Here is a 57236-nt window from a genome sequence, read left to right on the forward strand (position 1 = left end):
TTCTGCTGCAGGTCGACAATCGGTTTTTCAAAATCGAGGTAATGTTGCATTTGTGGGCTCCCGAAAAGACGCACACAGCTGTGTTGCCACACGCCGCGCGTTTATAAATTCAGAATCGAAAATCTTGGCGGTAATCCAGCCTTTTATCTATTTTTCATTCAAAAGTAACGACATTATAGCCGAAAAGTTTTTCCGCATCATCCATCATTTGGTCGCTGGCCGCAACCTTGAGATTTTCCGGCAGGCTCAGCAGGGTTTCGCTGCGGTCGGGGATGACCATGTGCAGCAGCACCCGGCATTCCCCCCGGTGGCGTTCGATGATCTCCTTGAGCCGCCGCAGCATGGTCTCGTCCAGCCCCGGCGTGCTGAGCCGGAAATGGACCCGGCGGGTCTGGCTCGACTGTACCTCGGCCAGGTTCTGCACCTGGTTGACCATCAGCTTGTTGCTCTCTTCGCCGACATCAACCGTGCCACTGACCAGCAGGGCATCATCCCCCTGCAGCAGCTCCCGGCAGGCGGCGTAGGTTTCCGGGAAGATCACCGTCTCGACGAAACCGTTGAGGTCCTCGAAGGTGACGAAGGCCATGCGGTCCCCCTTCTTGGTCGTCAGTTCCTTGATGCCGCTGACGATGCCGCACAGCCGAACCTCCTCCTTGTCACTGCATTCGGCGATACTGGCGGTATCGACCGTGGCAAAGCGCTTGATCGCCTCCTTGTGCCGCGCCAGGGGATGGCCGGAAATATAGAAGCCGAGGGATTCCTTCTCGAAATTGAGCTTGACCTTTTCTTCCCATTCGGGGACATCGGGCAACTTGCCGTAGCCGTTGCCGTTCTGCGTGGAGATGATCTCCTCGCTGCCGAACAGGGATTCCTGGCCGATTTCCCGCTCACGCTGGACCTTGGAGCCGATCTCCATCGCCTCTTCCAGGGCGTCGAAGAACTGGGCGCGGTGACCGCCGAGGGAATCGAAGGCGCCGCACTTGACCAGCGCTTCGACCACCTTCTTGTTCACCCGCCGCAGATCGACCCGCTCGCAGAAATCGCTCAGGCTGGCAAAGGCGCCCTCCTCACGGGCCTGCTGGATCGCCTCGATGGCGGCGCTGCCGGCTCCCTTGACGGCGCCGAGCCCGAAGCGGATCTGGCCGTCATGGACGGTAAAGCTGCGCTCCGAAGCGTTGATGTCGGGCGGCAGTACCTCGATGCCCATGGAGCGGACCTCGTTGATGTTCTTGATCACCTTGTCGGTGTTTTCCATGTCCTCGGTCAACAGCGCGGCCATGAATTCCACCGGGTAGTGGGCCTTGAGGTAGGCGGTATGGTAGGCGACCAGCGCGTAGGCCGCCGAGTGCGACTTGTTGAAGCCGTAGGCGGCGAATTTTTCCATCAGGTCGAAGACCGCTTCGGCCTTCTTCGCGTCGAGCTTGTTCTCGCGGGCGCCGGCGAGGAAGATTTCCTTCTGCTTGGCCATCTCCTCCGGCTTCTTCTTGCCCATCGCCCGGCGCAGCAGGTCGGCGCCGCCGAGGCTGTAATTGGCCAGCACCTGGGCGATCAGCATGACCTGTTCCTGGTAGACGATGACGCCGTAGGTGTCCTTGAGGATCGGCTCCAGCTGCGGGAAAGGGTAGTCGAATTCTTCCTGGCCGTGCTTGCGCTTGATGAAGGAGTCGACCATGCCCGAGCCGAGGGGACCCGGCCGGTAGAGGGCGACCATGGCGATCAGGTCTTCAAAACAGTTCGGCTTGAGCTTGACCAGGTATTCCTTCATCCCCGAGGATTCGAGCTGGAAGACCCCGGTCGTCTCGGCCCGTGACAACAGTTCATAGGTCTGCGGATCGTCGTCGGTCACCAGCCTGAGGTCGAAATCGGGATCGGCGCCATTGCGGATCAGCCGCACCGCGTTGTCGATGACGGTCAGAGTCTTCAGGCCGAGAAAGTCGAACTTGACAAGGCCGATCTTCTCGACGTAGCTCATGGCGTACTGGGTAACCTGGCCGCCCGATTTCTGGTCCTTGTAGAGGGGCAGGTAGTCGGAGAGCGGCTTCGGCGTCACCACCACCCCGGCAGCATGGGTTGAGGCGTGGCGGGTCAGGCCTTCCAGCGCCAGGGCGACCCGCATCAGCTCCTTGAGTTTGGGGTCGGACTGCTGCAGCTCGGCCAGTTTCGGTTCCTGCTGCATCGCCTCCTTGAGGGTGATGTTGAGCACCCCGGGGATCAGCTTGGCGATGCGGTCGACTTCGCCGTAGGTCATGCCCAGCGCCCGGCCGACATCGCGGATCACCCCCTTGGCCGCCATGGTGCCGAAGGTGATGATCTGGGCGACGTTCGGCTCGCCGTACTTGCGGCGCACGTAGTCGATCACCTCCTCCCGACCGTAGATGCAGAAATCGACGTCGATATCCGGCATCGAGATCCGCTCCGGGTTGAGAAAGCGTTCGAACAGCAGGTTGTAGGGCATCGGGTCGATGTCGGTGATGCGGATGGCGAAGGCGACCAGCGACCCGGCCGCGCTGCCGCGACCCGGGCCAACCGGGATATCGTGATCCTTGGCCCAGTTGATGAAATCGGCAACGATCAGGAAATAGCCGGGGAATCCCATCTGCTTGATACAGTCGAGTTCACGCTGCAGGCGATCCTGATAAGCCTTTTCATCCTCGGCGGAGAGATCGCGCAACTTGCGGATATCCACCAGGCGCGCCTCCAGCCCCTCGCGGGACATTTCTGCAAGAACGTCGTCGAGGCTCTTGTCGGCCGGTTTTTCATACTGGGGGAAATGGTAGGTGTTGAAATCGAACTCGATGTTGCAGCGCTCGGCAATACGCACCGTGTTGGCCAGCGCCTCCGGCTGATCCTTGAACAGGGCGGCCATCTCCTCCGGGGTCTTGACGTAGAACTCGTCGTTGGAGAAACGCATCCGCTTGGGGTCGTCCATGGTCTTGCCGGTCTGAATGCAGAGCAGCACTTCATGGGCATGAGCCTGTTCGCGGGTCAGGTAGTGGCAGTCATTGGTCGCCACCAGCGGCAGGTCGAGATCACGGGCGATCTGTTTCAAGCCATTGTTAACCGGCTCCTGTTCGGGAATGAAGTTTTCCTGAAGTTCGAGGAAGAAGCGGTTGTCATCGAAGATTTCCGCCATCTGCGCGGCACGTTGCCTGGCCTCATCGAGCCGGTCCAGGGTAATCAGCGTCGGGATTTCGCCGCCAAGACAGGCGGTCAGGGCGATCAGTCCCTCGTTGTGATCGCGCAGCAGTTCCCAGTCGATGCGCGGCTTGTAGTAGAAACCTTCGAGGTTGGCCGCCGACACCAGCTTGCAGAGATTGCGATAGCCGACCTGGTTCTGGCAGAGCAGCACCAGGTGGTAGGACGCCTCTGAAGAGCCGCGGGCGTCGGTCTTTTTGAAACGGGACTCGGGCGCGACATAGAGTTCGCTGCCGATAATCGGCTTGATCCCGGCATCGTTGGCCTTGAGATAGAACTCGACAGCGGCGTGCATGTTGCCGTGGTCGGTGACGGCGATAGCGGGCATTTTCAGATCCCTGGCGCGCTGCACCAGGTCACCGATCTTGATGGCCCCGTCAAGCAGGCTGTACTGACTGTGAAGATGCAGATGGACAAAGTTGGCGTGTTGCATAAGACCTTGGAATTCCAATAAGATAGAAAAACAAAAGGGAGGCGTCTGGTTTCCGGAGGCGACGACAGAAAGCGCGCCGAGTCTAGCATCCGCGGCGACGCGGGGTCAACATCAGGAACCGAGTATCGGCACCCCGAACTGACGGAGAAAATCGACCAGCTTGATCAGCGGCAGGCCGATCAGGGCGTTGTAGTCCTCGCCCTCCATGCGTTCCATCAGGGCGATGCCGAGTCCCTCGATCTTGAAGGAACCGGCGCAGTCGAGGGGCCGTTCCCGTTCGACGTAATCCTCGATTTCAGCGTCGGTCAGAGCCCGCAGTGAAACGCTGAAGGAGGCAAAATCGGTCAGTGCCTGCCCGCTGGCGCTGTCGAGCAGGGACAGGCCGGTATAGAACGTGTGGGTGCGGCCGGCCATGGCCTTCAACTGGCCCCGGGCCCGATGAGCGGTTTTCGGCTTGCCGAGAATGCGGCCGCGCGGATCGACGAAAACCTGGTCCGATCCGATGATCAGGGCGTCGGGATAACGTTCCGCCAGGCTTTCGGCCTTGAGCGCAGCAAGATGCTTGACCAGCAGTTCGGGGGCGACACTCTGGTTCAGTTCTTCGTCGCAGCGGGGAGCGGCGGCGATGAACCTGAGGCCCAGCTGGGAAAGCAGGCGACGACGGTAGGGGCTGGTGGATGCCAGGACAAGGGTGCGCATGGGGGCCTCCGGAAAGTTCCCCCTGTTTTAGCTCAGCGGCGAGGCAATTGCAAATTCTTTACCCCCGCGGAGTCCTGCCGCCAGGGCGTCGGCGCCTCGCGCACCAGCGGCTCAGAAAACACATCCCCCGAGGCGCCGGCAAGCGGCGCGTCACGCCGGAAGAGCGGCAGACCATTGCGCGCCCCATCGCTGGTGGAAAGCAGAGCCTCCTGAAGATCTTCCAGCAGTTGCTCGCGGTCGACACGGGCGAAAAAGTCCTTGAGGGCCAGAGGATCGAGATGCTGGTCGAGAAAGGTCACCTCACAGCGGCCGGCCGTGATCTCCACCAGCACTTCCCCTTCGTAGCTGCCGTCGCCGAGGATCCCCGAGATCAGCTCCCCGCCGGCCGCGGCCCGCGATTTCTCCCGCTTCCAGATATCCAGGTAGAGGATCTGTCCCGTCTCTGTCACGCTGTTCAGCAAGACCATGTTGACCTCCTGTAAGGTAGCAAGTTGGCTTCTCTTACAGGATATCCGGCCTTACGACAGAATAAGTCACACAATGTTGATGGCGTCGCAAAAACTCACCAGCAGCTGCGTTGCTGCGTTTGTCTCGCTGCTTCAACGTACGTAAGTACGCCTCATTGCTCGACAATCGCGCGCCTTGCTGCCGGCGCTTTTTGCTTAGCCAACACTCTTGATGCTTTTTGCAAAAGCATCAATGTTGATTCAGGAATATTTCTGCAGCGCGTACCGCAATCCGGCCGCGAAGCGGTCCCGCAACGGGGCGGGCTCCAGGACTTCGACGTGAGGAAGATAAGAATAAAGCCAGGCCAGCAATTCGGTTTCGCCGCTGACGGTCAGGCTCAGCTCAACGGCACCATCAGCCAGTTCACGAAGCTGCTGGCTCGGATGCCAGGTTCGTTCCCGCACCAGGTGGGCGATCTCGCCGGAAAATCGCACCCGCGCGGTGAACTCCTCCCCCTCGTCGATCAGACCGAAAGACTGGCCGGTCAGATCCTCGGCCCGGTAGTCCTCGGGAACCTCGAAGCGTTCATCGAGCAGTTCCACATCCTCCACGCGGTCGACCAGGAACAGTCGCAACGCCCCGCGGTTGTGGGCATAACCGCCGAGGTAGAGAGAATCCTTGTGAAACAGCAGGGTGTAAGGGTCAAACATGTACTCGACGGTGTCGCGGTGCGGAGGGGTGTAACGCAACCGACAGCGGTACTGATGAAGCAGCGCCCTGCGCAGCAGTTCAAGCTGCTTTTTTCTGCCGGCATAGTCACGGATGCCGAGGAACTTCGGCGCCGCGGCCGAAGCGATGCGCTCCAGGTGAGCGACGCTGCGCGGCGGCAGTACCGAGCGGATGCGGCCGAAGATGGCGTCAAGGTCATCCTGAAAAGGGGTTCCCCGCAGAAAACCGAGCTGCCCGCGGCAGAAGTAGAGGGTCATCAACTCTTCAAGAGAGAAAGCAACCGGCGGGATACGGGAAAAGCCGCTGACAAAACGGTGAACCGTACGGCCGTCGGCACCCGGTTCACTGACCAGCGGGTAGCCGGCGTCGCTGATCGCCTGCAGGTCACGATAAATGGTGCGCCGGGTGACACCGCACTCCTCGGCCAGTTCGTCGACGGTGGCACCATAGCGCGCCTCCAGGATGCGGATGACATCGTGCAGACGGGCGGCCTGGCTGTATTTCTTGGCCGGTTTTCCCCGGCGACGCGTTTCACCGCTCATGATCCCTCCCCGGCATACAGGTTGAGCACTAGCGCCGACCGGACTGAAGATGTTGGAAAAATCTCTGCATATGCTTTTCGATCCCGGCTTTGCGACGGTCGGCCCCGGGCTCGTCAGCCGACAGGGCGTAGGCGACCGAACGCAGCCGCAGCCGATGATCGTAGACCACCACCCGAAAAACCAGCGCCCCTTCGCCGATGCGGGAAAAGGTTGTGCCATAGACCACCTGGAAATGCCGCGGCCGGTCCCGCCAGTAGGCGGCGGTCATCCCCTGGATTTCAAACTGGTGGGAACGCTGCGGCGTGTCCGGAATCCGCACCTGGCCGAAGTCCCCGAAGATGCCGCGCAGTTCCGCCAGGCCGGCGGCCAGCTGGTGCCGCTCACGGGCAACCTGGTCGGCATCCCGACCCGGGTCGAGAAGATAATAACCGGCCACCAGGTCGAATCGGTCCTGCCGCAGCAGATTGATGCACTGGGCGGTAAAGGAACGGACCTGGAATTCACTGATCTGCTCCCCGGCCGCGACCGGTGTCACGGAAAGGAGCAGGAGCGACAGGCCGATGGTCAATCGGAGAAGAGGACGCATGAAAACAAGATTAGCAGGTCAGGCACGAGATGCAGTACCTGACCGCAATCTTCCGACCGACAACACAGAGATCGGTCCTACTCCCACTCAATCGTGGCCGGCGGTTTTGAAGAAATATCGTAGGCGACCCGGTTGACCCCCTTGACCTCGTTGATGATCCGGTTGGAGATGCGGGCCAGGTCTTCGTAGGGCATCGGGTACCAGCCGGCGGTCATGAAGTCCCTGGTTTCCACCGCGCGCAGTGCGACCACGTACTCGTAGGTACGTCCGTCCCCCATCACGCCGACGCTCTTGACCGGCAGGAAGACGGCGAAGGCCTGGCTGATCTTCTCGTAGTGGCCACTGCGGTAGAGTTCCTCGATGTAGATGGCATCGGCCTGGCGCAGGATGTCGGCGTACTCCTTCTTCACCTCGCCGAGAATGCGCACCCCCAGCCCCGGTCCGGGGAAGGGGTGCCGCCAGACCATCTGGTGCGGCAGGCCGAGTTCCTCGCCGATCGCCCGTACCTCGTCCTTGAACAGCTCGCGCAGCGGTTCGAGCAGCTTGAGCTTCATGTAGTCGGGCAGGCCGCCGACATTGTGATGGCTCTTGATATTGTGTGCCTTGCCGGTTTTGGCGCCCGCCGATTCGATCACGTCGGGATAGATGGTCCCCTGCGCCAGCCAGTTGGCGTCGGTGATTTTCTTCGACTCCTCCTCGAAGATATCGACGAACAGGCCGCCGATGATCTTGCGCTTGGCTTCCGGGTCGGTCACCCCGGCGAGCTTGCCGAGAAAGCGCTCCTCGGCGTCGACTCGGATCACCTTGACGCCGAGATTCTCGGCGAAGGTCGCCATCACCTGGTCCCCCTCACCGAGCCGCAGCAGGCCGTTGTCGACAAAGACACAGGTCAACTGGTCGCCGATGGCGCGATGGATCAGCGCCGCCGCCACCGACGAGTCGACCCCGCCGGAGAGACCGAGAATGACCTTGTCATCACCAACCTGGCCGCGGATGCGGCGGATCGCGTCCTCGATGATCTGCCCCGGGGTCCATTCACCGTGGCAGGCGCAGATCTTGCGGACGAAGGTGTCAATCAGCACCTCGCCGCGCGGGGTATGGTTGACCTCGGGGTGAAACTGCACTCCGTAGAGGTTGCGGGCAACGTTCTGGATGGCACAGACCGGCGCGTTCTCGGTCGCGGCGATCACCTCGAAGCCGTCAGGCACCTTCTCCACGTGATCGCCGTGGCTCATCCATACCGGGCTTTTGCCTTCGACGAAAAAACTGTCGAACAACGGCCCCGGCGTTCCTTGCCGCCGCAGTTCGGCATGACCGTATTCACGCTTGCCGGACGGCACCACGACGCCGCCGAAATGGTGGCAGAGCAGCTGCATACCGTAGCAGATGCCGAGCACCGGCACGCCAAGCTCGAACAGTTCCTCGGCGACCGCCGGAGCACCCTCCTCATAAACCGACTTGGGTCCGCCGGAGAGAATGATGCCCTTCGGCGCGAAGGCCCTGATGTCGGCCAGTGACATGTCAAAGGGATGCAGTTCGCAGTAAACGTGGGCTTCGCGTACCCGGCGGGCGATCAGCTGGGTGTACTGGGAGCCGAAATCGAGGATCAGAATCCGTTCCTGGTGAATATCCTGGGACATGGTATTTCCTGTGACCGGCCGGAATCGCGGCGGAGGGAAGAAACACCCGCGGAACGATCCTGCGATCGGCTCCGCGGGTGATCAGGTTAATTGCGTTCGATACGGTAGTTGGGGGCTTCGTGGGTGATATTGACATCGTGGACATGGGATTCACGCAACCCGGCATTGGTGATGCGCATGAACTGCCCCTTTTCCTGCAGTTCACGGATCGTCCGGCAACCGGTGTAGCCCATGCCGGCGCGCAGGCCGCCGAGCAGCTGATGAATATTGTCGGAGAGCGGCCCGCGGTAGGGAACCCGGCCCTCGATGCCCTCGGGAACCAGCTTGACGTCGTTGTCGACATCCCCCTGGAAATAGCGGTCCTTGCTGCCGCGCTTCATCGCCCCGAGGCTGCCCATGCCGCGGTAGGACTTGTAGGTACGACCCTGGTAGAGGATGGTTTCACCGGGGGACTCCTCGGTGCCGGCGAACAGTGAGCCGATCATGATCACGTCGGCACCGGCGGCAATCGCCTTGGGCAGTTCACCGGAATACTTGATGCCGCCGTCAGCGATCAACGACACCCCGTGCCGGCGGGTGACGGCGGACACATCGGCGATGGCGGTGATCTGCGGCACACCGACCCCGGCGACCACGCGGGTAGTACAGATCGATCCGGGACCGATGCCGACCTTGACGGCGTTGACGCCGGCCTTGATCAGGACCTCGGCGGCGGTGCCGGTGGCAATATTGCCGGCAATCAACTGCAGATCGGGATACTGGCGCCGGGTATCGACAACCGCGTCGATCACTCCCTGGGAATGGCCGTGGGCGGTGTCGATCACCACCACGTCAACCCCGGCGGCGACCAACTCGGCGAGTCGTTCCTCACGATCCGGACCGACTCCGATGGCGGCGCCGACACGCAAACGGCCGATGTCGTCCTTGCAGGAGTAGGGATACTTGCGGACCTTCTCGATGTCCTTGATGGTGATCAACCCCTTGAGGGCGTAGTCGTCATCAACCACCAGCAGTTTCTCGATGCGGTGGGCGTGCAGATGCTGCTTGGCCTCTTCAAGAGTCGTTCCGGGCGGCACGGTGACCAACTTCTCCCGGGTCATCACGTTGGCGATCGGCTGGTCGAGATTGGTTTCAAAGCGCAGGTCGCGGTTGGTCATGATACCGACAAGTTTGCCGTTCTTGCATACCGGCACCCCGGAAATCCGGTACTGCTTCATCACCGCCAGCGCTTCGAAGATCTTCTGCTCCGGCTCCATGGTGATCGGATCGACAATCATTCCCGACTCCGATTTCTTGACCTGGTCGACCTCGACCGCCTGCTCCTTCGGCGTCATGTTCTTGTGAATGATCCCCATTCCGCCTTCACGGGCCATGGTGATCGCGCTGCGCGATTCGGTCACGGTGTCCATGGCCGCCGAGAGCAGCGGCATGTTGAGGCGGATGGCCGGCGTCAGCCAGGTGGAAATATCGGCTTCCTTGGGCAGAATCTCGGAATGGGCGGGAAGCAGCAGAACATCATCGAAGGTCAGGCCTTCGCGTACCTCGGGGTCGAGCATGGGGATCTCCTTGCAGCTGAGATGCTGGAAAAAACGGGTGAAAAAATATAACCCGGAATACTAGGTCAGAGCCGGATGCGAGTCAACCGGAAACGACGCAAAAAAGACTCCGCCGGGGAGCTGTCAGTCAGGGATAAAATCGCTCCGGGAACGCACCTTTCCGGCAACAGCGACCAGCAGGTCGAGCGCCTGTTCCAGGTCGTTCAGATCAAGGACTTCCGATGGCGTATGCAGGTAGCGGGTCGGCACCCGCAGCAGGGCGGTCGCCACCCCGTTGCGGGAGAGCTGGATGACATTGGCATCGGTTCCGGTGCCGCGCGCCTCACCGATCACCTGCAGGGGGATCCCGGCCTCGGCGGCGGTGGCCCGCAGCAGCCCGAACAGGGCATGATTGATATTGGGCCCGCGCGAGAGCAGCGGTCCCTTCCCGAGGCGAACATCGCCGCTCTGCGCGGGACTGTGAGCCGGGGTATCGGTGCCATGACCGATTTCGACCGCGATTGCCACGTCCGGCGCGACCCCGAAGGCGCCGGGACCGGCTCCCCGCAGGCCGACCTCTTCCTGAACGGTGAACAGGGCGTGGATGTCGGCCGCCGGCCGCTTGCCCGCCGCCAGGCGACAGAAGGCCTCGGCCACCAGCCAGGCGCCCATCTTGTCATCCAGCGCCCGCGAAGTGATGCGCGTCCCCTGCAGCCGTTCGAGCCCGGCGGCGAACACCACCGGGTCACCGATCGCCACCAGCGCGCGGGCCTCTTCACCGTCGGCGCAACCGATATCGATAAACTGCTCGTCCAGCGGCACCACCCGCTCGCGCTCCTTGGCCTTAAGCAGGTGAATCGGTTTCTTGCCGACCACCCCGCGCAGGGGACCATTGGTCGTCTGCACGCTGACCCGCTGGCCCGGCACCAGGTGGGCGTCAACCCCGCCGAGGGGAGCGAAAAAGAGAAATCCGCGGTCATCGATGTGCCGCACCAGGAAACCGATCTCGTCACAGTGCGCGGTCAGCATCAGCCGCGGACGATGCTCCCCTTCCCCTTCGAGCACCGCCACCAGGTTGCCGAGCATGTCGACCTCGACCCGGTCGGCGCATGCTGCAACCCGCTGCCGCAGCAGGGCCCGTGCCGGCGCCTCGTAACCGGAGGGACTGGGGGATTCAAGCAGCTGTCTGAGAAAGGCGAAAGACTCGTCGGTCATAGGGATATCCGTCCTGGCTTCGTGTCGTTGGTCACTGCCGATGCGCAGCAAATATTTTTAACGGAGAGGCGCAGAGATGGAGAGTACGCAGAGACAAGAGTTTTCTCTCCGACTCTGCCTCTCTCCAGCTCTGCGTTAAACCTTTTCTACCCGCGCCACCAGCGCCGCCGAGTTGGCCAGCGCCTCGTCGACCCGGGCTTCGTCCAGTCCGGCGCCAAGCGCCACGCGGCGCATCAGTTCCGGGGAGAGAAGATCGCCGGGGGCGTGGGCATCGTTGTTGATCACCAGCTTCGCTCCAGTTTCCAGCGCCACACGGGCGACGTGCCCGTTGCACAGGGAGTGCCCCCGGCGGGTGGTCAGTTCGAGATGGATGCCGCGCTCAGCGGCCAGCCGGGCATCCTCAATGCTGATCAGGCCGGGGTGGGCGAGGATATCGATGTCGGCTTCCAACGCCGCGCGGTTGGTGCCCGCGGCAACTGGTTCAACGATGGTTTCACCGTGAACGATAATGATCCTGGCGCCGAGTCCGCGCGCTTCATCAGCCGCGGCGGCGATCTGCTGCGGCGGCACATGGGTCAGTTCGATCCCGGACAGCACAGTCAGTCCCCAGGCGCTGCCGAGTTCCCCGGCGACGCGGGCGACGCGGGGAATGATCAGGTCGAGGTTGGAACGATCGCCATGATCGGTCATCGCCAGGGCCCGGTAACCGGCCACCGCCGCCCGGCGGGCGAGTTCAGCCGGAATCAGTTCACCGTCGCTGAAAACCGTGTGGGTGTGCAGATCAATCATTGTCTCTCCAGTTCTCCGCTCGTACGGAACATCGCAAAATACGTCCCCCAGGCTGAGCAAAAATGTCCAGATGCAAGGCGTCCTCCGTACCCTCGCGGCATAAGGCGTACCAGAAGGTACGTCGTTGACGCGGGGGCAGGACAACGCCGCAGATGGGCGTTTTTCCTCAGCCGGTTGACGACAGGGTCAGCTCCACCGGGCTGCGGAACGGCTCGGCAAAGGCGTGCAGCAACTGCCGCAACCCCTGACGGTCTCCGGGTTCCAACCGCAGAACCCCGGGCCGCGGAACGGCACCGGCCAGGGGGACAACCGGGGCATCGCTGTGATGACGGAAAAATTCTTCGGCCCGGGCGGTCCCGCTGCTGCCCCCGAGGGACAGAACCCCCAGCAGGCGCCGGCAGAAAGGCCGCCAGAGCGGGGTCTTTTCCGCGTCGGTCGGCAGACAGAAAAGCCGCACGGAAAAATTCTCGGAAATCTTCAGTCGGCCGACATCCCCCAACGGCAGTTGTCCCGGATGCCTCAGTAATTCTCCTTCCGGCTCGAATTCCCGAATGCCCTGCAGAGCATCGAGGACATAGTTCAGATCCGCCGGGCTGTTGGCCAGCACCACCAGTTTGGCCGAAGCCTCCTCCAACAGGATATCACCTTCTCCCAGGCTGTCCTTGATGGCGATGATCTCCTCGGAACTGAGCAGTTGCCGGTCGTCATCATCCTCGGCGGTACGGGGCGCGGCGCCTAGCAGTCCCTTATCAAGCAGCACCTGCAGAATCTGCAGCACTTCGAGATCCGGACGACTGCAATGGTCGAGAATATCACCGACCCGATGATAATACTGCAGCAGCAGCAGAATTTCCTGGGTGGCGGGCCGCAGGCCACGCGGCAGATGGCCGTTCGGAACCTTGAGGACCAGCTTATCTTCGGGATGCGGCAGGGCATGCGCCTGAGCCGCCAGTTCATCCTGCTGCCGCAGGCCTTCCATGATCAGATGATCGGTCGGCGTGGTGATCCGGGCTTCTTCCCCGCTCACCCCCGGCCTGAAGTGAAAGGTTCCCTCAGTCCAGGCAAGCATACGGAAAAAAGCTTTTTCTCCCTGCAGCCGACCGAGCCGGGCATTGCAGACCAGGCCGCCGAGCAGGGCGATACTCCCCTGTCGGTCGCCATGACGGAGGGTCAGCAGACCATCCTTGCGGTTGAGGCTGAAAATCTGCAGCAGGTCCACCAGCGAGATCTGGTTCAGGTGGCCCTCGACCTCCTGTTCTTCACAACCGACCTGGCGGGTCTGTTCCAGCCGCCGGCAATAGGCCAGCAGGGCGCCGAGCAGCTGTTCCTGGTTGAAGGGACGGACGAAGAACTGGTCCCGGTGACGCTGAAAACCGTCCACCTCCTCCCCTTCCCGGCCGATAAAGACAAAGGCGATCCCCTCGGTGCGCGGGTTGGCGCGCAGAATCTGCGCCAGCCGCGAGGCCGGCAGCAACGCCAGGTCGGTCTCCAGGATCATCAATGCCGGGCCGGTGGTCAGCGCCATTTCCAGGGCACGGGCACCGTCCTCGCAATTGAGGATATCGAAGCCCTGCGCCCGCAACTGTCCGGCCAGAGTAAGCAGATCGTCCCGGCTGCTGACGAGAATGATTTTGCGTGAATGGGACGGCATGGGCATCCTTAAATCTTCGGCTGCAGCCGGTACTGCACCTGCAGCTTGGCAATCATGTTCTCGACAAAGTAGAAATCGGAGCTGTGAAACCCGACCAGTTCATCACCCCGCCTGCGGGCGAACAGGGCATAGGCGTAATCTTCGTTGAGATAGAGCAGAAAACTGACGCGGGTAAAATGTTCATCATCAATATGAATCGGCACCACCCGCTGCAGTTCCCAATTGACACGATGGCGGCCACCGAGCAGAAACAGGCTGGTTGCCGAACGCTCGATGGCATCCAGATCGGGAAGGTTCCGCCGTTCTTCATCGAAATCCCGGCAACCACGGTAGATAATCCCCCGCACCCGCCGCGATTCAACAACATCCCGGCAGAAACTTTTCTGCAGCTCCCGGAACTGCCAGAGCGGCATGCGGAAATAGCTGCTCGACAGCTCATCCTGAAACGCCTGCAACCGTGACGAAACCTTCAGCGCGGGGCCGCTGAAGTCATAATCAGCGGGAGCCCCGAGCAACCGACCGACCACCCCCCAGAAGGAACTCTGCTCCATGCCCCCACGATGATAGAGACTGTGCTGCAGGCGTTCCTGGCGCCGCGCGGCCACGGCGATCAGCTCCTCGAAACTTTCACCGTCAACCGGGTAGGCGGCCGAACGCAGGAAAACCTTGATTGGATAGCTCTTCTTCAGGTCGCAGAGGGTCAGCTTGCCGGACAACGCCCGACGGATGCGCTGCTGGGTGACCAGAGATCCCCAGTAATCGGTCTCCGGCAGCATGATGTAGTACATGCCGGGAGCCGCCAGCGCCATGATATCGGCATCCCGCAGGGCGGTGTTGATAATCTCCACCAGCCGCGCCATCGCCTCGTCGAGGTCACGGTCGCGGAAGTGGGCGGCCAGTTCGGCATAATTGACCACGTTGAGCTTGATAAAGGAAAGATTGCGGTTGTACCGCCTGGCCTTGTGCAGTTCCTTGGCGACATGGTCGCGAAAATAAGCCATTTTATAGGCTTCGCTGTGGGGAATGCGCAGGCTGTCGTGGGCCAGGCTGCGGTAGGTCAGGACATTGTGCAGCGCGGTCGCGGCGAACTCGCTGACCATCTCGGCGCGTTTCAGGTCGTGGCGGTTGAAGGCCTCGCGCCCGGTCGGCGCCTCGATCCGGATGACCGCCAGGCTCTCCTGTTCCACCTGCAGCGGAATCAGCATGCCGCGGCCGTTGTCATCGAGGGCCGGCACCCCGCTGCGAAACAGACGCTCCTCGCCGGCACCCGGCTCAAGTTTTTCCCGCCCCGGGGCAACCCGCACCAGCCCCCGCCGGCAACGCAGACGGAAACTGTGGCCGCCGTAGGCGACCAGCCACAGCAGCCCTCCCTCGGCGCGCAGCATCTCCATCAGGGTGTCGAGAATCAGGTCGCCGAGCCGGTCAATGTCATGCACCCGCAGAAAAGCGAGGCATTTTCGATAATAGGCGAGCAGGGAATTGAACTCGATATTTTCATGCATCAACCGCTGGTGTTCACTGCCGAGACTCTGGCGGAACAGGATGCGGTTGATCACCAGCAGGAATTCATCGGGATTGATCGGTTTGAGCAGGTACTCGGAAACCCCGCGCTTCATCGCCTCGACCGCCAGAGAGACATCCTCGCGGGCGGTGACCACCATGATTTCCTGGTCGGGATTGAACTTCTTGATCGCCGCCGAGGTCTCGACGCCGTTCATACCGTCCATGTCCATGTCGGTGATGACCAGGTCAAAATCCTCGCGCCGCAGCCACTTCAGGGCTTCCGCCCCGCTGGCGGCGGTGCGCACCCGGTAGCCCTCCTCGCTCAGCAACTCCTGGTAGAAGTTGCGGAAAAAGGCTTCATCATCGATGGCGAGGATACGTCCCTTGGACATGTGATTCCCTCAGTGAGGCTTAAACCACTGGAATGGGGTCGCCAAACCTTTTTTAACGGAGAGGCGGAGAGGAACAGAGACGGAGAGAAAATTTTTCGGGTTTAAAACCTGACACCTGCTTTTGGTTTTCTCTGCGTCCTCTCCCCCTCTGCGACTCTCCGTTAAATGAGTTTTTGACCTTCTTGGCGGCCTTCCGCTTTTGCCTCAGCAAAACTTCAATCAACCCGTTCGCCAACCTGTGAATTGCGCAACGAGCGGGTCACCCTGACCTGTACCATACGACCGACCAGCTCCGTCGGACCACTGAAATTGACGATCCGGTTCCAGCTTGAACGGCCGAACAGCTGACCTTCGCCCTGACGGCTGGTTCCTTCAACCAGCACCTCCAGGGTCTTGCCGACATCCTCCTGCCAGGCCTCTTCACTGATCCGGTTCTGCAGCTTCAGCAGCCGCTCGAAGCGCTCCTGCCTGACCTCGCGCGGAGTATCATCCGGCAGCTCGGCGGCGGCGGTGCCGGGACGCGGCGAGTAGAGGAAGGTGTAGGCATCGCTGTAGCGCAGGGTTTCGACCAGCCGCAGCGTGCCGAGAAAATCCTCCTCGGTCTCTCCGGGAAAACCGACAATCAGGTCGGTGGTCAGGCGGATATCAGGGCAGACCGTCTTGAGCCGTTCGACCCTGCCGAGATAGTCGGCGACGGTATAGCCGCGGTTCATCATCCGCAGCACCCGGTCGGATCCGGCCTGGAGGGGAAGATGCAGGTGATGTGCCAGCTTCCCGCACTCGCCGAAGCAGTCGATCAATTGATCAGAAAGATCTTTGGGATGGGAGGTGGTAAAGCGGATACGCTCAATGCCGTCGACCCGATGAACCGCGCGCAGCAACTCGGCGAAACTCTTCTCTCCGGCATCCCTGGCGCCGTAGGAGTTGACGTTCTGACCGATCAGTGTCACCTCGCGGACCCCGTCGGCGGCGAGCTGCCTGATTTCCTCAAGGATTTCTCCGCTCGGTCGGCTCACCTCGCGACCGCGGACATGCGGCACGATGCAGTAGGAGCAAAAGTTGTCACATCCCTGCATCACCGTAACAAAACGGGTCACGCTCTCCGATCCGCTGCGCTGCGGGAACAGCCGCAGCCGGGTCTCGCGATCGAGAAATTCAACCTCGTGACAACGTTCCCGATTCTCCTCCACCCGCCGCACCAGTTCGGGCAGTTTATGGATGTTGTGGGTACCGAACACCAGGTCGAGATGAGGAATTTTTTTCAGAAAGGCCGCGCCTTCCTGCTGAGCGACACAGCCGCCGACAGCGACAATCAGACCGGGATTTTTTTCCTTGAGAGGTTTGAAGCGGCCGAGGTGACCGATCACCTTCCGCTCGGCCTTGTCACGCACCGAACAGGTGTTGAGCAGGATCAGGTCGGCATCCTCAGCCCGGTCGGTCTGCCGGTAGCCGATCTCTTCGAGCAGAACAACAATCCGCTCGGAATCGACCACGTTCATCTGGCAGCCGAAGGTTTCAAGATAGAATTGCTTGGACATGCGTCAACGACTTTCATTCTCAGGCCCCTGCCGGACCCGAAGCTATCGAGCTGTTGAAAAAGCCACGTTCCCCAGGCTGAGCAAAAATGTCCAGATGCAAGGCGTCCGTAGCCCCGCGGAATAAGGCGTACCGGAAGGTACGTCGTTGACGCGGGGTGAGGATAACGCAGCAGATGGGCGTTTTTCATCAGCCGACAATGAAACCTGAATCAGTGGGTCCCTTGTCGGCGAACAGCACAACTCATTGATCTGCCTGAGCTTCCCAAAAATCCCCAGCGAACCTATGGGTGCGCTTCAGATTTTTGAAAACCTCATCCAGACCAAGCAGCTGCACTCTCCATCCAACAGAAACTCACTGATTCAGGTGGAAACGAAACAGGGGCCGATACTAAGCTCTGCCGGAGCGGAAAGTCAATTAATGATGGCGGCACTTTTTGTTTGACCGACAACATTGTTGTTTTCCTGCGAAGGCCTCAATTATCCCCGCCACAGAGCACGCCGCTGTCGCGCATTGCCTGCTCCAGCAGGTCGGTCAACCGGCGGGGGTACTCGATACAGCAGAGCTTCAACCGCTGCCGGTCTCGGGAGATGACCAGCACGCTGCCGAGCTGTTCACCATGGGGCTGCAGGCAGAAATAGGCAACCTGATCGAGCGGCATCGAGAACCACTTGCCCCCCCGCAACCCACGTCGCAGCAGAAGACGGCGATCCGTAACGGCATAGCGGACCTGCTCCCACTCCAGGCGGGCCAGCAACAGGTGACCGAAAGCCAGGTAGAGACCGATCAGCCAGACCGGAATCGGAATCCAGGCCAGCAGCGGCAGATCGTAGACCGCGGCGAGCTGCAGGCCGATCGATTCCCACCAGGCTGCCAACACCACCAGCAGCAGACCGAACAGGCTGTGCTTCCAGTTGCGGAAGGTATAGCAGCGCGGGGCCGGTTTCGCTTCCCAGCGCAATGACTCTCCAGCTTCCAGCTGTCCGCCCCAGCTCATCGCCGCCCCGCCAGTCGGGCCGCCCTACGGGCCGCGGCCTGCCCCAGTTCACCGCGTGCATCGGCCCGGGCAACGGCCTGGTAAAGCTGCAGCGCCTCTCGGCTGCGGTCGGTTTTCTCATACCCTTCGGCCAGCAGGAAACCGCCCTGGGCGGTGGGATAGAGGTCCATGCTGCGTTCCAGCTGGGTGACGGCGCGTGCGGTTTTGTGCTGCTGCAGCAGAACATAACCGAGGCCCAGTCGCGAACGATAATAATCCCCCTGCAGCCGAACCGCCCGGGCCAGGTGGCGCCGTGCCGACCGCGGATCCCCGGCCTTCAGGTAGGCCATGCCGAGTCCGGTCAGAATCAGCGCCTGGTCGGGAGCTTTGGCCGCCGCCTGCAGATAGGTCGCGATGGCGCCGTTCAGGTCTCCCTTGCGTTCCTGCAGACGGGCCCGGTCATAAAGCCGGTAACCCGGTTCAAGGGTTCGGAGGTTCCGGACAGCTGCCTGAAAGGGGTCGACATCGAGACGATAGGCCGGGTTGTTGAGGGTGGCGGCATAACGCTGCCGGACATAAGCGTCATTGGCCCGCATCCGGTCCCTGGAAAAGGGGTGGGAGCGGAACAATCCGGCCAGCCAGCTCGGCCGGGCGCCCCCTTCGATCTGACGATAGAAATACTCCTGGACCTGAACCGACCCCAGCGGATTGTAGCCGGCCTTGACCATGTAATCGATCCCGAGGCGGTCCGCTTCGCTCTCCTGCTCGCGGCTGTAGGTCTTGTCAATCAAACCGGCAGCCAGCTGTCCGGTCGGACCCGCCAGGCCGGCATAGGGGGTCTGGTCGGCGGCCGCTCCAAGAACCGCCAGCCCCAGGTTCAGAAGCGATTCACGCTGCATCCCCTGCACCGCGTGGCGGGCGGTGACATGACCGATTTCATGCCCCAGCACCGCCGCCAGCTGCGCCTCGTTCTGCAGACCGACCAGCAACCCGCGGCTGATGGCGATAGAGCCGCCCGGCAGAGCGAAGGCGTTGGGAGACGAATCATTGACGACCTTGAAGCGATAGGGCAGATCGGGACGATGACTGACCCGCGCCAGTCGCATGCCGACCCGGTTGACATAGGCATCAAGCTCCGGATCTGGGAAGTCCGCTCCCATTTTCTGCAGGATTCGCGGAAAAGCTTTCTGTCCCATCTCGATTTCCTGCTGAGTGGAAACCGGGCTCAGGGCCAGTTCATTGCGGCCGGTGACCGGGTTGACGGCGCAGCCGGTCAGCGCCAGGGCACAGCAGAACCAGAGTAGTTTTTGCCACATGAAGGTAGAACCTCGCGTTGAAAACAATGATGATCCGTGCAGGATAAGATGAAAGATCGATCGGCGCAAGCCCGACAGCGGCCCCTTCGTTGCCCAAACCTGCCGGGATGAAAAAATCATCATCATTTTTTACTGGCCAAATACAATCCATTTCAATTAATATTGGCGGGTTTGCCAAAAGATGACAACATACCTCTAACCCGAGTAAAGTGAAACCATGCAGCAGGAAATTCGCAACATCGCCATTATCGCCCATGTCGACCACGGTAAAACCACCCTGGTCGATGCCATGCTGAGACAATCCGGGGTTTTCCGCGAGAACCAGGAGATCACCGAACGGGTCATGGACAGCAATGACCTGGAGAAGGAACGCGGCATCACCATCCTGTCGAAAAACCTTTCCATTCACCATTCCGGCCTGAAAATCAATATTGTCGACACCCCCGGTCACGCCGACTTCGGCGGCGAGGTGGAGCGGGTGCTGACCATGGTCGACTCGGTGCTGCTGCTGGTCGATGCCTTCGACGGGCCGATGCCGCAAACCCGCTTCGTGTTGAAGAAGTCACTGGACCTGGGGCTGCGACCCATCGTCGTGATCAACAAGATCGACCGCCCCGGCGCCCGACCGGACGATGTCGTCGACATGGTTTTCGATCTCTTCTGCGAACTGAACGCCAACGAAGAACAGCTCGATTTCCCAATTGTCTATTCCAGCGCCAAACTTGGTTTCGCCCGTTTCGAGATCGACAGTGACAACCAGGACCTGGAGCCGCTGTTCGACACCATCCGCGACCATGTACCGGCCCCGACGGGAGATCCGCAGGCCGACTTCCAACTGCTGGTGACCAGCATCGACTATGATGACTACATCGGCCGCATCGCCACCGGGAAAATTTTCAATGGCCGGGTCAAGGCGGGCGAACAGATCACTATGATCAAACGCGACGGCAGCGTCATTCGGGGCCGGATCTCCAAGCTGCTCGGCTACCAGGGCCTGAAGCAGGTGGAACTGGAAACCGCAGCGGCCGGCGACATCGTCTCCATCGCCGGGTTTGAAGAGATCGGCATCGGCGAGACCTTCGCCGGGGGTGAAAACCCGACCGCCCTGCCCTGCATCAACATCGACGAACCGACTCTGTCGATGAACTTCATCGTCAGCAACTCCCCGTTCGCCGGCCGCGAAGGGAAGTATGTCACTTCGCGCAATATACGCGACCGCCTGTTCCGCGAGTTGCGGACCAACGTCTCGCTGCGGGTGGAAGAAACCGACAACACCGATACCTTCAAGGTTTCCGGCCGCGGCGAACTGCACCTTTCGATTCTGATCGAAAACATGCGCCGGGAAGGTTATGAATTCTCCGTCTCCAAGCCGGAGGTTATTTTCCGTGAAGAAAACGGTCAACGGGTCGAACCGCTGGAGAACCTGACCATCGACGTTCCGGAGGAGTTCCAGGGGACGGTGATCGAGAAACTTGGTCCGCGCAAGGCGGAGATGGTTGCGATGGAAAATCTCGACGGCGTCAATCGGCTCGAATTCGTCATTCCGGCACGCGGCCTGATCGGCTTTCGCACCGAGTTTCTGACCGACACCCGCGGCACCGGGGTGATGAACCACACGTTTCACAGCTACGGCCCCTACCGGGGACCGATCCCGGGGCGCAAGAACGGCGTGCTGATCGCCATGGAAGCCTGCGAAACGGTCGCCTACGGCCTGTTCGGGCTGCAGGATCGCGGCATCCTCTTTGTCGGACCGGGGGTTTCGGTCTACGAGGGGATGATTATCGGCCAGCACGCCAAGGAAAACGATCTGGTGGTCAATGCCGGCAAGGGGAAGAAACTGACCAACGTCCGCGCTTCAGGGTCGGACGAAGCGGTGCGCCTGACCCCGCCGCGCATCCTCTCGCTGGAACAGGCGCTGGAATTCATCGATGACGATGAACTGGTCGAGGTGACCCCGAAGTCGATCCGCCTGCGGAAAAAGATCCTCAACGCCAACGAACGGAAGAAAAGCGAAAAACGCCGCAACGAGAGCAGCTGATCGTTCTGGCCCGGACCTGCCGGCTGTTTTGCGGACCGAGGGTGACGGGACGGGGAGATGCGAGGCACCGAATCGGTGAAGGCAACGAAGCAGATTCATCCGTAACGGCAGCCGAATCCCGAAATTGCCGGTGGATTTGAGTCCGAAATAAGGGCTTGAAATAAGGCCCGCAGGGCCTTACCATGAAATCCCATATTGCCGGCCGGCGGTATGGGATTTTATCAGGCGAATGTGCTCTTCAGGAGGTGACCGCGTGGAAAAGAAGCTGACCGCCAAGCAGTGCCGGACGCTGCTCGAAATCGCCCGCCAGGCCATCGAGCACGCTGTTCAGGAACAGCCCTTCGAGCCGGAACCGCGCGAAGAAAAAGCCCTCAACATGCGCAACGGCTGTTTTGTCAGCATCCACCAGAAAGGCGAGTTGCGCGGCTGCATCGGCAACTTTCAGGCCGAATTGCCGCTTTTTCGCGAGGTCGCCCGAATGGCCATCTCCTCGGCGACCCAGGATCCCCGTTTCTACCCCGTCCAGCAGGACGAACTGGCTGACCTGAAGCTTGAGATTTCAGTTCTCTCCCCACTGCAGAAGATAGAAGATATCTCCGAGATCCAGGTTGGAAAGCACGGCATCTATCTTGAGAAAAGCTTCCACCGCGGCGTACTTCTGCCCCAGGTTGCGCCGGAACATGGTTGGGATCGGGATGAATTCCTCAAACAGACTTGCATCAAGGCGGGTCTTCCCACCAACGCCTGGCAGGGCGACGACGCCGATATCTACATCTTCACGGCACAGATCTTCAGCGAGAAATAATCTGAAAGGTACGTCGTTGACGCAGGGCAAGGATGGGCGTTGTTGCTCAGCCCGCTGAACGCGGAACAGAATGCAGTTCCTGCCGACGATTCCACCAGATGATGGCTTCCCGCAGGGTCGCCAGATGCTCCTCATCGGCACGGGCCAGGCCCGCGAAAAGCTGACGGATACGTTGATCCTCGATATAAAGGCTGTTGTCGAGATGGATGCGGATAAAATCCTTCTCCAGCTGCAGGGCTGTTTTCAGGGCCTGCTCCGCCGTACATGGCTCGTGATGCAGGTCCTGGAATTTGGCCCGGATCCGATCAAGACCGGCCGCAATTCTCTCCCAGGCAACGCGCTTGACATCACCCAGCGCCCCTTCCGGCAACTCCAGCGCCAAGTCGAACTGGCGGGCATGGTCTTCCTCATCCCGCGCCAGTTGCGTGAAGGTCTCGCGCAATCGTTCCGGGAAATTGCCCTGAGCGGCAAAATGCTGGTAGATGCGGCTGGCCAGCAATTCGATCTTGCAGCAATCGTTGAGATACCCGCGCATTGAACGTCTCCCTCGTCAACAACCCCAACGCCGGATGACCCGAACTCTGTGCCATGACACGACCGGCGTGTCAAATGTGCAACTTCGGCACAGTTCCTGATCCGCGTCCACCACGGAGAATAGCGGTGTTTCCCATGAAACTTGCCTGAATTACAGGGGAATTCATTTTCCCTTTAAAAACAACATGTTTTGGCACCAGAGATGCATTAAAAAAGGGCAGGTGTCGCTGACGACACTGTCGGCAGGAGACCAGAACATGCGTATGGTACTGAGACACAGAAATCACTGGAGAAACCTTTTTCATTCCCTGGATCGCCCCCGCGTCCCCCGGGAACGCGCCGGGAACCTGAGACGCAGGCTGTTCCTGCATATCCTCCCCTTCATGCTGATGCTGCTGGCCGTAAGCTGGTTGTCGTTGATGGCCGGCCACTCGATCGAGCAATCCAAGCTGCCCTCCGGCTATGCCAGCCTGGAACACCACTGAAACATCACCCTCCATCAACGCCCCATCCCAAAAAAATTGTGGTGAACCTGTCCTGACAGCAGACTTGCAGCCGGATGCCCGGGTTTTTCTTCCGCCGGAAAACCGATCCCCACCACCGCTTCGACCCGCAACTCTTCCGGTAGCCCTAGCAACCGGCGGATATAGTCCTCAGCGCTGATGTTGTCATCATGATCGCGCAGACGGATCTGTGCCCAGCAGCTGCCCAGTCCCAGCGAGGCCGCGGTCAACTGCAGGATGATGGCGGCAATCGCGCAATCTTCGATCCAGACATCCGACTTGCGAGGATCGGCGGCCACCACCACGGCCAGCGACGCGTCGGCGAGAAAAGCCGAACCATGACGCTTGCAGGCGGCCAGTTTTGTCAGCAGTGCGGGGTCATCAACAACAATGAATTCCCAGGGGTTGCGCCCCCGGGAACTGGGAGAACGCAGAACCGCCTCGATCAGCTGTTGCTGTGTTTCAGCAGCCACGGGACGGGACTGGAATTTGCGGATACTGCGTCTGCGACGGAGCAGTTCAAGCATCGACATCCTCCGACTGAAATTGTTTGAGATAGGCCTCAACAGCCTGTGACAGACCTTCCGGTACCCCCAGGAACTCTACGCCGAAGCCCTGCGGAAGCTTCAGATTGCGGCGCGGAAACCCTTGGTTGAGCCAGGTGACGCGTCCCTGAACGGTAAACTGTTCGGTGCTGACCGTCGGCAGCATGAAACTGAGGTCGATCTGTTTGTCCGGCGGCAGTTCATCGCGATATTCAACGTAGAGTCCATGCCGGCTGATGTCATGACCGCGCCCCCGGCAGTCCCGGCCGGCGATGGTGAAATCGATCGTCATCTGGCAGGACACCCGGCGTTCGCGGCGCTCGATATGGAACAGGAAACGATGGCCGAGGTTGAGAAACTCCTCCCTGCCGAACGGCTTGGTCAGGTAGCCGTCGCAGCCGCTCGCCTCGACCTCGTCGACCCCGGCGTCCCGTTCGGGGGTAAAGATGATGATCACCGGGATCCCGGCGGTGCGGGCATCGGCCTTGAGACGCCGGCAACATTCCAACCCCGACATCTGCGGCATCCCGGCATCGAGATAGATCAATGCCGGTTGTTCGGCAATGGCGAGGTCAAATGCCTCCAGGCCGCTGCCCGCGGTGAACACCTTCGCCGGGGTCCGTTGAAAGTAGGTCTGCATGACATCGCGAAAAAAAGCGATGTCATCAACCAGCAGAATTTTCGGCAACTCTTTGGTCTGGGTCACATTCCGGCTCCCGGCGTTTTTTCACGACCTGTTTCCGTAATGACAGAATGCCTCCGGGCTGTGACCGCCCGCAGTCAGGCACCCTGCGTCCTCAGCGGGCCTGAACCAGTTTTGAAATGGCCCTGAACTCGGGCACCCGGGAGTCCCGCATCAACTGAAACAGCACGGTTTCAGCGCAGCTCACCACGGCGCCAGCGTCCCGGGCCAGCTGCAGGGCGGTGCGGTAATCACCACGCCGCCGCGAACAGATGCCGTCCCGCACCAGGTGAACATGATAGCCGGCATCGAGCAGCCCGAGCACGGTCTGGTAGACGCAGATATGGGCCTCAACCCCGGTGACGATGACCTGCGAGCGCCCCAACTCCCGCATCCGTTCCATGAAGCTCGGCTCGCCGCAGCAACCGAAACTGGTCTTCTCGATCACTCCGGAAGCGCAGGCCTGCTGCAGTTCGGGAACCGTCGGGCCCAGGCCTTTAGGGTACTGCTCGGTGGTCACCACGGGAATCTTCAGCTCCTCGGCCCCTTTGATCAGCAGGTCGATGGCACCGAGCATCTCCCGGTACTGTTCCGCCGGAAAGGTCGGAGCGAGTTTCTCCTGCACATCGACAACCAGCAGGGTCGCCTGGTGACGGTCAATTTTGAAACGATCCAGCATGCCCATATTCTTCTCCTTTATACCCCGGCAACCTTCAGCGTGCTTCGGGGGCAGCGAGCAGCGCCCGCAGTTTTTCCAGTTTGGCTGTAATTGCCGCTTCGACCCGGTCGGGTCCGAACATCCAGGTCAGCTGGCCGACCATCAGCGTCACATCGGCCAGTTCGTTGATGATCGCCTCGGCACCGACCCGGTCCCGCTTGAAATGCTTCAGGCCGGCGATCAGTTCGGCACACTCCTCAACCATCTGGTCGTATTGCGCCTCTTCCCCCCACTTGGCGAGGGTGGCGCGGTAAATCTCGGTCAGGTCGGCGTTGTTCATCAGATCTCCAACAAGCTGTTTAAGACAGAATATTTCATCATTTCCATCCTCTGGTGACCACTGCAAATGCTATGTTACCCTATTCAAACGACCAAAACAGCCATTAACATCAAAAAAAACAGGCAGCCGGCAAAACTGCCAACCACCTGTTTTCAATGTGGTACCCGGAGCCGGACTCGAACCGGCACGGACTAGGTCCAGGGGATTTTAAGTCCCCGGTGTCTACCAATTCCACCATCCGGGCAAGTGCGGCTATGTATTACAAATTCATCCTAATGTGTCAATCGAAAAGCAGGAGGAATGATGGCGAAGAAGCTGTTGAAATGCCCTGATTGCGGGGCAACGATCACAACCTGGCGGAATCCTTTTCCAACCGTCGACATCATCATCCGGCGGAGCCGGCAGGTCCTGCTGATCGAACGAAAGAATGAACCGCTCGGCTGGGCCCTGCCGGGCGGCTTTGTCGATTACGGCGAATCGCTGGAGGATGCCGCCCGTCGCGAGGCGCGGGAGGAGACCGGCCTGGAGCTGCTGAACCTGCGCCAGTTCCGAGCCTATTCGGACCCGGAACGCGATCCGCGCCAGCATAACATTTCGCTGGTCTTCAGCGCTGAAACGACCGATGAGGCGGTGGCGGGTGACGATGCCGCCGGGGTGAAGTGGTTCGACCTCGACGCGCTGCCGAAAAAGCTCTGTTTCGATCACGCCCGCATTCTGGCCGAATTTAGAGCCAGCTGTTTCGGCGGTAGCGGCCGCCGTCTTGCCCCCTTCTTCTGAACCGGATCAGCCTTAGACCTGAATCCGTGGGTTCATGGCGGATGAAGAGTGCAAGGGCTTGATCTGAATTCACTTTCCAAAAATCTGAGGCGCACCCATAGGTTCGCCGGTGATTTTTGGAAAGTGCAGACGGGTCAATGACTTGTGCTGTTCGCCGACAATGAATTCACGGATTCAGGTCTGAATCCGTGACAGTTCCGGCTGTTCGGCGAGCAGTCCGTGCTTGCCGCAGAGGCGGAAAAAAAGTTCCAGACCGCGACGATGCCGGTCCTGAAAATCGTAGGACATCTGCCGCCAGTAGCTGACCAGACCCTCCTCCCCGAGCCAACTCCGCTCTGGAGTCACGGCCGCCAGCGCCTGCAGATCCGACTCCGCCATCTCCCTCGCGGCGGCCAACTGACGGACAAACCGGGACAGTTCCTCCGGTTTCGCCGCCGCGGCGTCGCGCCGGACAATCCACAGGGCGAAAACAAAGGGCAGCCCGGTATGCCGGAACCAGAGTTCGCCGAGATCGTAAATCTTCCCCCCCCCCCCCCGCATGGCGGCACGCAGGGCCCGGTCACCGATCAACAGCGCGCTGCCGCCGTCGGCGATAACCTCCTCGACCGAGCCCCCCGGAACCTCACAGTCCAGGTCACGACAACCATGAAATTCGCGCAGCAGCACCTGCAGCAGATTGATCGAGGTCGCCGACTCGCCGGTGACCGCAATGCTCTTTCCGGACAATTCTTCCAGGGCGACAGGACTGAAAAGCAACACGCTCCGAACCGGACCGTTCGAGCTGATCGAATGTCCCGGCAACAGCTGGTAATCTCGCCAGTGCAGGGCGTATTCAAAGGAACTGGACGGGCTCAGATCGATGTCACCGGCGGCAAGCAGTCGATTGAGTTCGGATGGCACACCGGAGACGATCTCTCCGTTGAAACCACTCTGATGGAGAAAGTGAAAAAACGGCACGCAATTGACATAACTGATGTGGCCGACGCGCAGAGTCATGCTTCAATCCATGGTGAAAGGTTGATCGGTGAGACCGCCTTCGGATCGCTGCAGGCGGATACCCTCTTTTTCCAGCAGTTCCCCGGTGGCGCGGTAGTAACCGCTCAGAGCGATGTTGTAATCGGCCAGGGCGGCAATCTGGTCGGTCCGCGCCCGGGCGAGATCCTCCTCGCCCTCCAGAAGGTCGCGCGTTGTGCCCAGACCGACATTCTTGCGACCGACAAGGATCCGCAGTTTCTCTTCAGCCAGCCGACGTTCGGTCGTCGCCGCGGCGATTTTGGCCCGGCTGACATCGAGCAGGCGGATGGCCTGGCGAATTTCATTGCGCAACCGGGCCTGCAACTGGCCGATTGCGGCGTGTTGGCTCTTCAGTTTCAGCCGAGTACGATTCAACTCTTCCCGCGCGGCCCGGTTGCCGAGCGGATAACTGAAATTAAGGCCGATCTGCCAGTTGCGAAGATCGGAGCGGGGCATGAAATCAACCGACTCATTGTAATTCTGCCCGACCCCCTTGTGGGAATAGCTGGCCTGCAAATCGAGCGCGGGGAGCGTCTGGTTGTGGTTGATATCCCGTTCAATTTCCAGCTTTTCACTTTGCCGCAGCAGGGCCTGAAGTTCCGGTCGTTTTTTCAGAGCCGTGCGAAAAGCCCGCGCCTCATCAGTCTCTACCTCCGGTTGACCAAGCCTGTCTTCGGCGACACGGGGGATCGTCGGGCGGTTGAGCAGCAATGCCAATTGATCCAGAACATCGTGATAGGCCCGCTCAGCATCCAGTCGATCCCGCTCGCGACTCTGCACCCCGACTTCAGCTTCAAGCACCTCGACCGGCGGGAGAACACCGGCAGCCACCCGCGCCCGATTTTCCTCAAGGATGGTCCGGGCCAACTTGACCGATGTCGTTCGGTACGCAAGGTCATCCCTTGCCCGCAAGACGTTGAAATAGGTACTCCTCACCTCCATCAACAGGTCGAGAGCCACACGACGGAGCTCCTCGATGGAAACCTCCCGGTCCTTGATGGCGTAAAGGATGGTCTGTTCGGTGACAGTGCGTCCGAAATTTTTCAACAGCGGTTGGGTCAGGGAAAATCCGAGTTCGGTATCGTACTCGGGATTGATGGCGGGCTTGGGTTCCGTAAACAGGTTCTGACGTCGATTGTTGTAAAACAGGCTCACCTCGGTTCCGGGAGAGAATACCCGCGTGAGACTCAGGTTGAAGTCACGAGTATCCAGGCCGGTCGGACCGACAAAAAACTGAAAGTTGGAGAGGTCACGGCGCTCGCCTTCGGCCAGGAAGATTTCGAGGTTCGGATCATAAATACCGTAGCCCTTGCGAACCAGGGCCTCAGCCGCCTGGCTGGTGAAAACTTCAGCCTGCAGGTCAAGGTTCTGTTCCAGGGCCAAACGTTCGGCCTTCCTGAGATCAAGAACGGAAGCCGAATCCTCAATCCGCTGCCGGACATAACCGGCAGAAGGAACCAACCCTGCAGTGACCGCCTGTTCGGCAGCCCGGGAAGCGGGAATAAAAAAACAAACCATGGCCAACAGGCCTGAAAATTGGAGCAGGATACGAAACAGTAGACTCATCGGGCGCCTCCTCGACAGAAGGTCATGACCGATAGCTGCGGTCCTGGCCTCAGCACAACCCCTGCAGGTTCCAGGCATCCACAGCATAACGTTCATTCTGCAATTGAACGGCACGCCCCCGTTCGTCTGCCGTCAATCCCGTCCGGTCCCATGTCAGACACAATTTCTCAGCAAACAGGGCCGGCAACCGCTCTGCAACCGCTTCAACGGAGATCAACTCGGCACTCCAGCGGTTAAGCCAGCCGACATGGCCCCGCAGCAGCCTGGCACCGGCGACGGGGGTGAGTCTCCGTTCGGTATCAAGCGCCATGTAGAGTTTCTCCAGGTCGAGATCGACCGGTAGGCTGCCATGTTGCAGAAAAGCCCCCCGCAGACGTTTCTGAGCACACCCCGCCAGTTTGCATCCCCGATACAACAGTTCGTACTGCCCGGGCGCGGTGAAGCAGGCGCTCTGCTCAGCGGCGGTGGTGCCACTCCCCGCCATGCGCCGGGGGGAAAGCTGAGCGTCCACGCCGAAGGACCGATAGACATCGCGCAACACTTCGGCGATGACCCGATAACTTTCCAGAACCGCCGCCGGGAAACACCCCTGCCCGACCGGAGCGATGACGGCGTAGGTCACCTCCCTGTCATGCAGCACCGCCCGGCCGCCGGTACAGCGGCGCACAACATCATAACCGAGTCGTCGACAGGCGTCGAGGTTGACAACCCGGGAGCCGCGCTGGCCGTATCCGAGGGTGACCGTTGCCGGTCTCCAGCGATAGATCCGCAAAATCGGTAGTGAATGACCATCGGCAACTGCTTCCAGCAGTGCCTCGTCGATGGCCATGTTTTCAGCACCTGACAGGTAACCGCTTTCGATCAGGCGCCAGGTGTGGTGTGCTGCGTCCATAAAAGAGAAAGGCCGGATCTTGACCCGGCCCGATCAGTTATTCTTCAGGGGCTAAAAAAGATGGCATCGCGAAAACTCACCAGCAGTTATATTGCTATACTTGCTGCCGGCGTTTTTTGCTCAGCCAACACCATTTTGGCTTTCCTGCGAAAGCATCAAAGAACAATACGTTCCAAAAAGCCGGTGTCGACATCGATCCCGTCGACAAATTCCTTGTTGCGCATCATCTTCTGGTGAAAGGGGATCGTCGTTTTAATCCCCTCGATGATGTACTCATCGAGAGCCGAAGACATCTTCTTCAACGCCTCTTCCCGGGTTTCGGCGTGGACAATGAGCTTGGCGATCATCGAATCGTAGTGCGGCAGAACCGTGTACTGATCGTAGGCGGCACTGTCGACCCGGACCCCCATGCCGCCGGGGGTGTGATATCCCTGAATCTTGCCGGGGAAGGGAGTAAATTTGACCGGATCCTCCGCGTTGACGCGACACTCGATGGCGTGACCGGTAATCTTGATGTCCTTCTGCTTGAAGCGCAGTTTTTCTCCGGCGGCGATACGGATCTGCTCCTTGATGATGTCGATTCCAGTCACCATTTCGGTGACCGGATGCTCAACCTGAACCCGGGTATTCATTTCCATGAAAAAGAAATCAAGGTTCTTGTCAAGCAGGAACTCAACCGTGCCGACACTCGAGTAACCGCAACGCTCGGCCGCAGCCACTGCGCATTCCCCCATTTTCTTGCGGATGGCGGGCGTCAATACCGGACAGGGGGACTCCTCGATCAGCTTCTGGTGACGACGCTGAATCGAGCAGTCGCGTTCACCGAGGTGAATCACGTTGCCGTGCTGGTCCGCCATGATCTGGATTTCGACATGCCGCGGCCGTTCACAGAATTTCTCGATATAGACATCGGGGTTGCCGAAACCGGCCTCGGCCTCGGTGCGGGCCGCGGCAAAAGCATTCGGCAGATGGGCCGGTGAATGCACCACCTTCATCCCGCGCCCGCCGCCGCCCGCGGTGGCCTTGATAATGACCGGATAGCCGATCTCGGCGGCAATCCTGACCGCTTCCTCGACGTTGGGAACATTGTCCTCAGTGCCGGGAAGGATAGGCACACCAGCCTCGATAACGGTCTGACGCGCCTGGATCTTGTCGCCCATCAGGCGGATGTTGTCAGGCGATGGTCCGATAAAGGTGATGCCGCACTGCTGACAGATCTCGGCAAATTCGGCATTTTCGGCAAGAAATCCGTAGCCGGGATGGATGGCGTCGGCATCTGTCACTTCGGCGGCGCTGATAATAGCCTTGATATTCAGATAACTCTCGGCGCTTGCGGCGCGGCCGATACAGACACTCTGGTCGGCCAGTTTGACGTGCAGCGCCTCGTTGTCGACGTCAGAATGTACGGCAACGGTCTTGATGCCGAGTTCCTTGCAGGCGCGAATGATCCGCAGGGCAATTTCACCGCGGTTGGCTATCAGAATCTTGTGAAACATGAACCTCTCTCCGCAAAGCTTGGTGCCGGCCTGAAAAGAACCGGGCACACGTGGTGGACCTGTTCAACGGCAGAAGATCCCAGGAGGCTGTCGGACTATCCATAAACTGGCTGCAAATCCGTGCGTTCGGCCCATATCCCAGCTCCATTTTGCCCCATAGCCACTGCTATGAGGCTGCAATTGAGCCGAAATCTGTGCTCAAACACCCGAATTTTCGCTTCAGCCTGTATAGTCCGACAGTCTCCTAGCAGGGTGTTGAAACCCCCAGGCTGCGCCGGGATGCCCAGCTGCAAGGCGCCCGCACTCCCCGCGGAACAAGGCGTACCGGCGGTACGTCGTTGACGCGGGGAAGGACCCCGCAGCAGGTGGGCGTTTTTCATCAGCCCGCTAAAGCGGCTCGACGAGGAACAGCGGATCACCGAACTCAACCGGGGAGGCGTCCTCCTTGAGGATTTCGACGATCTTGCATTTGAACTCGGCCTCGATCTCGTTGAAGAGCTTCATCGCTTCGACCAGACAGATGGTCTGGCCCTTTTCAACGATGGCTCCTTCCTTGGTGAAGGGATCGGCATCGGGGCTCGGTTTGCGATAAAAAGTACCGACGATCGGGCTGTTGATAGTCTCGTACTTGTCATCCTGGGCGGCCGGGGCGTCAGCTGCTCCGGCGGCAGCCGGCGCCGCAGGCGCCGGAGCGACAGCAGGTGCTACTGCGGGAGCCGCCATCATCTGCGGCGCCGCGACCTGCACGAACTCCTTGTCGGGACCGCGTTTGATGAGGATTTTTTCCTCGGCGTTCTCCATTTCAAATTCGGTAATATCGGTGTCAGTCACCAGTTTGATCAGGGTTTTCAGATCCTTAATCTCCATACCATGTCTCCTTCCCGTGCCGCTGGAACGCCGCGGAGGATGTCCTGCGACGCGCGGGTTTCATTCAAGTTTACCCCAGGGTTCGAAAGCCCTTGGGGAGTCGGGTCAAAATCTCATTGCCGCTGTCCGTCACCAGCAGCGTATCTTCGATGCGAACCCCGCCAAGGCCAGGGACATAGATGCCCGGTTCAATGGTCAGCACCATGCCCGGCTCCACCAGTCCCCGGGCGCGGGGCGAAACAGCGGGGTATTCGTGAATTTCCAGGCCGACGCCATGACCGAGCCCGTGACCGAAATAATCGCCGTAACCTTCTGCGGCAATCAGCTCGCGGGCAACCGCATCCAGTTCCCTGAGTCCCATGCCGGGACGCAGCTGATCAATGGCGGCATCATGCGCAGCAAGGACAATATCATAAATGCGACGTAAATCTGAACTGATTTCGCCGACCGCGAGCGTGACGGTTTCATCAGAGTGATAACCGTCCTTGACGACCCCGTAATCGATGGTCACCAACTCCCCGGAAGCAATCGCCTTGTCCGAAGCGATGCCGTGCGGCATGGCACCGCGGGGACCTGAGGCGACGATGAAATCGAAAGCCTTTTCATCGGCACCGAGACGTTTCAGGGCAAACTCCAGTTCCAGGGCAATCTCGCGTTCGATGGCTCCCGGCCGGATCAGGTCGACAATCTGCTCAAAACCCCGGGCGGCCAGAGCCGCGGCCTGGCGGAGTTTATCGACCTCGGCGTCCCGTTTGCGGCGCCGTAACTGCTGCAACGGTTCATCAAGGGGAATCCAGGTCCAACGGTCCGCCGATTCCTTCCGCAACTTGTCCCAGGTGGCATAGGCAAGGGTCGCCGCCTCAAAACCGACCCGCCTGCATCCCTGACGATTCAGGCAGTCGATAACGGCGGGAAGTTGACTGCGGTATTCAATGATCTCGTCAGCACGCACCTGCTCACGCGCCTGAACCGTGTAGCGGGAGTCGGTGAGAAAAAATGTCTGTTGCCGGAAAGCGACCAGCACCCCGTCACTGCCGCTGAAATCACAGAGATAGCGGATTGTCGGCAAGTGGAAAAAGACCACTGCATCCAGATCGTTGTTCTCAAGAAGGGATTCCACAACCATGGACAAAATGACGGTCAGGCTCTGACAGCCGTACGAGCGGCAAGGGCGCGCATCGCCAGCAGGTAGCCGTCACTGCCCAATCCGCAGATCTGGCCAACGGCGACCGGGGCAATATAGGAATGATGACGAAACTCTTCCCGGGCATGGATATTGGAGAGATGAACCTCAACCACGGGCAGCCCGACCCCGACCAAAGCATCGCGCAGTGCCACGCTGGTGTGGGTCAGTCCCCCGGGATTGATGATGATCGCGGTGGTGCCGTCAGTTGCAGCCTGCTGGACCCGGTCGATAAGGACGCCTTCATGATTGGACTGAAAGGACACCGCCTTGATCCCCAGTTCGACAGCCAGGGATTGAATCTCCCGGTCAACATCATCCAGGGTTCGGGTACCATAAATATCGGGTTCACGCCGTCCCAGCAGGTTGAGATTGGGGCCATGAAGCACCAGAATTTTGGTTTCGGTCATCACGCCAGGGCCGCTCTCAGATTGGGAGCCTCACGCATCAGCAGGTAACGTCCCTTGCCGAAGTTGCCATCCCGCCGCAGGGTCAGAGCGACGAAATAATCATCAGTAAGAACCCGCACCAGGACCAGAAAACGTTCGGTGCGGATCGTCACCTCTTCCATGAAACCACTGTCAAGGATCTCGGCAGTGCGTTTAATCTCCTTGAGAATATTGGCATATTCAACAGCAACCAGCTGCAGATCCAGGCCATCGATCGGCAGAAAGAACTGCTCAATGGCGATGCCGTCATACCCCATCAGCACAGCACCGGCGCCCCCACGGGTTTCCTCGACAATCGTCTGCAGGATTTCAGCAAACATGAGCCCTCCTTTGCGCAATTGCATTTAACCAACGTTGATAAATTTCGAGCTGTTTCCGGTGAGAAACGGCCTGGGCCTGTTCGACTGTCTGTTCGACTGTCTGTTCGACTGTCTGTTCGACTGTCTGTTCGACTGTCTGTTCAACCGGAGCGGGTGAATCGGCAACCTTCACCGAGGCCTGCAGCTCCTTGATCTGCACCAGACGGGAACGGATCTCCTCGTTATGCGGATCCTGACGCAGGATGTCGCGATAAATCGCGGCCGCCTCGTCATAAAGCCCCTGCTTGAAGTAGAGTTGGGCGAGGGTGGTCGTCTGCAACGGAGCTGCTTGGGCGGAAATTTCTTCCACGGGGGGAACGGCTTCGGCCTCATCGCCGGGACCGGAACCTGGCGGTTCGGTCGGTTCCGACCTCATCCCGGCTTCCGGCACAGCCCCCCTGGACAGAGATTCGATCCGCCGTTCAGGTGGATCAACAGCCGTCGCGGCAGCAGATCCCTGCCCGGAAGACTCAACAGCCGTCCGGCCGATGGAGGCCAGCATCTTTTGGACAATGGGATCATGCGGATTGAGGATCTCCGCCTTATGCAGCAATTCCCGAGCCTTGTCGAGATAGCCCTGCCGATAACGGGTGCGGGCCAGACCTTTCAAGGCCTGCAGGCTGGTTTTCTCAATGGCGAGGGCCTGCTCAAAAGCCAGGGCCGCCTTCGCCAGATCACCTTGTTGCGCCAGGATTCTGCCCATAACAATATAGCCGGGGCTGAATCCGGGCAGGTGCTGAGTGCCTTTCTGGGCGATTTCGAGCGCATCATCCAGCATGCCCAGCTGTCGATAAGCTTCACTCAGCGAGACAAAGACCGTTGACTGAGGATCCTTGGCGAGAATCTCGGTGAAACCGGCAATCTTGCCCAACAGAGATACACTCTTTTCAGTCATGAACCCTCCTGACCATAGCAGGGTGAAACAGGGACGGCAGTTGGCAGAACCATCACAGGAACAACCCCGTTGACAGCGTGTTCGCTAATGAAGTACAGCTCCGAATGCCTGTCGCGGATCAGGCTCATCCTCGATACAGCAGTCACCGATGCCGACATTGAGTACCAGGCGAAGCCTTCCGGCAGTCACCTTCTTATCCCGGCCCATCGCCTCCAGGTAATCATCAAGACTGAACTCCGGAACGGCAATCGGCAACTTGAATTTGCGCAACAGACCGGAAAGAGCCGCGACATCTTCCCTGGTACAATAACCACGTTTCAAGGAAATTCTGGAAGCGACCAGCATGCCGATGGAAACCGCTTCGCCATGCTTGACCTCTCCGTACCCGGAAAGATTTTCGATCGCATGCCCAAAGGTGTGGCCAAAATTAAGAATAGCACGCAAATGGCTCTCTTTTTCGTCATTTTCTACAATATCGGCCTTGATTTGGCAAGATTTCTCCACGACATGGATCAGGCTGGAACCGTCAAGATTCTGCAACGCGTCAACCGAATCATCAAGCCAGGAGAAAAAACGACGATCGCGGATCACACCATACTTGATCACTTCGGCCATTCCGGAAGCGAATTCACGTGCCTCCAGAGTCTGCAATGTCGCGACATCGATCAGAACCCCTTTCGGTTGATAGAAAGCCCCGATCAGGTTCTTGCCGAGAGGATGATTGACCGCCGTTTTGCCGCCGACCGAACTGTCTACCTGCGACAGCAGGGTCGTCGGCAACTGAACAAAAGGCACCCCGCGAAGGTAACTGGCGGCCACATATCCGGTCAGATCACCTACCACGCCGCCGCCGAGAGCCAGCAACCCTGAATGACGGTCAAAACCCTGCTCGATCAGGGAGGTGATGACCTGGGTGAAAACTTCAATATTCTTGTATTTTTCCCCATCCGGAATTTCAATCAGATGAACCAGGAAACCGGCCCGCGACAGGATCTGCTGTACCCGATCCGCATAGAGTCCGGCCACTGTCGCGTTGGTGATGACTGCCACCCGGGAGGGGAAACCGACCCCGGCCAGCATGTCCGGCAACTGGTCAAGAATGCCCTTGCCGATCCAGATCGGATAGCTGCGTTCCTTGAGTCCGACGTTCAGAACAACCATTTCGGGTTTACGCGCTCCAGACCGCCAAGAATCGCATCGACGACTTCCAGCGGTGCTTGATTTTTTGTTTCAACAACCAGATCCGCCCTGAGATAGCAAGGCAAACGTTGCCGGTACCGTTCCAGGATGGCTTCCCGGTCGCTGTCATCCGCCAACGGGCGACCGGTCGCCGATGACAGGCGTTCAACAAGTTCCTGCTCATCGGCTCGCAGAAAAACCACAGGACCGATCTGCCTCATGACCCGCCAGTTCTCATCCTTGAGGACCATGCCGCCACCAGTAGCAATAACCGAATGACGACACCGGGCCGCCAGGTTGCGAAGGAGTTCCGTTTCAGCCACGCGGAATGCGTTTTCCCCATACCGGGAAAAAATATCCGCAACGGACAAACCGAACTGCTCAGTTATCAACTGATCCGTATCGACGAAATCAAGCCTGCAACGCTTCGACAATATCCCGCCGAGGGTCGTTTTTCCCGCCCCCATGAAACCAACCAGAAGCAGGTTCCTCTTCCACTCAGAATGACCTGGCACCATGGTTCGTCATGTTAGCAAGGGGCAACAAAAAAGGACAGGCGAAACCTGTCCTTTTTTGCTCTCACCGGGAAACGACAACGTCTATCTGAGAATCCTGGGGGTCACAAAAATCAGCAACTCCCGCCTTTCGTTCGTCTTGGTTGTTGATTTGAACAGGTTACCGACAATCGGCATACTCATCAGAACCGGCACACCGGATTCACTGAAACGTTCATCCTCAACGAAAATTCCGCCGATAACAGTGGTTTCTCCGTCACGAACCAAAACCTTGGTTTCCGCTTTTTTCTCATCAATGGCAATCGCGTCACCGACACCGGTCGGGACAGTGGCGCCGACCGAGCTGTTCGATGCCGAGATTTCCAGGATAACGCTGTCGTCAGGGTTGATGACCGGTGTAACCTCCAATTTCAGCTCAGCATTTTCAAACTTGGTCTCCGTACCCTGGTCACTGACAGACTGGTAGGGAATCTTGGTCCCCTGGGAGATTGTGGCCGCCTCTCCGTTAAGCGTGGCAATCCGCGGCTGCGAGATCACCTTGCCGTGACCTGAGGTTTCCAATGCGGAGATTTTGAGATCCAGAACCGAACTGTCTATTCCCAAACGACCGAACGTGAATGAGGTGCCGAGACCGGAACTGTTCGACCCGGTAATTCCGGTGGGATTGAGAAGAAAACTGCCGCCAAGCCCCAAACTGGCGTTGTCAAGGTTGGCAAAGCTGTCTCCCGCGGAGGATCCCGCGCGATTATCGTATGAATAACCCCATTTAACACCAAGATCCCGTGAAAAGTTGGAATTCGCCTCAACAATCCGCGACTCAATCAGAACCTGTCTTTCCGGAGTGTCGAGAATGGAAACCAGTTGCTTGATGGACGCGATGGCCGAAGGGACATCCGTGACGATAATCTGCTTGTTGCGCGCGTCGGGAGTAAGCTTGCCACGCTCGGTCAACAGTTCGGAAACAGGGCCCGCGACGTTGTCAAGGCTGGCATGGCTGACCATGATGACTTCGGTCACCAGGTCCTGCAACTTTTCCTTGGTACGCCGGGCGCTCAATTTTGCCTCTTCCATTGAGCGGATACGGGACCGGGGAAGAATACGAGCGACATTACCTGTTTTCAGCATCCCGAGATCCTTGATATCCATGATCAGATCAAGGGCCTGATCCCAGGGGACATCCAGCAGTCGCAGAGTAATATTCCCCTTAACTTCATCACTGGCAATGATATTGAGATTGGCGACCTCACCGATCAACTGCAAAATCTGGCGGATATCCGCATTATCAAAAACCAGGGAAATTTTCTCGCCGGTATATTGAGCCGGCGGTTCAGCGACAATTGTATTGGAATGACGTGCCGCAACCGGCGTCACAGCACCCTTTTCAGCGGACTTCTCAACATCAGCCTTCTTGACAGCCTTGGCCGCCTTGACCGTCTCGGTCAACTCCTTGGAAGGGGTTGACTTAACCGCGGCAACGGGCACGGCAACAGCCTCGGGAGACGGCGGAGCAGCCTCGGCAAATGCGCCGTCATCGGTCTGGAACAGGATTCTGGTCCCCTGCCGTTTGAGGGAGTAGGACACCGGGCCCTTCAATTCAACGGCAAACCGTACATCCTGCCCCTTTTTATTCTGCACCAGGTAGGGAGTGATCAATTTAACCGCGGACGGAAACGAAGAGGCATCCACAACCCTGCGCAGGCTGCGGTTGATGGTGGCGTTGGCAACGCCGAACTGAACCACATCGCCTTTCTGGACAGCTGGAATCAACTGACCGGCACCCGACATCTTCACACTGAAAATCGAACGGCCATCCCGGGTGTCAAAATCAAGCGCCTCAATCACAACCGGAACCCCCTGAGCCGAGGGTTTAACTGCCGACTGCACAACTGGTGCCACCTTGGTGGCAGAAGAGGAAACCGCCCGTCCGCTCCAATCGACCACAACGGCGTCACCATCCCGGGCCACCTCGAAGCCTGGCAGAGCGGGACCTTCGGCATCGAACACGAACCTTGTCTTGTCAGCATAAACCCCGACCCGAATTCGCTTGAAACCGTCAGCGGCGGCAAAGGATCTCTGTTTGAACTGAGGTTTCACACCGTAAACATCAACCACCAGCCTGGCAGGACCGGCCAGTTGAAAATATTGAAAGCGCTTCATTTCAGGCGCAACAAATCGGGCCTGTTGTCCCTCCGGTCCGGCAAAAGAGACACCACGGGAGGAAACAGTCGGTTTCTTCGAAGCTTTCGTTTGTACTGCAACGCCGGAATCTTGCGCCTGCGGCTCGGCCGCCGGACCGGGCCGGGCTGCGACAGGTTCAGCAGCGGCTTTTACCGTCTCTGCGGCAGTTTCTTTTTTTGTTTTCCGCTCAGCGTTGACATCCTGTTTTTTAACAAGTTTCTGACCAATGGAGGCAACTTTCCCGACGGGGGCCTTGAAAGTGACATTAAAGTCATTCCCGCTCAGGGACACCTCATAACTCGCGGTTTTTCCAAGAAGAATTTCGACTCGACCAAGCTTGCCGCTTTCAAGATCAAAAGAAGAAACGCGCACTTCCTGGAGATTCGGCTCGGAAAGCTTTATTGACTCCTGAACCTGGCTCACATCCATGCCGGGAAAATCAATGACAACCCTGACCGGGTCAAAGGAATCGTAAACGGTATAACGGTAGCCGACAGGATTCTCTGTTTTCAGAGTTATCGTCGGGGCACCATCGACATCGGTCGTTTGAATCGCCAATAACTTATTTGGTGTCTGGGCCGCAGCCAGCGAGGCTCCCAGCAACACCAAACCTGCAACGACAGACAAAAAAGATGCTAAACGCATGAACTGACCCCCTGACCTTGAAGTGCTCAGCGAATTTCGAATCATATCAGTTGACCCCTCTGTGCGGCGGCAGCTTGATCATTTTTTTATTCGTACGAACAGCGCCGGTAAAGTCATAGTATTTCTCCATGACGGTAATTCCATCAGGCGTGATTGCCGTCACTGTTCCATTGTTCTTGCCTATTTTCAAACCCTTTTTGAGGATGTAGGATTTGCCCCCGGGAGCCGCGACCATGGCGCTCGGCTCCCCTTTTCCAACAATGATTCCCAAGATGCGAAACTGGGCAAGGTCAAATTTCTGCAGGGGGGTCAATGGTGTCTTCTTAGCGGTTATCGGCTTCTTCTCTTCGAACAGAGGAACGAAAGGGTCACGCAAGCCGGCGGAAGAGTAGACGTAATCCGGCTTTTTGGGTTGCGGTTTTTTGTTCTGTACTTTCTTGGCGATTCTCTTGACCGGCTTCACCTTCGCGGCAGGCGCCTTGACAGAAGCGGGAGGACTGTCATCACATCCACCGACCAGTAAAAATCCGCACAGGCCGGCAACCAGCAGGATCTTCTTGATCAGAGGCGCCCTCATTTCTTTTTCCCCTTTTTCCGAGCTTTCTTTTCCACGAATCGAAACGTCCTCGCTTTACACGTAATTTTCAACCTGGCCCGGCCATTTTTTGCCTTGGCCACATCGAGTTTGATGTTGTCCAGATTGACGATACGCGGCATGAGGGAAACAGCGTAAGAAAAGGCGGCAACCTGATGGTAGGTGCCACTTAGAGTGAGATTGACCGGAACGACCGCGTAAAACCCCTTGTTGACTTCTCCCTGGGGCTGGAAGCGAACAACTTCCAGGCCGTTCTCCTTGGCGACCGCGGCGATGCTGGTCAGCAGAGAAGGGATCTCCTGTTTGTTCGGCAGCTCGGTCAGGGCTTCATCCAGCCGCACTTTCATTTTCTGATATTCAGCCTTGAATTTCGGCAGGTTATTGGCAATCCTCTGATCCTGTTGCAATTTCACCTGCAACCGCTGATTCTGTTGACGGAGAGAGGTCAGTTCATCCTGTTGCGGCAGAAAAACAAACCAGGTCGCAAGACCGACAATCGTCAGCATCAGAACCAGAACCAGCAGAACGCGTTGGTAGGCTGGTAACTTAAGGATTTTTTCCAAACGTGGATTCATGAAACCCTACCCTCCGGAAGCCGTCAGTTCTTCGGCGTTGCACTGAGCGCTGAAAGGGCAAATTTCTGCAGTTTCAACCCCTTCCGGCCCACCCGCTCCGTAACTCTCAGCTGAATATTTTTGTAGTACGGAGACTGTTCGAGAGATCGCATGAATTCCGCGACCGTGGCCTCATCCATACCAATCCCCTTGATGTCAATGTTCTTTCCGGCCTGACCGAAATGGGTCAACCAGAGTTTCGGCGGTAGAGCCCTGTTCAACTCATCCAGCAGACGGACCGGCCCGTTTCGATTCTTCTTCAACGACTCGAGAACTTCCAGCTTGCCCCTCAGTTCCTTCTGCAATTTCTTGAATTTTCCAACCTCGCCGATGGCCTTGTGCAACTGGGCAATCCGGGCCTGTTTCTGCCCGATCGCGGCTTTCTGATCATCAATCTTTATCGATACGGACATATAGAAACCACCGCACCCCACGCCTGTAAGAATCAGGCAGAGAGCAAGCACGACAAGTTGTCCACGAAGTTGTTCCTGCTTTTGAACGGCACGGACAGGCAGCAGATTAATTCGAATCATTTGTCCCCCACCCTCCTCATGCCAAGCCCCACAGCAACTGAAAACAAGGGGGCAACCGCCTCGATATATTCAGCATCGAAGGCCTGCTCCGAAACGGCTATCCTGGCAAACGGGTTCATGAGTTCCACCGGAATCCCGAGCTTCTCCTCCAGGCTTTCCCTCAATCCAACGGCCTTGGACACCCCGCCCGTAATAAATATCTTTTTCACTTTTTCATCCGCCGAGGTGGCAGAGAAAAAATCCATTGAGCGTTGAATTTCCTGAATCAGGTTGGACTGGGCATCCTGAACCACTTCCCGGACACTATCCATATCAACATCGGGGAGCTCACCCCCAAGCTTGACATGCTCAGCCTCATCACTGCTCAGGCCAAGTCTTTTCTGAATTTCTTCATTGTAGGTATTGCCGCCGCTTTGAATATCCCGAGTAAAAACCGAAAGACCTTCCTTGAGGATATTGACGTTCATGGCGCTCGCGCCCATGTTGATCAATGCGATAATATCTTCCTCCTCGGTGTCGTAATTGACCTCGAAAGCACTCTCCATGGCGAAGCTGTCAACATCCATAATCTGCGGGATCAGGTTGCATTCCTGAAAAACCGCAACATAGTCATTCACAAACTCTTTTTTTGCCGCCACCAGGATCACGTTCATCTGTGACGGATCCTTGGCATCGGGACCAAGAATCTGAAAATCGAGATTGACCTCGGAAATATCAAAAGGGATGTACTGCTCGGCTTCCCACTGGATGGAAGCTTCCATTTCATCTTCAGTCATGATCGGCAACTGGATCTTCCGAATAATGACCGAATGCCCGGAGACAGAAGCAGCGACATTTTTTGTCTTGATCTTGTGGCTTTCCACCAGACTGCGAATCGAGTCGACAATAACCCCCGAGTCCATAATTGAGTTATCCACGATCGCTTCCGGCGGCAGGGGAAGCAGGCCGAGATTGACCAGCTGATATCCCCCCTTGGCCTCGCGCAACTGCACCATCTTGATCGAACTGGAGCCTATATCGACTCCGACGATGTCTTTTTTCTTCCCTAGCAGCATCTGCATCCCCAGTTCAAAACCGTGTAATTTTTAAGCCCGGCATTTTGGTGTTAAAGCAAACCGCATACCAAACTCACTCAGGAAACACATCTTCCTTGTTCGCCAGGTCGACTCCAAGAGCGAGAATTATCTTGCGCCTGGTTGCCACACGGCAGGGCGCTCCCTTCTCAATGCGATCAACGGTCAAGGGAGAGACACCGGCCTTGCGGGCCAGTTCCGCCTTACTCATGAGCAGGGATTCTCGAATTTCCTTCACTCGATTGTTGGCCATATCGCTTAGTCCACTATGTCAAATAAGGCAAAATTTAGCGTAATTATATGATAATTATGCATCATGTCAATCGAATTAAATGAGCGCAGACTCACCCCCAACATCATGTGGCACAACAGTGAACCAAAGGCCACATATAGCGGGGAGGCTCAGTTCAGCCCGAACAGGCTGAAGTAGAACGTCAGGAGATCCGGGCCGAAAAACAACCAGACAAGGGCGGAAAATGACAGAAAGGGCCCGAAGGGAAGGACATACTTGCCATCCGAACGGCTGAACAACATCAGCGGGACGCCGATCAGCGTACCCGCCAGAGACGCGATAAAGATAATCGGAAAAACCGCCTGCCAGCCGAGAAAGGCGCCGATCATCGCCAGCAGCTTGATGTCGCCGCCCCCCATGCCTTCTTTTTTGGTCAGAAATTCATAGCCGAAAGCAATGGCAAAGAGCAGCCCGCCACCCAACAGAATACCGAGCAGGGAATCGACCCAATCGACCCAGGGCAGCAGAAAAGAACAGGCAAAACCGATGACGATGCCGGGCAGGCTGATAACGTCGGGGATGATCTGATGATCGAGATCGATAAAGGTGATGGCGACCAGCCCGGAAGCAAAAAGCATGTAGACCGGCGTTCCCCAGGTAAAGCCGAAGTGATAGAGAACCGACAGGAACAATCCTCCGGTCAGAGCTTCAACCAGCAGGTAACGCGGCGAAAACGAAACGCCGCACCGCGAACAGCGTCCCCGCAGCAGAAGATAACTGAGTATCGGGATATTCTCGTACCAGCGGATCTGGTGACCACATTGCGGGCAGCGTGACCGGGGGCTGACAACCGACAGCCCCTCGGGGAGACGATAGATGCAGACATTGAGAAAAGAGCCGATACAAGCTCCGAAAACAAAGGCGCTGCCAAGCAGGAAATAATAAATCGGCGGCATACTGGACTTATTCCTTTCGGTCGTCTTCAGCCCGCAGGGCCTGCATGGCAAGAAGAACCTCGGCTACGGAGATATCGGCAATACAGCAGCCGTCGATCGGACATGGCGGAGTGGTCCCAAACCGGGTACAGGGAGAGCAGTCGAACTGCTTATTGATCACCCGATGCCGCGGCCCCCATGGAGCCCATTTTTCAGCAATGCCGGGGCCAAACAGAGAAACCGTGGGTACGCCCAGCCCGACCGCGATATGCAGCACACCGGAATCGCCCGCAACCAGCAGCTGCGCCCGTTGCAGAATTGCCGCGCTGCCCGCCAACGAGGTTCGCCCCGCCAGGTTCAGTCCTTCCGCCAGACCTTCGACAATGAAATCGCCGGCTTCACGATCCTCGGGGCCACCGACCACGACCACCGCCCTTCCCTGCCGGGCAAGCGCCGCCGCCAGTTCCCTGAATTTCTCTCTCCCCCAGCGGCGCTCGGCAATGCTGGCCCCGGGAAAAAGCGCCACAAAGGGACGATCCTCCAGCCGCTGTAGAAGCCGTACAGCTTCATCCCCTGCCTCCTCGGGCACCGTCAGAAATGGCTCTTCAGGCGGGGTCGGCGCAACGCCCAGAGGCGCCAGCAGATCGAGGAAGCTGTCTATCTCGTACCGGTCATGACGGTAATCAACGGCATGGCTGAACATCCGTCGGCGCTCGTTGGTTCCAAAACCGATCTTCATCTCTGAACGGATCAATCGGGCGACCACGGCGGAAAGCCGGTGCCACTGCTCGGTGTCGATAACAACATCGTAACGGCGTCGCAATACCTGCAGCAGAGTCGTGCCCCGATCATAGCAGTCGACCCGCTCGACTGCCGGACAAAGGTCAAATACCCGGGCATTGCGCCGCTCGGCGAGAACGTCGATCCGGCAGGAGGAAAATTGTTTTTTCAGTGCCAGGACAGCTGGAATCAACAATGCCGCGTCGCCGATGCCGCCGGGACGGATAAGTAAAATTCTAGCCTCGGCAGAAAGGTCAGCATTCGACAGCGGCGGACATGGCAACCTGGGGGATAACAACATCAGGGTCAAGGCTCTCCCAAGCCACGCATCGAGTATTTTCAATAACTGAATTTGCAACCGGAACCTCTGATCAGTTACCCACTGCCCATCTCTACCAACTATAGGCATCAGAAAATTGTCGTCGACATCATGCAGCTGTATTTTAACAAGCTACAACCTTTTTTCTAATAAATTCAAATAAAAGATTTGTTCAAAATTCGTCCAATGATAATTCTGGAGATAGGATACTGATCAGATAATATTTCATTATCAGAGATCTTAATTCTGTCACGGAAAGCCCTTTGTTTTTCAAACATAATTGGTAACATTTTAAAGGCTTGATATTTACCACAAACATACGCAAGTATTTTTCTGTTAAAAATTGCGTAATATATAAATGCTGCCAATTCATAAACAACCCTCTGTGGTAATCTCCGTAGGATTAGGCGCAACGGAATGTTTTTCACTAAAACCAACAAACTGTTTCTTGAAAAGTAATAAACAGAAAGAGGGCTCAATTCACCAATCGTTGAATTGACATTGTGATACGCAATCGCCTCTGGTACATAGCGGCACTTCCATCCATTTAGCCATGCACGAAAATTAAGATCCGTATCTTCATAGTTCAAAAAAAGATTATCATCAAAAAATCCAATTTCATCAATCATAGACTTCCTGTAAAGCGCCGCAGCAGCACAAACCCCATGAACAGGCAAAGGTTCGTTAAAAGACCATCCAGAGAGCCCTTCTGCTAATTTCATTCCAGTAAAAGCCGTAGAAATTCTATCGCCAATACTGTCGATACGATCAGTTCCTTTTACAAAAATTCTCGAGCTGACTAACCCAACTGAAGAATCGGATTCAACTGGAATCAATACATTCTCAAGCCATTCTTTTTCAAGAACAACATCGTTATTAACTAAAGCAATATAATCTCCTGAGCAAAATGGTAATCCACGATTGTTTCCTCCAGCAAAACCGTGATTAGCATTCAATTGTACAATTTCGACATCAGGATAATGCTCGCAAATCCAAGAAACTGATCCGTCATCAGAAGCATTATCAACAACTATCACTTCATAATTATCATATGTCTGACAATAAATAGATTTAAGGCATTCTTTGATCAGTGATATTCCATTCAAGTTCACAATAATAAAACTGACTTTAGCTGCATTAGACATAATGGCATTTCCCCATCACCCCATTGAAATAGTCTAAAACACCCCTAAAAATCATAATTATTTTATCCATCTTCTGTTTTTCGAAAAAAAGAACGGTAATTAGCTCAGAAATAAAATATACCTTATCCATCCAGTAGAAACCTGTAAATTCTTTTCGAAACTTTTTCGTCACATACAACCGATTTCTCGTAATATAATATCTTCTTAATGGAGAATGATTTGAAACGATCAATGGCAATCCAAAGACTTTAACCCTCCTTGCCCCATCACCGATCGCATGGTACAACTCAGCAGCATTTACCTTGACCACCCTAAATCCATGGACCCTTGATCTCAAACAATATTCGTGGTCAACAAAATCTATAAAAAGTTCTTCTTCAAAACACCCTATTTTCTGATAAACATGCAGGTTCAAAAGACATCCAGAGGTCCATGCACTCTCAACATCATAGACATCCCCCATAGATTTTTCATGATCAAATCCGATTCGATGCATCGGCGATATGATAGAGATCTTCTCCCATCCTAAAGAATCACCAGCCCGCAATTGATACTTCACCATGTTCGGAGCGGCCATACTGTCCTGATCCATCGTCAAAAGCAAATCATATCCCGCCGCAATGGCTTTTTCTGCACCGACATTCAGCGCCCTGGCTATACCGTAATTATCGCCAAGGGCACAATATTCGATATTCTGCTCATCATTGCAAAAATCCTGAAACTTATCAGTTTCAGGATTTTCTGAATTATCAACAAGAAAAACTCGGCCAACCTGATTTGCATACGACAGGATACACCTTAAAACATCACCATCTGGACGATACAATACAACAACCGCAGCGACCTTCACCCTCTTATTGCAAAAGCTATTCATTCGTCAATACTCTTGGCAAATCCACGATTGCTAAAATCAATCAACTAAGGATCAAAGACACAATAATCAATCACAACAATCTATCGATTTTTACAATATTGTCACATTCTGCAATAGTTGAAGGACGGTGTGACACAATAACAAGTGTTTGCTTCCCCTTTAGTTGTAAAATCAGCTGACGGATTTCAAAATCCTTATCTTCATCAAGGGCACTGGTTGCTTCATCAAATATGATGAGTTTTGGACACCGATACAAGGCACGTGCAATAGCCACGCGCTGTCGTTGCCCTCCAGAAAGTTTAATTCCACGCTCACCAATGATGCTGTCAATACCATCAGACAGCTGGTCCAAAAAATCGATCGCCGCCATTCGACATACTTCGACAACTCTTTCTCGATCAATATCTTGGGCGGCCTGGCCAAAAGCAATATTTTCGGCAAGTGTTCCATCGAGGATATAAGGAAATTGAGGCACATAGCCTATGCTTTTCCGCCAGGAATGAACATTCTCCTCGCTCAACAATTTATCGTCGATTCTAATTTCCCCGCCTTGAGGCCACAGAAGGCCCGTTAAAAGGTCAATCAAAGTACTTTTCCCACTTCCGGACGGTCCCACAATCCCCAAGGACTTTCCGCAAGGAATTTCAAAATTCAACGCCTGCAAAACTGACCGGTGTCCATCATAGGAAAAAGACACATTTACAAACTTAATCGCACTTACGAAAGAGATCGTTTTTTCCCCCACAGTCCCCTCCCCGGAACTGCGCAAGTCAGACATCTCCGACATCTCCTCCAGTAACGAGCTCACATAAGGCATAGCCGTCCGCATGCCGGCCATTGAGGACACTACACGATTGAATGCCGGCAGGGTTCGCCACGCGGTAACGGCCAGAAGAGCGGTTGTTCCAGTGGTCTCAAGCGGTGAATATTCCAATCCAAACAGCATAAACAAAATTGCCCCGGCGATCATGACGAAACCGAGAGACTCCAAAGCCAGCAGTGGAGACTCCTGCCAGAATTGCTGTTTGCCAAACAACGTGGAAAAACGCGTTCCCCATTCCTGAAAACCGTCGACAAAATATTTCCGAGCCCCACTTATCTGCACATCTTTGATTGCATGTAAAGCGCAGGTGGCCGTCCGGTTGAGAATGGTTTCTGCTTCCTGGCAACCACGAGCGCTATGATCCAGACCTTTACGTAAAAACCGATAGACAACAATACCAGCAACCCCCTGCGTTGCTATAAACAGGAGGGAGACCAGGGGCTGGACAAGCAGCAACCCCGCAAGCAGTACCATCAACATGGCAATCTCAGCCGTCATTTTCAAACAGGAGGTGATAAAGTAGCGACCCAGAAAATGACGCCAATTCACCTTCTGGACAAGATCGGCACTGTTTTTATTCAAATGCCATTGATAATCTCGATTCAAAAATGAATCCAACAGCCGACTGCCAAAATGACTCTCTGTCGCAGCACTGAATTTCGCGATATGGTAGGTGACTACACCACTTAGAATGTTTTTTATGACAACGGCAATTATTAACAATAAGCTGAACAGAGCTATCATCAGTTTTATGGAAAAACCCGGAAACAACTGGGAGGGATCAAGCAAAATAAAATGATACCCCATGAAAGCGTCATAAGTCGCCTGAGGGTCAGAGATTGCCGCCGCGTAGAAAGCAATAATGCCAACCGTAACCGTCTCCACAACGGCCAAAAACACCATGCCAAAGAAAAGCAACCAAAAGCGGCGCTTTAACTCTGGTGAAAAGTGCTGATAAATCTGAAAAAAGGTTTTCATTTCTCCAAGTACCCGGTGGAGTCCATTGTCAAAACTCTTTTCAAGACCCTACATAAATACCCCACCCCACCAGCAGTACCCACAAGAACCCGACAATGAACAAAATAGGGTCTCTTAACAGTGCCCTGGTCGGATCCCCCCCCCTGCCTGAAAGTACTCGCATCCAGAACGCCAACAGGCCGAAACAACTCAGCGGAACAACCCAGATCGTGCTCTGGTGACTGATGACATACATCGTGTAGGTAACAAGAACCGCGGATCCGGACAACAACATGCATCCTTCCAAGAATCCTTTCGGATAACAGGTCAGTACGGGGCGAATATGACCCGGCGTCTCTCCCCCCTCATAACGCAATTCACTGAGCCTTTTCCCACTAACCAGAAAAAGCGCCAGCAGAAAAACGCTGAGGAACAGCCAGTCGGAAATCACCACCCCATAAGCCTCGCCGCCGGCCAGAAGCCGCAGCACAAAACCGCTGACCACGCAAAAAAGCTCGATCAGCGGCAAGTCCTTCAGCCACAGCGAGTAGGAGAGCGAAATTCCCAGGTACAGCAACAGAAACATCAGAAATCCGGCCGATACCCACCAGGCACAGGCAGCCGCCACCACCACAAAAACAACCGCCAGAACTACGGCCCGATGAATCCCGACCTTCCCCGCCGCCAGGGGACGGTGTTTTTTGCGGGCATGAAGTCTGTCCTGCTCGACATCGCAGATATCATTGAGAATGTAGCTGGCACTCGAACCAAGACAGAAGGCAACAAGAGGCCAGAGCAACTGCCCAGACGAGTACTGTCCCACCAAAAGTGTCCCCCCCAGAAAGGGCGGAAACAGCAGCATCAGATTCTTGAGCCACTGGTGCGGCCGAAGAAGTTGAAGATAAGCTTTCATTCTGTTCGATTCTGCTGCAGTCGAGACACCAATTTGACCGCCGCCAATTTGTAATGGCTGCCAGTTGGCGCCCTTAACGCAGCCTCTTTGAAATGTTCCAGCGCCCTTGCCCTGTCACCAATTTTCAGCAGCAACTGTCCATAGCGATAATCGTAAAAAGGATCAGCCTTACGAAAGGTCAACACCCGATAAGTATCCAGCAACTGTTTCATAACACCGTCATCGGCTGACTTGGCAAACCTTATCTCGTCGATCCTTGCCAGCATTTTCAAGACTTCAATATTGACAGATGATTTGTCATGGCAAATTTTCAATATTTCATCACGTGCCGCGTCATATTCGCCACGCTCCAAATAAATCCTGGCTTGATTGATGTAAAGCAACGGATATGACGCTGACTTTTTCTTTCCTTCCGCCAAAACCTTTTCCGCGGCTTTCAAATCACCTGCGTTTATCAATGCTATCGCCAGCTCATTGTTCATGGCCGCAAACTCTGGTGATTTAGTTTTCGTGTCAGCATAGAGCCGCGCATTGTCCTGCCAAACGAAATTGCGCCCGACCGTCACCACCGTCATAGGCAGAAGGAAGACAGCCAGGCACCCCACAACGACTGTCTCGCGACGTATTGACAATGAAAGATCCCGCAGGAGATGGACTAGGCCCATCACCAGAAAAACCGTCGCCAGATAGACATACCTTTCCGCCAATGGCGTCCAGGCAATGTTGGTCAAGGCAATCAGCACTCCGGGAAACACCAGATAAAAACCGACCACCACCAGGTCGAGCCCCGGCAGCCGCCGGCGCAACATGAACAGCATGGCCGCCACCGCCACTATCCCGACCCAAACATAGGTATCCGATGCACTTACAATGGCGAAATTCAATGGCAACGGGAAAAACATTTTCTTGACGTAAAACCCGAATGCCTTGAAAAAGACCCGAACCGTGTCAAACAGGCCATAGTCATAACGGTGTAGAAACTCAGAAAACCCGGCGCCAAGGCCATATTTCTGGATTCTCAGGGCAAAATAGAGTCCTCCCGCAAGAAGGAAAGGCGACAGGAATACCGTCGCCGCCCGCCGACACCAGGCAGTGCCGTGCGTTGCCGGAGAAAGCCGGTAGAGCAGAAAAACTCCCGCAGGCAGAAAAAAGACCATGATTTCCTTGGACATGACAGCCAGAATCATCGCCACCACCCCCAGGATGACAAAACCCAGGTTCCGACGGCGAGAGGCGGTCACTATGGCCAGTGTTGTCAGCAGGACAAAAAAACACCCGAGCAGATCGGTGCGACCGGAAATCCAGTCGACCGACTCGGTCACGATCGGATGAACGGCAAACAGCAATCCGGCGAGCAACGGCCAGGGGCCGGGCTCCCCCTCTTCATTCCCGACCTTCAGCAAAGACTCCGTCACAAGAAAAATCAGGCAGGCATTGGCGGCGTGAATCAGGATGTTGCCAAGATGGTAAAAGGAAGGTTCCTGCCCCCACAACATGTAGTCGACGACAAAGGTCAACATCAGCAGAGGGCGGTAGTAAAATCCCGGCGGCGGCAAAAAAAGCGTCCAGGGGCTCTTATCGATCATCAACGCGAGATCCTGGAACATACGCCGGTCATCGACCGAATTAATGCCGGCAAAGATAGCCGGATAGAAAACACCGCAAACGACAAAAACAAGAAAAAGGAGCTGAAATCCCTTACCGATCCGCATTCGGGCTGTCCTTTATCGTTGCCAGGAAAAAATCTTCCAGGTTCTGTCGCACCGGCTCAATGCGTTCGACCTGAAAGTCGGTCTGCAGCAGGTTCTCGAGAGTCGTTTTCAGCTCGGACGGCGAAACCAGTCGCTGACTGGCTTCCGCTCCCGGCATCCGGCCAAAGATACGATAGCCCTCTATCCCCTTCTGCAGCAAGGTATCGACCGCCTCCAGGGCCTGCAGACGGCCATTCACCAAAACCGCCACCCGGTCACACACCTCTTCCACATCGGTGGTGATGTGCGTGCTGAAAAAGACTGTTTTCCCCTCCTGCTTCAATTGCTTGATAATCTTTTTCACCAGCGCCCGACCGACCGGATCAAGGCCACTCATCGGCTCATCGAAAATAAGCAGGTCGGGGTCATGCAACAGGGCCTGGGCCAGACCGAGACGCTGCACCATGCCCTTGCTGTACCCCTTGATCGGACGCCTGGCGGCGTGATCCAGCTCCAGCAATCCCAATACCCGTTGAGCGGCAGCACGGATGGCCGACGCATCCATCTGCTGGATCCGTCCGACAAAAAACAGATATTCCTCAGCGGTAAGAAACTGGTAAAAGGCAGGATTTTCCGGTAGATAGCCAAGGCTACTGCGGGCCGACGGATTCGTCACGGGAACACCATTGATCAACGCCAGCCCCTTTGTCGGTGCAATCTGGCCGGTCAGGATTTTGATCGTCGTGCTCTTTCCGGCCCCATTGGGCCCCAAAAAACCAAAAACCTCACCCTGTTCAACGGTCAAATTCAAATCGGTCAGCGCTCGAACCTGATTACGTCTCTTCCCTTTGTACGTTTTATGCAAATTCCGGATTTCAATCGTCGACATGATCTGAAATGCATCCTGTTATTGACGTATTTTGCTGAAGTTGCTGTTGCTGCGCACCCGGCCGGAAGCATCCAGAAAGAATGTCCCGCCATAGGGATCTGCAGGCAAATCCGGCAGCAATCCCAATGCCACCAGTTCCTCGATCCTTTTCGGCAGGCGTTGGTATCTCTGCCGAAACTCGGCCACCGCCTTTTCTATCTGGTGCACCCGCTCCAGGGCCTGCAGCCGCAACTGATATGCCTGACGTACCTTCGGATCCCGTTCCCGTCCGATCATACTGCGCAAGAAGGCAATTCCTAGTTCGCTGCGTCCCGATTCATAGAAATACCGCGCGGACAGCCGGGCCAGCAGGGCATTCCCGGACAACTCGGCCGCCTGCCGCATATAGTCAGCCCCCGTCTTGAAGTCCTTGAGAAAATACGCCGCATTAAACCCAATGAAGTAGGGGAGATACCAATCCCAATGGCGGTACTTCATCCCGTATTTGAGAAGCCGGTTGACATCGCCCGCATGACCCACCTCCCAGGTAAAAGCCGCCTGGGAAAAATAATAGGCATCCATATTATAGGGGTCGAGTTTGATCGCCGCCTCCGCAGTGCGATACATGTTGAAATATTCCGGCGGCACAAGCACCTGCCGCTTCCAGCTTTCCACGAGCGAGCCGAAATAAAGCATCAGTCGCAACATGGAAAATTCCGAGGCCAACAACCGCTGGTCTCCCAGGGCCACACGCAGAACCCGGCCGTCCGGAATGTAACCAAGACGAACGACAAGCGGCCGTTGTGCCATGCACCTCGTCAGTGGGACCTGCAAGGCAACGTAACAGGCCAGCAAAATGAGAAAAACCAGAAAGCTCTTTCTCATGCGAACTCTCTTCTGTTGAACAACAGCACGGCGAAAAAGAGCAACAAGGCCACGTAAACAGAAAAATATCCAACGGCATACAACACCGACTCAACCGACAAAGGCAAACCATAAACTGCCGCGACCTTGAAATTGAATACTTCGAAATTCGGAAGCAGATAATAAAAGGCCTTCGCCAGCAAGCGTGACACCATGGGAAGGGACTGCCCGTCAGGACTCGAAAGATAATCCATGACCTCCTGGGAAGCCGACCCGGCGAAATAGATTCCCAAGGTACCAAAGACAGGCAGAAACAGCGATGTGCTGACCGTCGAAAACATCAGGGCCAGGACAATCACCAGCAAAGATTTGAGAACATCGCCCCCAAAAGCAACCACGATGTTCACCCAGCGCAAAGACAGCCCTGAACTCATCTGGTCCCCATGAAACGAGATCACCAGGCATCCAGCGACCGCCAGCACCAGGCCGCACAAAGAAACAAACAACGCAAGACCGAAAAAGCGCCCCAACAGATAACTGTTACGCGTCAACGGCAAACCAAGCACCGCCGCCGTGTAACGTCGCTCGATGTCGCGCCAGAGAGTTGTCGCCCCCAACAGCAACCCCAACACCAAAAGAACAAAAGATGAAAAACTCAGCGAAAGGGTAATGGACAACTCCCGCACCTGACGCATGGAGAACTGGCTCAAAACCGGTACCAGCAACAGCAGCAAGCATGCAACCCCCAAAATTGCATGGAGAATACGATCCCTCAGCGCACCACACAGAGTCACGCCCGCAACCAAAATCACCTTCGATTTCCGATTCATGCCTTCTGGTCTCGCAATTAAGAGAACGGGGCACGCCATTCGGCGTACCCCGTTCACGTTGAAGTCTGCTAGCTTGTCAGATGATGCAGATCACAGAGCCTTCCAGCTGCTGAAGTCAGCCGTTCCGGTGCCGGTGGGAACCGTGGTGGGAAGACCAGTGGCCTGAGTTCCATCCGCCCAATAGATACTGGCATCGCCGGACGAGCTGCCATAGGTGCGGTTACCACTTGCGTGATAGGTGGAAAGAATGTAGCCGAGCCCGGCTGTCGTATCGGCGAGATAGTTCAACTGTACATTGTTCGACAGCTGAACTGTCAATGCCGGGTCAGCACTGCCAGACGGGATGGAGTTGGCAAGGGTTACACTGCCATTCGTGCCGGATGTATAGGCTGCAAACCCCGTCGAAGCGGACGCCAAAGAGAGAATAGCCAACAGTATCAGAACCTTTTTCATCGTATATCTCCTCGCAGCAAAGTTTCTCAGGAATGTATCCGAATGACCTTTATCAAGAGTTCGAATTCGGATAATGCTGGTAGTCGGCGTAATACGACTCCAGGTTGGTCTTGGTGTTCTTCAGATCCGACTGGGCCGCGCTATTGTAAGCCTTCTGCCGATAGGAGGCAAACTGCGGGATGGCGATGGCGGCCAGGATGCCGATGATCGCGACGACGATCAGCAGCTCGATGAGGGTGAAACCCTTTTGATTCTTGCGGAACTTTTTCAGCATGTTCCAACTCCTTTCCTTCGTTTGAGTTCAGGGATGATTCCCACCTTGGTTAAAACCGCTTCTGACTTTATCGACCAACAGGAGTCTCCCGTTTAGCCATTTCGTCTCACCTTCTTTGTCTTTAGGTATTAGCAATCTTGATGCCAATCAAAAAACGGTCTAAAAATCCATGATTCATCAAATATTTTTCTTATATTTCAGCAGGTTGTGATTTTCGCAATATTCCCCCGGAACGGTTGTTCAGGAACGAGTGACAAAAGGCGGCACTCGTGCAGCAGCCAGCGCCGTTTTATGACCCTCCCGCGTCATCATCTTCTCCGAAGCCGAACTTGGCCAGTCGGTAACGGATAGAACGAAACGATATATTCAGCAACTCGGCCGCTTTCTTGCGCACCCCACCGGTGCGTTCAAGGGCCTTGAGCAGGATGTCCTTTTCGATTCCGGCCAGATAATCATCCAGGTCAAGACCGTTTTCCGGCAGTTCCAGCAGTCCGCCGCTACCGACAGTTCCGGTGCGCAGCATCTGCGGCGGCAGGCAGTCACTGGTCAGCCCCCGCCCCTGGCTGAGAACCGTGCAGCGTTCGACAACGTTCTCCAGTTCCCGGATATTGCCCGGCCACTGGTAATCGAGCAGGGTGCGCATGGCGTCTTCGGCGATATCGACCTTCTCCGAGGGGCTGTACTTTTCGAAAAAATGTTCGATCAGCAGGGGGATATCTTCCCGTCGGCGGCGCAGAGGCGGAAGATCAATACGAATGACGTTGAGTCGGTAGAAGAGATCTTCGCGAAAATTCCCTTCGGCGACCTCCGATTCAAGATCCTTGTTGGTGGCGGCGACGATCCGCACATCGACCTGCTGGTTTTTCGTCCCGCCGACCCGGCGGATCTCGCGGTCCTGCAGCACCCGCAGCAGCTTGACCTGCATCATCGCCGGCAGTTCGCCGATTTCATCCAGAAACAGGGTGCCGCCGTCGGCCACCTCGAACAGGCCCTCCTTGCGCTGAATCGCCCCGGTGAAGGAACCCTTTTCATGACCGAACAATTCACTTTCAAGCAGGTTTTCCGGGATTGCCCCGCAGTTGATCGGCACGAAGGGCTGATCACCCCGCTCACTGTTGTAATGAATGGCCCGGGCCACCATTTCCTTGCCGGTGCCGCTCTCACCGGTGATCAATACGTTAACCCGGCTGTCGGCAACCTTCTCGACCAGTTCATAGACCTCGCGCATCGGCTTGCTTTTACCGATCAGGTTGCCGAAGGCATAGCGTTGGCCGAGCTCTTTTTTCAACTGCAGATTTTCGTGGCGCAGTTCCTTGCGTTCCAGGGCATTCTTGACAATCAGACGAATCTCGTCGTTGCGGAAGGGCTTGGTGATGTAATCATAAGCGCCGAGCTTCATCGCCTCGACCGCCTGTTCGGTGGTCGAAAAAGCGGTGATCATGATCACCACCGTCTCGGGGGAACGTTCCAGAACATGTGCCAGGACCCCGAAACCGTCAAGCCGCGGCATCTGGATATCGGTAATCACCAGGTCGTAAGTCTTTTGTTTCAGCCGTTCAACCGCCTGGCTGCCATCCTGCACCGCGTCAACCCGGTAGCCCTCACGATGCAGCATGATACTGAGAAATTCCCGCATGCTCTCTTCGTCGTCGACGACAAGGATATGATATCCGCTGCTGCTCAAGAAAAGATCCTCCTGCTGGGCAATGAAGTTGCAAGCTTAACGTTTTTAAATGGTCTGTTCAAGCCGAATTCACCCAAATCCACCGGCTGTTTTGTGGACCGAGGGTGGCGGAACGGGTGGAGATGCGAGGCGTCGCGCCGATTCGGGCGCAAACGTAGCCGAGCTACGTTGAGCACCGAAGCGGTGAAGGCAACGAAGCAGATTCAGCCGTAACGACAACCGAATCCCGAAATTGCCGGTGGTTTTGGGTTTCAGGACAACACCAGACCGGGTCCGAAACAGAGCAGAAAACGGGCGCCGCCAAGAGCACCGGTTGTCATTTCAACACGTCCCCCATGCCCGTCAATCAGGGAATAGACCGTTGCCAGGCCCAAACCGCTGCCGGCGGCCTTGGTCGTGAAAAAGGGTTCAAAAACCCGCTCGGCGATATCCGGAGGAATCCCCGGGCCTGAATCCTCGATGGCAATCAGACCCTGCTCCCGGTTGACACCGATACGGATTTCGCCTGCGCTGCCCATGGCCTCGGCAGCGTTGATCAAGATCCCCCAGAGAGCTTGGCGTACCTGGTCTCGATCGACCAGAAAACGGATACCACTCTCATAGTCCCGGATGAATACAACCTGGTCGAAGCGGGGATCCGTACCACACATATCGATCAGTTCGTCCAGCAGACCGGAGATGTCACAATCCTCAGTCTGGGGCGGCCTCGGTCGCGCATAGGTCAGAAAATCGGTCAGCAGGCTGCTCAGACGGTCCGCTTCCTTGACGACAATCCCCATCAGGCGACGATCTTCGTCACTGACCCCCTCGGTCTCCATCAGCAACTGAACGGAACCGCTGATCGACGCCAGGGGATTGCGGATTTCATGCGCCATGGCCGCCGAGAGCCGGCCGATGGCGGCAAGACGGTCACTGCGCTTGAGCTGTTCCTCCATCTCCTTGACCTGGGTCAGGTCCTGGAAACTGACCAGCAGACCAAGTTCCCGGTTGCGTGGATCACGAATGCCGCTGGTGGCGTAACCGAGAACCTTCCGTTGCCCGGACGCGTCACGAATCTCCCCTTCAGCCCGTTGATGGAAAACAAATCCCTGCCCGGACATAATTTCCAGACCGGGGAAAAGCTCATCGACCCGCCGATTGTAGACATCCTTCAGACTGCGTCCGCAGATCATTTCGGCGGCCCGATTGAAGAGACGGATTCGCCCCTGGCTGTTGACGATCATCAAGCCGCTGCTGATGTTGCCGAGAATCGCCTTGTTCAGAGCTTCAAGCTCATCGTAATCGATGCGCTGTTCGGCCAGGGCAGCTTCACTGCGCCGCCAGCGTTCCGACAGGGCGCCACTCAACAGGGCGGTGAGGAAGAAGGCGACGACGTGGATAAAAATGGTATAAAACGCTTCCCGCCCGGCAACCGGCTCCAGTCCCGGCAGCCCCGCCGGATGCGGCAGAACCTGATAATACTGAAAGTCGATCAG

Annotated in this window: 55 protein-coding genes and 1 tRNA gene (2 of these 56 cut by a window edge); 4 read left to right on the top strand and 52 right to left on the bottom strand. The window is 56.9% G+C overall.

The genetic code is table 11. The annotated features are described in order from the left end of the window. From B5V00_RS10940 to B5V00_RS11010, 15 genes are all read right to left on the bottom strand, one after another. A protein-coding gene (locus B5V00_RS10940) for an acetyl-CoA carboxylase carboxyltransferase subunit alpha (protein WP_085010834.1) crosses the window boundary here: on the bottom strand, nt 1–50 show its 5' end (the start). Its footprint begins 904 nt before the window's first position; 50 of the gene's 954 nt are visible here — the first part of the coding sequence; the start codon lies at nt 48–50; its stop codon lies off the left edge, out of view. Nucleotides 51–154: 104 nt separating this feature from the next. Further along, nucleotides 155–3628 (bottom strand): DNA polymerase III subunit alpha, encoded by a 3474-nt coding sequence (gene dnaE / locus B5V00_RS10945; protein WP_085010835.1) that lies wholly within the window; start codon nt 3626–3628, stop codon nt 155–157. Between the two features lie 111 nt (nt 3629–3739). After that, entirely contained in the window at nt 3740–4327 is a 588-nt protein-coding gene (locus B5V00_RS10950; protein ID WP_085010836.1) for a Maf family protein, read from the bottom strand. A 32-nt stretch (nt 4328–4359) separates the two neighbouring features. Then, nucleotides 4360–4794, bottom strand: a complete 435-nt coding sequence (locus tag B5V00_RS10955) for a hypothetical protein (RefSeq protein ID WP_085010837.1) — start codon at nt 4792–4794, stop codon at nt 4360–4362. A 240-nt stretch (nt 4795–5034) separates the two neighbouring features. Then, nucleotides 5035–6045 carry a helix-turn-helix transcriptional regulator gene (locus B5V00_RS10960; protein WP_085010838.1) on the bottom strand — a complete coding sequence of 337 codons (1011 nt, stop codon included), beginning with the start codon at nt 6043–6045 and terminating at the stop codon, nt 5035–5037. A gap of 28 nt (nt 6046–6073) precedes the next feature. Next, nucleotides 6074–6631, bottom strand: coding sequence for a hypothetical protein (locus B5V00_RS10965; protein ID WP_139800745.1), 558 nt, complete (start codon nt 6629–6631; stop codon nt 6074–6076). A gap of 77 nt (nt 6632–6708) precedes the next feature. Then, nucleotides 6709–8271, bottom strand: a complete 1563-nt coding sequence (guaA, locus tag B5V00_RS10970) for a glutamine-hydrolyzing GMP synthase (protein WP_085010840.1) — start codon at nt 8269–8271, stop codon at nt 6709–6711. An 86-nt stretch (nt 8272–8357) separates the two neighbouring features. Beyond that, entirely contained in the window at nt 8358–9827 is a 1470-nt protein-coding gene (gene guaB / locus B5V00_RS10975) for an IMP dehydrogenase (RefSeq protein ID WP_085010841.1), read from the bottom strand. Between the two features lie 123 nt (nt 9828–9950). After that, nucleotides 9951–11021, bottom strand: a complete 1071-nt coding sequence (locus tag B5V00_RS10980; protein ID WP_085010842.1) for a M42 family metallopeptidase — start codon at nt 11019–11021, stop codon at nt 9951–9953. Nucleotides 11022–11156: 135 nt separating this feature from the next. Then, complete coding sequence (locus tag B5V00_RS10985) at nt 11157–11810, bottom strand: histidinol phosphate phosphatase domain-containing protein (protein ID WP_085010843.1); 654 nt, start codon at nt 11808–11810, stop codon at nt 11157–11159. 166 nt (nt 11811–11976) lie between these two features. Beyond that, on the bottom strand, nt 11977–13461 hold the full coding sequence (locus tag B5V00_RS10990; RefSeq protein ID WP_172399716.1) for a DUF4388 domain-containing protein: 1485 nt from the start codon (nt 13459–13461) through the stop codon (nt 11977–11979). An 8-nt stretch (nt 13462–13469) separates the two neighbouring features. After that, the gene (locus B5V00_RS10995) at nt 13470–15356 is read right to left on the bottom strand and encodes a response regulator (protein ID WP_085010845.1); all 1887 of its coding nucleotides are present in this window, start codon (nt 15354–15356) and stop codon (nt 13470–13472) included. A 215-nt stretch (nt 15357–15571) separates the two neighbouring features. Continuing rightward, a complete protein-coding gene (gene miaB, locus B5V00_RS11000) occupies nt 15572–16894 on the bottom strand; it encodes a tRNA (N6-isopentenyl adenosine(37)-C2)-methylthiotransferase MiaB (protein WP_085010846.1) in 1323 nt (440 codons plus the stop codon). Nucleotides 16895–17367: 473 nt separating this feature from the next. Then, a complete protein-coding gene (locus tag B5V00_RS11005) occupies nt 17368–17889 on the bottom strand; it encodes a PH domain-containing protein (protein WP_085010847.1) in 522 nt (173 codons plus the stop codon). Further along, on the bottom strand, nt 17886–19184 hold the full coding sequence (locus B5V00_RS11010) for a M48 family metalloprotease (RefSeq protein WP_172399717.1): 1299 nt from the start codon (nt 19182–19184) through the stop codon (nt 17886–17888). The genes B5V00_RS11005 and B5V00_RS11010 overlap by 4 nt, the downstream gene beginning before the upstream one ends. 217 nt (nt 19185–19401) lie before the next feature. On the opposite strand from B5V00_RS11010, the gene typA reads away from it, so the two are divergent. Both typA and amrA read left to right on the top strand, forming a co-directional pair. Further along, on the top strand, nt 19402–21222 hold the full coding sequence (typA, locus tag B5V00_RS11015) for a translational GTPase TypA (protein ID WP_085010849.1): 1821 nt from the start codon (nt 19402–19404) through the stop codon (nt 21220–21222). Nucleotides 21223–21475: 253 nt separating this feature from the next. Continuing rightward, entirely contained in the window at nt 21476–22027 is a 552-nt protein-coding gene (gene amrA, locus B5V00_RS11020) for an AmmeMemoRadiSam system protein A (protein ID WP_245803954.1), read from the top strand. A 46-nt stretch (nt 22028–22073) separates the two neighbouring features. On the opposite strand, the gene B5V00_RS11025 is transcribed toward amrA, so the two are convergent. Then, nucleotides 22074–22562 carry a ferritin family protein gene (locus tag B5V00_RS11025; protein WP_085010851.1) on the bottom strand — a complete coding sequence of 163 codons (489 nt, stop codon included), beginning with the start codon at nt 22560–22562 and terminating at the stop codon, nt 22074–22076. A 256-nt stretch (nt 22563–22818) separates the two neighbouring features. On the opposite strand from B5V00_RS11025, the gene B5V00_RS11030 reads away from it, so the two are divergent. Continuing rightward, nucleotides 22819–23046 carry a hypothetical protein gene (locus B5V00_RS11030; RefSeq protein ID WP_085010852.1) on the top strand — a complete coding sequence of 76 codons (228 nt, stop codon included), beginning with the start codon at nt 22819–22821 and terminating at the stop codon, nt 23044–23046. A 14-nt stretch (nt 23047–23060) separates the two neighbouring features. Here B5V00_RS11030 and B5V00_RS11035 read toward each other — a convergent pair whose 3' ends face one another. The 5 genes from B5V00_RS11035 to B5V00_RS11055 form a co-directional block, all read right to left on the bottom strand. Further along, nucleotides 23061–23591, bottom strand: coding sequence for a nitroreductase family protein (locus B5V00_RS11035; protein ID WP_085010853.1), 531 nt, complete (start codon nt 23589–23591; stop codon nt 23061–23063). Then, complete coding sequence (locus tag B5V00_RS11040; protein WP_085010854.1) at nt 23584–24315, bottom strand: response regulator; 732 nt, start codon at nt 24313–24315, stop codon at nt 23584–23586. The genes B5V00_RS11035 and B5V00_RS11040 overlap by 8 nt, the downstream gene beginning before the upstream one ends. A 91-nt stretch (nt 24316–24406) precedes the next feature. Further along, nucleotides 24407–24976, bottom strand: a complete 570-nt coding sequence (locus tag B5V00_RS11045) for an isochorismatase family protein (protein ID WP_085010855.1) — start codon at nt 24974–24976, stop codon at nt 24407–24409. 28 nt (nt 24977–25004) lie between these two features. Continuing rightward, the gene (locus tag B5V00_RS11050) at nt 25005–25289 is read right to left on the bottom strand and encodes a nucleoside triphosphate pyrophosphohydrolase family protein (RefSeq protein ID WP_085010856.1); all 285 of its coding nucleotides are present in this window, start codon (nt 25287–25289) and stop codon (nt 25005–25007) included. 158 nt (nt 25290–25447) lie between these two features. Then, nucleotides 25448–25533 (bottom strand) — tRNA-Leu (locus B5V00_RS11055). 59 nt (nt 25534–25592) lie between these two features. Between B5V00_RS11055 and B5V00_RS11060 the strand changes: the two genes are divergently transcribed. After that, nucleotides 25593–26066 carry an NUDIX domain-containing protein gene (locus B5V00_RS11060; RefSeq protein WP_085010857.1) on the top strand — a complete coding sequence of 158 codons (474 nt, stop codon included), beginning with the start codon at nt 25593–25595 and terminating at the stop codon, nt 26064–26066. Between the two features lie 174 nt (nt 26067–26240). On the opposite strand, the gene B5V00_RS11065 is transcribed toward B5V00_RS11060, so the two are convergent. The 31 genes from B5V00_RS11065 to B5V00_RS11220 all read right to left on the bottom strand — a co-directional run. After that, complete coding sequence (locus B5V00_RS11065) at nt 26241–27062, bottom strand: menaquinone biosynthetic enzyme MqnA/MqnD family protein (protein WP_085010858.1); 822 nt, start codon at nt 27060–27062, stop codon at nt 26241–26243. Between the two features lie 3 nt (nt 27063–27065). After that, nucleotides 27066–28646, bottom strand: coding sequence for a TolC family protein (locus tag B5V00_RS11070; protein WP_172399718.1), 1581 nt, complete (start codon nt 28644–28646; stop codon nt 27066–27068). A 49-nt stretch (nt 28647–28695) separates the two neighbouring features. Beyond that, nucleotides 28696–29538, bottom strand: coding sequence for a lipoate--protein ligase family protein (locus B5V00_RS11075; protein ID WP_085010860.1), 843 nt, complete (start codon nt 29536–29538; stop codon nt 28696–28698). 155 nt (nt 29539–29693) lie between these two features. Next, a complete protein-coding gene (gene accC / locus B5V00_RS11080; protein WP_085010861.1) occupies nt 29694–31034 on the bottom strand; it encodes an acetyl-CoA carboxylase biotin carboxylase subunit in 1341 nt (446 codons plus the stop codon). A gap of 387 nt (nt 31035–31421) precedes the next feature. After that, nucleotides 31422–31901 (bottom strand): acetyl-CoA carboxylase biotin carboxyl carrier protein, encoded by a 480-nt coding sequence (accB, locus tag B5V00_RS11090; protein WP_085010863.1) that lies wholly within the window; start codon nt 31899–31901, stop codon nt 31422–31424. Between the two features lie 70 nt (nt 31902–31971). After that, complete coding sequence (locus B5V00_RS11095; RefSeq protein ID WP_085010864.1) at nt 31972–33027, bottom strand: aminopeptidase P family protein; 1056 nt, start codon at nt 33025–33027, stop codon at nt 31972–31974. A gap of 14 nt (nt 33028–33041) precedes the next feature. Continuing rightward, nucleotides 33042–33494 carry a type II 3-dehydroquinate dehydratase gene (gene aroQ / locus B5V00_RS11100; protein WP_085010865.1) on the bottom strand — a complete coding sequence of 151 codons (453 nt, stop codon included), beginning with the start codon at nt 33492–33494 and terminating at the stop codon, nt 33042–33044. Further along, nucleotides 33494–33853, bottom strand: a complete 360-nt coding sequence (locus B5V00_RS11105) for a roadblock/LC7 domain-containing protein (RefSeq protein WP_139800747.1) — start codon at nt 33851–33853, stop codon at nt 33494–33496. Before B5V00_RS11105 ends, aroQ begins: the two co-directional genes overlap by 1 nt. Further along, nucleotides 33843–34787, bottom strand: coding sequence for a tetratricopeptide repeat protein (locus B5V00_RS11110; RefSeq protein ID WP_085010867.1), 945 nt, complete (start codon nt 34785–34787; stop codon nt 33843–33845). Before B5V00_RS11110 ends, B5V00_RS11105 begins: the two co-directional genes overlap by 11 nt. Before the next feature lie 84 nt (nt 34788–34871). Then, on the bottom strand, nt 34872–35948 hold the full coding sequence (gene aroB / locus B5V00_RS11115; protein ID WP_085010868.1) for a 3-dehydroquinate synthase: 1077 nt from the start codon (nt 35946–35948) through the stop codon (nt 34872–34874). Next, the gene (locus B5V00_RS11120) at nt 35936–36484 is read right to left on the bottom strand and encodes a shikimate kinase (RefSeq protein ID WP_085010869.1); all 549 of its coding nucleotides are present in this window, start codon (nt 36482–36484) and stop codon (nt 35936–35938) included. The genes aroB and B5V00_RS11120 overlap by 13 nt, the downstream gene beginning before the upstream one ends. Nucleotides 36485–36565: 81 nt before the next feature. Then, the gene (locus tag B5V00_RS11125; protein WP_085010870.1) at nt 36566–39349 is read right to left on the bottom strand and encodes a type IV pilus secretin PilQ; all 2784 of its coding nucleotides are present in this window, start codon (nt 39347–39349) and stop codon (nt 36566–36568) included. 1 nt (nt 39350) lies between these two features. Continuing rightward, a complete protein-coding gene (locus tag B5V00_RS11130) occupies nt 39351–39767 on the bottom strand; it encodes a pilus assembly protein PilP (protein WP_172399719.1) in 417 nt (138 codons plus the stop codon). A 110-nt stretch (nt 39768–39877) separates the two neighbouring features. After that, complete coding sequence (locus B5V00_RS11135) at nt 39878–40474, bottom strand: type IV pilus inner membrane component PilO (RefSeq protein WP_085010872.1); 597 nt, start codon at nt 40472–40474, stop codon at nt 39878–39880. 23 nt (nt 40475–40497) lie between these two features. After that, nucleotides 40498–40926 carry a PilN domain-containing protein gene (locus B5V00_RS11140; protein WP_172399720.1) on the bottom strand — a complete coding sequence of 143 codons (429 nt, stop codon included), beginning with the start codon at nt 40924–40926 and terminating at the stop codon, nt 40498–40500. A gap of 116 nt (nt 40927–41042) precedes the next feature. After that, on the bottom strand, nt 41043–42101 hold the full coding sequence (pilM, locus tag B5V00_RS11145) for a type IV pilus biogenesis protein PilM (protein ID WP_085010901.1): 1059 nt from the start codon (nt 42099–42101) through the stop codon (nt 41043–41045). A gap of 73 nt (nt 42102–42174) precedes the next feature. After that, the gene (locus B5V00_RS11150; protein WP_085010874.1) at nt 42175–42372 is read right to left on the bottom strand and encodes a helix-turn-helix transcriptional regulator; all 198 of its coding nucleotides are present in this window, start codon (nt 42370–42372) and stop codon (nt 42175–42177) included. A 149-nt stretch (nt 42373–42521) separates the two neighbouring features. Next, entirely contained in the window at nt 42522–43307 is a 786-nt protein-coding gene (locus B5V00_RS11155; RefSeq protein ID WP_085010875.1) for a prepilin peptidase, read from the bottom strand. A gap of 7 nt (nt 43308–43314) precedes the next feature. Beyond that, complete coding sequence (locus B5V00_RS11160; protein ID WP_172399721.1) at nt 43315–44367, bottom strand: glycosyltransferase family 9 protein; 1053 nt, start codon at nt 44365–44367, stop codon at nt 43315–43317. Nucleotides 44368–44540: 173 nt separating this feature from the next. Further along, entirely contained in the window at nt 44541–45530 is a 990-nt protein-coding gene (locus tag B5V00_RS11165; protein ID WP_085010877.1) for a glycosyltransferase family 2 protein, read from the bottom strand. Beyond that, nucleotides 45523–46404 (bottom strand): glycosyltransferase family 2 protein, encoded by an 882-nt coding sequence (locus tag B5V00_RS11170; RefSeq protein WP_085010878.1) that lies wholly within the window; start codon nt 46402–46404, stop codon nt 45523–45525. The genes B5V00_RS11165 and B5V00_RS11170 overlap by 8 nt, the downstream gene beginning before the upstream one ends. Nucleotides 46405–46474: 70 nt before the next feature. Further along, nucleotides 46475–48205, bottom strand: coding sequence for an ABC transporter ATP-binding protein (locus B5V00_RS11175; RefSeq protein ID WP_085010879.1), 1731 nt, complete (start codon nt 48203–48205; stop codon nt 46475–46477). Nucleotides 48206–48245: 40 nt separating this feature from the next. After that, complete coding sequence (locus tag B5V00_RS11180) at nt 48246–49097, bottom strand: decaprenyl-phosphate phosphoribosyltransferase (RefSeq protein ID WP_085010880.1); 852 nt, start codon at nt 49095–49097, stop codon at nt 48246–48248. Continuing rightward, nucleotides 49094–50809, bottom strand: coding sequence for a tetratricopeptide repeat protein (locus B5V00_RS11185; RefSeq protein ID WP_085010881.1), 1716 nt, complete (start codon nt 50807–50809; stop codon nt 49094–49096). The genes B5V00_RS11180 and B5V00_RS11185 overlap by 4 nt, the downstream gene beginning before the upstream one ends. Then, complete coding sequence (locus B5V00_RS11190; protein ID WP_085010882.1) at nt 50796–51677, bottom strand: ABC transporter ATP-binding protein; 882 nt, start codon at nt 51675–51677, stop codon at nt 50796–50798. The genes B5V00_RS11185 and B5V00_RS11190 overlap by 14 nt, the downstream gene beginning before the upstream one ends. Nucleotides 51678–51695: 18 nt before the next feature. Further along, nucleotides 51696–52541: a tetratricopeptide repeat protein gene (locus B5V00_RS11195; protein ID WP_085010883.1), complete on the bottom strand. Its 846-nt coding sequence runs from the start codon at nt 52539–52541 to the stop codon at nt 51696–51698. Continuing rightward, nucleotides 52538–53350: a hypothetical protein gene (locus B5V00_RS11200; RefSeq protein ID WP_085010902.1), complete on the bottom strand. Its 813-nt coding sequence runs from the start codon at nt 53348–53350 to the stop codon at nt 52538–52540. Before B5V00_RS11200 ends, B5V00_RS11195 begins: the two co-directional genes overlap by 4 nt. 90 nt (nt 53351–53440) lie before the next feature. After that, nucleotides 53441–53803 (bottom strand): hypothetical protein, encoded by a 363-nt coding sequence (locus B5V00_RS11205; RefSeq protein ID WP_085010884.1) that lies wholly within the window; start codon nt 53801–53803, stop codon nt 53441–53443. A gap of 52 nt (nt 53804–53855) precedes the next feature. Continuing rightward, a complete protein-coding gene (locus B5V00_RS17535) occupies nt 53856–54077 on the bottom strand; it encodes a type IV pilin protein (RefSeq protein ID WP_085010885.1) in 222 nt (73 codons plus the stop codon). A 289-nt stretch (nt 54078–54366) separates the two neighbouring features. Next, nucleotides 54367–55761 (bottom strand): sigma-54-dependent transcriptional regulator, encoded by a 1395-nt coding sequence (locus B5V00_RS11215; RefSeq protein ID WP_281249695.1) that lies wholly within the window; start codon nt 55759–55761, stop codon nt 54367–54369. A 251-nt stretch (nt 55762–56012) separates the two neighbouring features. After that, nucleotides 56013–57236, bottom strand: partial view of a two-component system sensor histidine kinase NtrB gene (locus B5V00_RS11220; protein ID WP_085010886.1) — the 3' portion only. The gene runs 423 nt beyond the window's last position; 1224 of the gene's 1647 nt are visible here — the last part of the coding sequence; the start codon falls outside the window, past its right edge; its stop codon occupies nt 56013–56015.

It is taken from the genome of Geothermobacter hydrogeniphilus (assembly GCF_002093115.1).
GTDB lineage: Bacteria > Desulfobacterota > Desulfuromonadia > Desulfuromonadales > Geothermobacteraceae > Geothermobacter_A > Geothermobacter_A hydrogeniphilus.

Coding starts and splice junctions, on each gene's coding strand:
- B5V00_RS11120 (WP_085010869.1), bottom strand. CDS start 36,484: ATGGTGCCAGGTCATTCTGAGTGGAAGAGGAACCTGCTTCTGGTTGGT.
- B5V00_RS11105 (WP_139800747.1), bottom strand. CDS start 33,853: ATGTTTGCTGAAATCCTGCAGACGATTGTCGAGGAAACCCGTGGGGGC.
- dnaE (WP_085010835.1), bottom strand. CDS start 3,628: ATGCAACACGCCAACTTTGTCCATCTGCATCTTCACAGTCAGTACAGC.
- B5V00_RS11110 (WP_085010867.1), bottom strand. CDS start 34,787: ATGACTGAAAAGAGTGTATCTCTGTTGGGCAAGATTGCCGGTTTCACC.
- B5V00_RS17535 (WP_085010885.1), bottom strand. CDS start 54,077: ATGCTGAAAAAGTTCCGCAAGAATCAAAAGGGTTTCACCCTCATCGAG.
- B5V00_RS11005 (WP_085010847.1), bottom strand. CDS start 17,889: ATGAGCTGGGGCGGACAGCTGGAAGCTGGAGAGTCATTGCGCTGGGAA.
- pilM (WP_085010901.1), bottom strand. CDS start 42,101: ATGCTGCTAGGGAAGAAAAAAGACATCGTCGGAGTCGATATAGGCTCC.
- B5V00_RS11065 (WP_085010858.1), bottom strand. CDS start 27,062: ATGACTCTGCGCGTCGGCCACATCAGTTATGTCAATTGCGTGCCGTTT.
- B5V00_RS11185 (WP_085010881.1), bottom strand. CDS start 50,809: ATGCGGATCGGTAAGGGATTTCAGCTCCTTTTTCTTGTTTTTGTCGTT.
- B5V00_RS10995 (WP_085010845.1), bottom strand. CDS start 15,356: ATGTCCAAGGGACGTATCCTCGCCATCGATGATGAAGCCTTTTTCCGC.
- B5V00_RS11095 (WP_085010864.1), bottom strand. CDS start 33,027: ATGGTTGTGGAATCCCTTCTTGAGAACAACGATCTGGATGCAGTGGTC.
- B5V00_RS11175 (WP_085010879.1), bottom strand. CDS start 48,205: ATGAAAACCTTTTTTCAGATTTATCAGCACTTTTCACCAGAGTTAAAG.
- B5V00_RS11045 (WP_085010855.1), bottom strand. CDS start 24,976: ATGGGCATGCTGGATCGTTTCAAAATTGACCGTCACCAGGCGACCCTG.
- B5V00_RS11035 (WP_085010853.1), bottom strand. CDS start 23,591: ATGCTTGAACTGCTCCGTCGCAGACGCAGTATCCGCAAATTCCAGTCC.
- B5V00_RS11125 (WP_085010870.1), bottom strand. CDS start 39,349: ATGATTCGAAATTCGCTGAGCACTTCAAGGTCAGGGGGTCAGTTCATG.
- B5V00_RS11010 (WP_172399717.1), bottom strand. CDS start 19,184: ATGTGGCAAAAACTACTCTGGTTCTGCTGTGCCCTGGCGCTGACCGGC.
- B5V00_RS11160 (WP_172399721.1), bottom strand. CDS start 44,367: ATGTTGTTATCCCCCAGGTTGCCATGTCCGCCGCTGTCGAATGCTGAC.
- B5V00_RS10965 (WP_139800745.1), bottom strand. CDS start 6,631: ATGCGTCCTCTTCTCCGATTGACCATCGGCCTGTCGCTCCTGCTCCTT.
- typA (WP_085010849.1), top strand. CDS start 19,402: ATGCAGCAGGAAATTCGCAACATCGCCATTATCGCCCATGTCGACCAC.
- B5V00_RS11075 (WP_085010860.1), bottom strand. CDS start 29,538: ATGGACGCAGCACACCACACCTGGCGCCTGATCGAAAGCGGTTACCTG.
- B5V00_RS10950 (WP_085010836.1), bottom strand. CDS start 4,327: ATGCGCACCCTTGTCCTGGCATCCACCAGCCCCTACCGTCGTCGCCTG.
- B5V00_RS10955 (WP_085010837.1), bottom strand. CDS start 4,794: ATGGTCTTGCTGAACAGCGTGACAGAGACGGGACAGATCCTCTACCTG.
- guaA (WP_085010840.1), bottom strand. CDS start 8,271: ATGTCCCAGGATATTCACCAGGAACGGATTCTGATCCTCGATTTCGGC.
- aroQ (WP_085010865.1), bottom strand. CDS start 33,494: ATGACCGAAACCAAAATTCTGGTGCTTCATGGCCCCAATCTCAACCTG.
- B5V00_RS11070 (WP_172399718.1), bottom strand. CDS start 28,646: ATGAGTCTACTGTTTCGTATCCTGCTCCAATTTTCAGGCCTGTTGGCC.
- miaB (WP_085010846.1), bottom strand. CDS start 16,894: ATGTCCAAGCAATTCTATCTTGAAACCTTCGGCTGCCAGATGAACGTG.
- B5V00_RS11200 (WP_085010902.1), bottom strand. CDS start 53,350: ATGAATCGGAAATCGAAGGTGATTTTGGTTGCGGGCGTGACTCTGTGT.
- guaB (WP_085010841.1), bottom strand. CDS start 9,827: ATGCTCGACCCCGAGGTACGCGAAGGCCTGACCTTCGATGATGTTCTG.
- B5V00_RS11180 (WP_085010880.1), bottom strand. CDS start 49,097: ATGAAAGCTTATCTTCAACTTCTTCGGCCGCACCAGTGGCTCAAGAAT.
- B5V00_RS11195 (WP_085010883.1), bottom strand. CDS start 52,541: ATGAGAAAGAGCTTTCTGGTTTTTCTCATTTTGCTGGCCTGTTACGTT.
- B5V00_RS10990 (WP_172399716.1), bottom strand. CDS start 13,461: ATGCCGTCCCATTCACGCAAAATCATTCTCGTCAGCAGCCGGGACGAT.
- B5V00_RS11165 (WP_085010877.1), bottom strand. CDS start 45,530: ATGTCTAATGCAGCTAAAGTCAGTTTTATTATTGTGAACTTGAATGGA.
- B5V00_RS11190 (WP_085010882.1), bottom strand. CDS start 51,677: ATGTCGACGATTGAAATCCGGAATTTGCATAAAACGTACAAAGGGAAG.
- B5V00_RS11205 (WP_085010884.1), bottom strand. CDS start 53,803: ATGAAAAAGGTTCTGATACTGTTGGCTATTCTCTCTTTGGCGTCCGCT.
- B5V00_RS11170 (WP_085010878.1), bottom strand. CDS start 46,404: ATGAATAGCTTTTGCAATAAGAGGGTGAAGGTCGCTGCGGTTGTTGTA.
- B5V00_RS11150 (WP_085010874.1), bottom strand. CDS start 42,372: ATGGCCAACAATCGAGTGAAGGAAATTCGAGAATCCCTGCTCATGAGT.
- B5V00_RS10980 (WP_085010842.1), bottom strand. CDS start 11,021: ATGACCGACGAGTCTTTCGCCTTTCTCAGACAGCTGCTTGAATCCCCC.
- B5V00_RS11155 (WP_085010875.1), bottom strand. CDS start 43,307: ATGCCGCCGATTTATTATTTCCTGCTTGGCAGCGCCTTTGTTTTCGGA.
- B5V00_RS11025 (WP_085010851.1), bottom strand. CDS start 22,562: ATGCGCGGGTATCTCAACGATTGCTGCAAGATCGAATTGCTGGCCAGC.
- aroB (WP_085010868.1), bottom strand. CDS start 35,948: ATGGTTGTTCTGAACGTCGGACTCAAGGAACGCAGCTATCCGATCTGG.
- B5V00_RS11060 (WP_085010857.1), top strand. CDS start 25,593: ATGGCGAAGAAGCTGTTGAAATGCCCTGATTGCGGGGCAACGATCACA.
- B5V00_RS11140 (WP_172399720.1), bottom strand. CDS start 40,926: ATGTCCGTATCGATAAAGATTGATGATCAGAAAGCCGCGATCGGGCAG.
- B5V00_RS10960 (WP_085010838.1), bottom strand. CDS start 6,045: ATGAGCGGTGAAACGCGTCGCCGGGGAAAACCGGCCAAGAAATACAGC.
- accC (WP_085010861.1), bottom strand. CDS start 31,034: ATGTTTCACAAGATTCTGATAGCCAACCGCGGTGAAATTGCCCTGCGG.
- B5V00_RS10985 (WP_085010843.1), bottom strand. CDS start 11,810: ATGATTGATCTGCACACCCACACGGTTTTCAGCGACGGTGAACTGATT.
- accB (WP_085010863.1), bottom strand. CDS start 31,901: ATGGAGATTAAGGATCTGAAAACCCTGATCAAACTGGTGACTGACACC.
- B5V00_RS11050 (WP_085010856.1), bottom strand. CDS start 25,289: ATGAACAACGCCGACCTGACCGAGATTTACCGCGCCACCCTCGCCAAG.
- B5V00_RS11135 (WP_085010872.1), bottom strand. CDS start 40,474: ATGAATCCACGTTTGGAAAAAATCCTTAAGTTACCAGCCTACCAACGC.
- B5V00_RS11030 (WP_085010852.1), top strand. CDS start 22,819: ATGCGTATGGTACTGAGACACAGAAATCACTGGAGAAACCTTTTTCAT.